Source organism: Blastococcus sp. SYSU DS0510 (assembly GCF_054050835.1).
Window position 1 is genome coordinate 53621 of the sequence record NZ_JBJHAC010000015.1, and the last position, 55108, is coordinate 108728.

56 protein-coding genes and 1 riboswitch (2 of these 57 cut by a window edge) are annotated in these 55108 nt (G+C 75.0%); of the genes, 20 read left to right on the top strand and 36 right to left on the bottom strand.

Annotated elements, in window-relative coordinates; all coding sequences use genetic code 11:
• Nucleotides 1-432 carry the start of an iron ABC transporter substrate-binding protein gene (locus ACI79P_RS13590; RefSeq protein ID WP_456581587.1) on the bottom strand. It extends 576 nt beyond the left edge of the window, so only the first 432 of its 1008 coding nucleotides appear in the window; the start codon lies at nt 430-432; its stop codon lies off the left edge, out of view.
• 98 nt (nt 433-530) lie between these two features.
• On the opposite strand from ACI79P_RS13590, the gene ACI79P_RS13595 reads away from it, so the two are divergent.
• Nucleotides 531-872 carry a hypothetical protein gene (locus ACI79P_RS13595; RefSeq protein WP_456581588.1) on the top strand — a complete coding sequence of 114 codons (342 nt, stop codon included), beginning with the start codon at nt 531-533 and terminating at the stop codon, nt 870-872.
• A 42-nt stretch (nt 873-914) separates the two neighbouring features.
• Nucleotides 915-1613: a hypothetical protein gene (locus ACI79P_RS13600; RefSeq protein WP_456581589.1), complete on the top strand. Its 699-nt coding sequence runs from the start codon at nt 915-917 to the stop codon at nt 1611-1613.
• Between the two features lie 67 nt (nt 1614-1680).
• Here ACI79P_RS13600 and ACI79P_RS13605 read toward each other — a convergent pair whose 3' ends face one another.
• Nucleotides 1681-2247 (bottom strand): hypothetical protein, encoded by a 567-nt coding sequence (locus ACI79P_RS13605; protein WP_456581590.1) that lies wholly within the window; start codon nt 2245-2247, stop codon nt 1681-1683.
• A 165-nt stretch (nt 2248-2412) separates the two neighbouring features.
• On the opposite strand from ACI79P_RS13605, the gene ACI79P_RS13610 reads away from it, so the two are divergent.
• Nucleotides 2413-2796, top strand: coding sequence for a PaaI family thioesterase (locus ACI79P_RS13610; protein ID WP_456581591.1), 384 nt, complete (start codon nt 2413-2415; stop codon nt 2794-2796).
• Nucleotides 2797-2813: 17 nt separating this feature from the next.
• Here the strand turns inward: ACI79P_RS13610 and ACI79P_RS13615 are convergent, their stop codons facing one another.
• Nucleotides 2814-3044 (bottom strand): hypothetical protein, encoded by a 231-nt coding sequence (locus ACI79P_RS13615; protein ID WP_456581592.1) that lies wholly within the window; start codon nt 3042-3044, stop codon nt 2814-2816.
• 131 nt (nt 3045-3175) lie between these two features.
• On the opposite strand from ACI79P_RS13615, the gene ACI79P_RS13620 reads away from it, so the two are divergent.
• The gene (locus tag ACI79P_RS13620) at nt 3176-3457 is read left to right on the top strand and encodes a DUF427 domain-containing protein (protein ID WP_456581593.1); all 282 of its coding nucleotides are present in this window, start codon (nt 3176-3178) and stop codon (nt 3455-3457) included.
• Nucleotides 3458-3466: 9 nt separating this feature from the next.
• On the opposite strand, the gene ACI79P_RS13625 is transcribed toward ACI79P_RS13620, so the two are convergent.
• From ACI79P_RS13625 to ACI79P_RS13655, 7 genes are all read right to left on the bottom strand, one after another.
• A complete protein-coding gene (locus tag ACI79P_RS13625) occupies nt 3467-3880 on the bottom strand; it encodes a hypothetical protein (protein ID WP_456581594.1) in 414 nt (137 codons plus the stop codon).
• Between the two features lie 172 nt (nt 3881-4052).
• On the bottom strand, nt 4053-5030 hold the full coding sequence (locus tag ACI79P_RS13630) for a ferritin-like domain-containing protein (RefSeq protein ID WP_456581595.1): 978 nt from the start codon (nt 5028-5030) through the stop codon (nt 4053-4055).
• A gap of 246 nt (nt 5031-5276) precedes the next feature.
• Nucleotides 5277-5495, bottom strand: coding sequence for a hypothetical protein (locus ACI79P_RS13635; RefSeq protein ID WP_456581596.1), 219 nt, complete (start codon nt 5493-5495; stop codon nt 5277-5279).
• A gap of 104 nt (nt 5496-5599) precedes the next feature.
• Nucleotides 5600-6253, bottom strand: coding sequence for an isochorismatase family protein (locus ACI79P_RS13640; protein ID WP_456581597.1), 654 nt, complete (start codon nt 6251-6253; stop codon nt 5600-5602).
• Nucleotides 6250-8124 carry a hydantoinase B/oxoprolinase family protein gene (locus tag ACI79P_RS13645; RefSeq protein WP_456581598.1) on the bottom strand — a complete coding sequence of 625 codons (1875 nt, stop codon included), beginning with the start codon at nt 8122-8124 and terminating at the stop codon, nt 6250-6252. The genes ACI79P_RS13640 and ACI79P_RS13645 overlap by 4 nt, the downstream gene beginning before the upstream one ends.
• 2 nt (nt 8125-8126) lie before the next feature.
• A complete protein-coding gene (locus tag ACI79P_RS13650; protein WP_456581599.1) occupies nt 8127-10190 on the bottom strand; it encodes a hydantoinase/oxoprolinase family protein in 2064 nt (687 codons plus the stop codon).
• Nucleotides 10187-10891, bottom strand: a complete 705-nt coding sequence (locus ACI79P_RS13655) for a GntR family transcriptional regulator (protein WP_456581600.1) — start codon at nt 10889-10891, stop codon at nt 10187-10189. Before ACI79P_RS13655 ends, ACI79P_RS13650 begins: the two co-directional genes overlap by 4 nt.
• A 106-nt stretch (nt 10892-10997) precedes the next feature.
• Here ACI79P_RS13655 and ACI79P_RS13660 point away from each other — a divergent pair, with 106 nt between their 5' ends.
• Nucleotides 10998-11888, top strand: a complete 891-nt coding sequence (locus ACI79P_RS13660; protein WP_456581601.1) for an isocitrate lyase/PEP mutase family protein — start codon at nt 10998-11000, stop codon at nt 11886-11888.
• A 49-nt stretch (nt 11889-11937) separates the two neighbouring features.
• On the opposite strand, the gene ACI79P_RS13665 is transcribed toward ACI79P_RS13660, so the two are convergent.
• Nucleotides 11938-12729, bottom strand: coding sequence for an enoyl-CoA hydratase/isomerase family protein (locus ACI79P_RS13665; protein ID WP_456581647.1), 792 nt, complete (start codon nt 12727-12729; stop codon nt 11938-11940).
• Between the two features lie 220 nt (nt 12730-12949).
• On the opposite strand from ACI79P_RS13665, the gene ACI79P_RS13670 reads away from it, so the two are divergent.
• Nucleotides 12950-18868: a DUF4011 domain-containing protein gene (locus ACI79P_RS13670; protein ID WP_456581602.1), complete on the top strand. Its 5919-nt coding sequence runs from the start codon at nt 12950-12952 to the stop codon at nt 18866-18868.
• Between the two features lie 126 nt (nt 18869-18994).
• The gene (locus ACI79P_RS13675; protein WP_456581603.1) at nt 18995-19612 is read left to right on the top strand and encodes a hypothetical protein; all 618 of its coding nucleotides are present in this window, start codon (nt 18995-18997) and stop codon (nt 19610-19612) included.
• Nucleotides 19613-19865: 253 nt separating this feature from the next.
• Here the strand turns inward: ACI79P_RS13675 and ACI79P_RS13680 are convergent, their stop codons facing one another.
• Together ACI79P_RS13680 and ACI79P_RS13685 are read right to left on the bottom strand one after the other, a co-directional pair.
• A complete protein-coding gene (locus ACI79P_RS13680) occupies nt 19866-22079 on the bottom strand; it encodes a SpoIIE family protein phosphatase (protein ID WP_456581604.1) in 2214 nt (737 codons plus the stop codon).
• 10 nt (nt 22080-22089) lie between these two features.
• A complete protein-coding gene (locus ACI79P_RS13685) occupies nt 22090-22452 on the bottom strand; it encodes an STAS domain-containing protein (RefSeq protein WP_456581605.1) in 363 nt (120 codons plus the stop codon).
• Between the two features lie 72 nt (nt 22453-22524).
• Between ACI79P_RS13685 and ACI79P_RS13690 the strand changes: the two genes are divergently transcribed.
• Nucleotides 22525-22956, top strand: coding sequence for an ATP-binding protein (locus tag ACI79P_RS13690; protein ID WP_456581606.1), 432 nt, complete (start codon nt 22525-22527; stop codon nt 22954-22956).
• A gap of 4 nt (nt 22957-22960) precedes the next feature.
• Here the strand turns inward: ACI79P_RS13690 and ACI79P_RS13695 are convergent, their stop codons facing one another.
• On the bottom strand, nt 22961-23500 hold the full coding sequence (locus ACI79P_RS13695) for a hypothetical protein (RefSeq protein ID WP_456581607.1): 540 nt from the start codon (nt 23498-23500) through the stop codon (nt 22961-22963).
• Nucleotides 23501-23634: 134 nt separating this feature from the next.
• Here ACI79P_RS13695 and ilvA point away from each other — a divergent pair, with 134 nt between their 5' ends.
• On the top strand, nt 23635-24912 hold the full coding sequence (gene ilvA, locus ACI79P_RS13700) for a threonine ammonia-lyase IlvA (RefSeq protein ID WP_456581608.1): 1278 nt from the start codon (nt 23635-23637) through the stop codon (nt 24910-24912).
• A 54-nt stretch (nt 24913-24966) separates the two neighbouring features.
• Here ilvA and ACI79P_RS13705 read toward each other — a convergent pair whose 3' ends face one another.
• A complete protein-coding gene (locus ACI79P_RS13705) occupies nt 24967-25614 on the bottom strand; it encodes a response regulator (RefSeq protein WP_091932067.1) in 648 nt (215 codons plus the stop codon).
• A complete protein-coding gene (locus ACI79P_RS13710; protein WP_456581609.1) occupies nt 25611-26891 on the bottom strand; it encodes a sensor domain-containing protein in 1281 nt (426 codons plus the stop codon). Before ACI79P_RS13710 ends, ACI79P_RS13705 begins: the two co-directional genes overlap by 4 nt.
• Before the next feature lie 162 nt (nt 26892-27053).
• On the opposite strand from ACI79P_RS13710, the gene ACI79P_RS13715 reads away from it, so the two are divergent.
• From ACI79P_RS13715 to ACI79P_RS13725, 3 genes are read left to right on the top strand one after another with little or no spacing between them, the layout of a single operon-like run.
• Nucleotides 27054-27992, top strand: coding sequence for an ABC transporter ATP-binding protein (locus ACI79P_RS13715; RefSeq protein ID WP_456581610.1), 939 nt, complete (start codon nt 27054-27056; stop codon nt 27990-27992).
• Nucleotides 27989-28771, top strand: a complete 783-nt coding sequence (locus tag ACI79P_RS13720; RefSeq protein WP_456581611.1) for a hypothetical protein — start codon at nt 27989-27991, stop codon at nt 28769-28771. The genes ACI79P_RS13715 and ACI79P_RS13720 overlap by 4 nt, the downstream gene beginning before the upstream one ends.
• A complete protein-coding gene (locus ACI79P_RS13725) occupies nt 28768-29190 on the top strand; it encodes a TIGR02611 family protein (protein ID WP_456581612.1) in 423 nt (140 codons plus the stop codon). The genes ACI79P_RS13720 and ACI79P_RS13725 overlap by 4 nt, the downstream gene beginning before the upstream one ends.
• 19 nt (nt 29191-29209) lie before the next feature.
• Here the strand turns inward: ACI79P_RS13725 and ACI79P_RS13730 are convergent, their stop codons facing one another.
• The 6 genes from ACI79P_RS13730 to ACI79P_RS13755 form a co-directional block, all read right to left on the bottom strand.
• A complete protein-coding gene (locus ACI79P_RS13730; protein ID WP_456581613.1) occupies nt 29210-30166 on the bottom strand; it encodes a D-2-hydroxyacid dehydrogenase family protein in 957 nt (318 codons plus the stop codon).
• 21 nt (nt 30167-30187) lie between these two features.
• A complete protein-coding gene (locus ACI79P_RS13735; RefSeq protein ID WP_456581614.1) occupies nt 30188-30418 on the bottom strand; it encodes a hypothetical protein in 231 nt (76 codons plus the stop codon).
• Nucleotides 30419-30453: 35 nt separating this feature from the next.
• Nucleotides 30454-30600 (bottom strand): hypothetical protein, encoded by a 147-nt coding sequence (locus ACI79P_RS13740; RefSeq protein WP_456581615.1) that lies wholly within the window; start codon nt 30598-30600, stop codon nt 30454-30456.
• 62 nt (nt 30601-30662) lie between these two features.
• The gene (locus ACI79P_RS13745; RefSeq protein ID WP_456581616.1) at nt 30663-31295 is read right to left on the bottom strand and encodes a hypothetical protein; all 633 of its coding nucleotides are present in this window, start codon (nt 31293-31295) and stop codon (nt 30663-30665) included.
• 104 nt (nt 31296-31399) lie between these two features.
• Nucleotides 31400-31561 carry a hypothetical protein gene (locus tag ACI79P_RS13750; protein WP_456581617.1) on the bottom strand — a complete coding sequence of 54 codons (162 nt, stop codon included), beginning with the start codon at nt 31559-31561 and terminating at the stop codon, nt 31400-31402.
• A 95-nt stretch (nt 31562-31656) separates the two neighbouring features.
• Nucleotides 31657-34824, bottom strand: a complete 3168-nt coding sequence (locus ACI79P_RS13755) for a carboxyl transferase domain-containing protein (protein ID WP_456581618.1) — start codon at nt 34822-34824, stop codon at nt 31657-31659.
• 381 nt (nt 34825-35205) lie between these two features.
• On the opposite strand from ACI79P_RS13755, the gene ACI79P_RS13760 reads away from it, so the two are divergent.
• Both ACI79P_RS13760 and ACI79P_RS13765 read left to right on the top strand, forming a co-directional pair.
• Complete coding sequence (locus tag ACI79P_RS13760; protein ID WP_456581619.1) at nt 35206-35859, top strand: helix-turn-helix domain-containing protein; 654 nt, start codon at nt 35206-35208, stop codon at nt 35857-35859.
• Nucleotides 35860-36146: 287 nt separating this feature from the next.
• Nucleotides 36147-36304, top strand: a riboswitch (cyclic di-AMP (ydaO/yuaA leader).
• Between the two features lie 15 nt (nt 36305-36319).
• Nucleotides 36320-36844, top strand: coding sequence for a C40 family peptidase (locus ACI79P_RS13765; protein WP_456581620.1), 525 nt, complete (start codon nt 36320-36322; stop codon nt 36842-36844).
• A gap of 60 nt (nt 36845-36904) precedes the next feature.
• On the opposite strand, the gene ACI79P_RS13770 is transcribed toward ACI79P_RS13765, so the two are convergent.
• Together ACI79P_RS13770 and ACI79P_RS13775 are read right to left on the bottom strand one after the other, a co-directional pair.
• Entirely contained in the window at nt 36905-37387 is a 483-nt protein-coding gene (locus tag ACI79P_RS13770) for a hemerythrin domain-containing protein (RefSeq protein ID WP_456581621.1), read from the bottom strand.
• Nucleotides 37384-38322: a Rieske 2Fe-2S domain-containing protein gene (locus tag ACI79P_RS13775; RefSeq protein ID WP_456581622.1), complete on the bottom strand. Its 939-nt coding sequence runs from the start codon at nt 38320-38322 to the stop codon at nt 37384-37386. The genes ACI79P_RS13770 and ACI79P_RS13775 overlap by 4 nt, the downstream gene beginning before the upstream one ends.
• 110 nt (nt 38323-38432) lie before the next feature.
• Between ACI79P_RS13775 and ACI79P_RS13780 the strand changes: the two genes are divergently transcribed.
• Nucleotides 38433-39332 (top strand): SMP-30/gluconolactonase/LRE family protein, encoded by a 900-nt coding sequence (locus tag ACI79P_RS13780; protein ID WP_456581623.1) that lies wholly within the window; start codon nt 38433-38435, stop codon nt 39330-39332.
• A gap of 76 nt (nt 39333-39408) precedes the next feature.
• Here the strand turns inward: ACI79P_RS13780 and ACI79P_RS13785 are convergent, their stop codons facing one another.
• Both ACI79P_RS13785 and ACI79P_RS13790 read right to left on the bottom strand, forming a co-directional pair.
• On the bottom strand, nt 39409-40512 hold the full coding sequence (locus ACI79P_RS13785; protein WP_456581624.1) for a ScyD/ScyE family protein: 1104 nt from the start codon (nt 40510-40512) through the stop codon (nt 39409-39411).
• Nucleotides 40513-40743: 231 nt separating this feature from the next.
• Nucleotides 40744-41205, bottom strand: coding sequence for an NUDIX domain-containing protein (locus ACI79P_RS13790; protein WP_456581625.1), 462 nt, complete (start codon nt 41203-41205; stop codon nt 40744-40746).
• Between the two features lie 340 nt (nt 41206-41545).
• Here ACI79P_RS13790 and ACI79P_RS13795 point away from each other — a divergent pair, with 340 nt between their 5' ends.
• Both ACI79P_RS13795 and ACI79P_RS13800 read left to right on the top strand, forming a co-directional pair.
• Nucleotides 41546-42295 carry a hemerythrin domain-containing protein gene (locus ACI79P_RS13795; protein WP_456581626.1) on the top strand — a complete coding sequence of 250 codons (750 nt, stop codon included), beginning with the start codon at nt 41546-41548 and terminating at the stop codon, nt 42293-42295.
• Nucleotides 42296-42336: 41 nt separating this feature from the next.
• The gene (locus ACI79P_RS13800; protein WP_456581627.1) at nt 42337-43401 is read left to right on the top strand and encodes a DUF5925 domain-containing protein; all 1065 of its coding nucleotides are present in this window, start codon (nt 42337-42339) and stop codon (nt 43399-43401) included.
• Between the two features lie 100 nt (nt 43402-43501).
• On the opposite strand, the gene ACI79P_RS13805 is transcribed toward ACI79P_RS13800, so the two are convergent.
• Both ACI79P_RS13805 and ACI79P_RS13810 read right to left on the bottom strand, forming a co-directional pair.
• Nucleotides 43502-44161, bottom strand: coding sequence for a class E sortase (locus ACI79P_RS13805; protein ID WP_456581628.1), 660 nt, complete (start codon nt 44159-44161; stop codon nt 43502-43504).
• Nucleotides 44162-44237: 76 nt separating this feature from the next.
• Entirely contained in the window at nt 44238-45296 is a 1059-nt protein-coding gene (locus tag ACI79P_RS13810) for a PKD domain-containing protein (protein WP_456581629.1), read from the bottom strand.
• A gap of 732 nt (nt 45297-46028) precedes the next feature.
• On the opposite strand from ACI79P_RS13810, the gene ACI79P_RS13815 reads away from it, so the two are divergent.
• A complete protein-coding gene (locus tag ACI79P_RS13815; protein WP_456581630.1) occupies nt 46029-46805 on the top strand; it encodes a transglycosylase domain-containing protein in 777 nt (258 codons plus the stop codon).
• Nucleotides 46806-46850: 45 nt separating this feature from the next.
• On the opposite strand, the gene ACI79P_RS13820 is transcribed toward ACI79P_RS13815, so the two are convergent.
• Together ACI79P_RS13820 and ACI79P_RS13825 are read right to left on the bottom strand one after the other, a co-directional pair.
• Nucleotides 46851-47024 carry a hypothetical protein gene (locus ACI79P_RS13820; protein ID WP_456581631.1) on the bottom strand — a complete coding sequence of 58 codons (174 nt, stop codon included), beginning with the start codon at nt 47022-47024 and terminating at the stop codon, nt 46851-46853.
• A gap of 152 nt (nt 47025-47176) precedes the next feature.
• Nucleotides 47177-48832 carry an FAD-dependent oxidoreductase gene (locus ACI79P_RS13825; protein WP_456581632.1) on the bottom strand — a complete coding sequence of 552 codons (1656 nt, stop codon included), beginning with the start codon at nt 48830-48832 and terminating at the stop codon, nt 47177-47179.
• Nucleotides 48833-48984: 152 nt separating this feature from the next.
• On the opposite strand from ACI79P_RS13825, the gene ACI79P_RS13830 reads away from it, so the two are divergent.
• Nucleotides 48985-49629, top strand: coding sequence for a dihydrofolate reductase family protein (locus ACI79P_RS13830; RefSeq protein ID WP_456581633.1), 645 nt, complete (start codon nt 48985-48987; stop codon nt 49627-49629).
• A gap of 34 nt (nt 49630-49663) precedes the next feature.
• Nucleotides 49664-50299 (top strand): hypothetical protein, encoded by a 636-nt coding sequence (locus tag ACI79P_RS13835; protein WP_456581634.1) that lies wholly within the window; start codon nt 49664-49666, stop codon nt 50297-50299.
• 3 nt (nt 50300-50302) lie between these two features.
• On the opposite strand, the gene ACI79P_RS13840 is transcribed toward ACI79P_RS13835, so the two are convergent.
• From ACI79P_RS13840 to ACI79P_RS13865, 6 genes are all read right to left on the bottom strand, one after another.
• On the bottom strand, nt 50303-51052 hold the full coding sequence (locus ACI79P_RS13840) for a hypothetical protein (RefSeq protein ID WP_456581635.1): 750 nt from the start codon (nt 51050-51052) through the stop codon (nt 50303-50305).
• Nucleotides 51049-51729, bottom strand: coding sequence for a helix-turn-helix domain-containing protein (locus ACI79P_RS13845; protein ID WP_456581636.1), 681 nt, complete (start codon nt 51727-51729; stop codon nt 51049-51051). Before ACI79P_RS13845 ends, ACI79P_RS13840 begins: the two co-directional genes overlap by 4 nt.
• An 85-nt stretch (nt 51730-51814) precedes the next feature.
• Nucleotides 51815-52981 (bottom strand): DUF3048 domain-containing protein, encoded by a 1167-nt coding sequence (locus tag ACI79P_RS13850; RefSeq protein WP_456581637.1) that lies wholly within the window; start codon nt 52979-52981, stop codon nt 51815-51817.
• Nucleotides 52982-53109: 128 nt separating this feature from the next.
• Nucleotides 53110-53979: an NUDIX hydrolase gene (locus ACI79P_RS13855; protein ID WP_456581638.1), complete on the bottom strand. Its 870-nt coding sequence runs from the start codon at nt 53977-53979 to the stop codon at nt 53110-53112.
• Nucleotides 53976-54407, bottom strand: a complete 432-nt coding sequence (locus tag ACI79P_RS13860; protein ID WP_456581639.1) for a hypothetical protein — start codon at nt 54405-54407, stop codon at nt 53976-53978. Before ACI79P_RS13860 ends, ACI79P_RS13855 begins: the two co-directional genes overlap by 4 nt.
• A 232-nt stretch (nt 54408-54639) precedes the next feature.
• A protein-coding gene (locus tag ACI79P_RS13865; protein WP_456581640.1) for an EcsC family protein crosses the window boundary here: on the bottom strand, nt 54640-55108 show its 3' portion. The gene runs 605 nt beyond the window's last position; the window shows 469 of its 1074 coding nt (coding positions 606-1074); its start codon lies beyond the right edge, outside the window — the gene reads right to left on this strand; the stop codon is at nt 54640-54642.

Consider the following 55108-nt stretch of genomic DNA (forward strand, 5'->3'; position numbering starts at 1 on the left):
GGGCAGCTCGTCCTCCGCGATCTCCGCCGGGTTGTAGATCAGCGTCGTCGAGCGGGCGGCGAAACCGACCCAGTTGCCCGAGGACGGCCGGAACTGGTCGTCGACCTGGTCGAGGGTGCCCGCGTCCAGCGGCGCGAGCAGCCCGGCCTGGTCCACGGCGGAGATGGCGGGGCTGTTCTCGGTCAGGAAGACGTCGGCCGGCGAGGCGTCACCCTCCTCGATGATCTGGTTGGCCAGCTCGGAGTCGTTGGCGTCGCGGAACTCCAGCTCGATGCCCGTCTCCTCGGTGAAGTCCTCGAGCATCGCGCGGACCAGGCTCTCGTGCTGGGCGCTGTAGACGGTCAGCGTGTCCGCGTCGGAGCTGCATGCGGCCAGTGAGGCCGCGAGGGTGAGGGTGGAGACGACGACGGTCGTGCGCCCGAGCCTGGTCACGTGCTTCCTCCTGGAGATAGGCGAGGCATACCTAAGCATGCGTGCGCCCGCGCCGGCGCGCCGCCCACCCCCGCGCGCCGTGCGGTGCAATGGACGGCGTGCTGCCCCCCGGCTCCCCAGAGGAGCACTCCGGCCCGCCGGCGGGCGACGCCGCGCTGCTGCGGGAGGCCGCGGACCGGGTGGAGGCGCTGGCCGCCGGTGCGACACCGGGACGGTGGCGGCTCGGCGGGTTGCTGGCCACCCGGCCGGAGGTCCTCGCCGAGGGCCCGGGCGGCAGCACCGAGCACGTCGCGGAGGCGCGCGCCCGGAGCGCCGGGTGGATCACCGCGGTCTCGCCCGCGCTCGCCGGGCCCCTCGCCGCCTGGCTGCGCGCGGCCGCCGCCGACCCGACGCCCGAGGCGGTCGCGGTCGCCCGCGTGCTGGTGCAGCGGCGTCCCTGACCCCGGGGAGGGAGGGCCGCTCGCGCGGGGTAGGGGACGTCGATGCAGCGCCCGCACCCCGATCCCCCCGACCGCCCCGCCGGGCCGCACGTCGACGCGGCGGAGGACACCCCGGAGCAGACGGGCCTGGCCCGCCGGCTGGACAAGCCGATGGGCGCGCTCGGGCTGGTCTTCGTGCTCGTGGTCCTCGGCCAGTCGCTGGCCCGGCAACCGTGGCTCACCACGACGCTGAGCGTCGTCGGCTGGGTGCTGTGGGCCGTCTTCGTGGCGGAGTTCGCCCACCGGGCCGTCACCGCCCGCGACCAGCGTCGGTTCTGGGCCCGCAACTGGTGGCAGGTGGTCTTCCTGGCCGTGCCGTTCCTGCGCTTCGCCCGCGCCCTGACGCTGCTGCGCGCGGCGCGGGTCGGCGGGGTGGTGTCGGCGGCGGTGCGCGGCTCGCGCTCGGCGGGGCGCCTGCTCAGCGGCCGGATCGGCTGGCTCGGCGCGGTGACGGTCGTGGTGGTGCTGGCCACCAGCCAGCTGCTGTACGTGCTGGGCGCCTACGACTCCTACGGCACGGCTCTCTACGACGCGGCCATGGCCACGATCAGCGGGCAGCCGCTCACGGCCGACGGGAGCCTGGCGCGCGCTCTCGACGTCGCGCTGGCCACCTACTCGGTGGCCGTGTTCGCCACGCTGGCCGGCGCGCTCGGCGCCTTCTACCTCGAGCGGCGTACCGGCGACGCCGCCCGGCAGGCGTGACGGGCCGGGTCCCGGAACACGAGGGCCCCGCCGGCGGACCGGCGGGGCCCTCGTGGGCGATCAGGGATCAGACCGGCTCGGCGCAGTAGATGGTGCCGGGCTCGGTCTCGTCGGCGCCGACCCAGATGGCGCCGACGGCGGTCTCGAACTCGAGGCAGACGTCCTGCTCGATGAACTCGGCGTAGTCGAGCTCCTGCTCGTCGATGCCCACGATGCGCCCCTCGGCCTCCGCGGCGTCGCAGTCGACGACCTCGACCTGCTCGCCGGCGACGTTGGCCACGCAGTCGCCGACCTCGGGCTCACCGCCGCCGAGCATGCTGAACAGCAGCCCGACGGCCACGAGGGCGACCAGGACGCCGCCGACGGCGAGCAGGACCTTCGTGGCCGCGCCACCCTTCTTCTCCGGCTGACCCCACGGGGTCGCGCCGCCCTGCGGCGGCACCCACCCGCCGGAGGGCTGGCCGGCCTGACCGGGCTGACCGGGCTGGCCGGGCTGGTCGAAGGGCTGGTACGGCCGGCCGGGCTGCGACGGCTCGCCGTAACGCCCCGGCTCCCCCGGCTGGCCGGACGGGCCGGGCTGGCCCGGCTGCTGACCGGACGGGTTCTGCTCCGGGCCGTTCCCGGGGTGGCTCATGGGTGCTCCTGAGGTCACTGGACGTGCGTACCTGCAGATCCTCGCCCACGGGAGGGACCTCGGAGCGCGACGCCACCCCGGGCGGAGGACGCCGGGCACCCCACGGGCACCAGCACCCCCGCCCGCGTGGCGTGCGACCGAACCGTGCGGGGTAGCGGGGCCGTCATGAGCGACGACGTGGCCACGGGCGGGTTCGCCGAACGGCTGGGGGTCCGGCCTGAGCAAGCCGGCGACGGTGCCGCCCGAGTGGGGTTCGAGGTGACCGACGAGCACCTCAACCCGGCCGGAACGCTGCACGGCGGGGTGCTGGCCACGCTGGTCGACACCGCGATGGGCCTGGCGGTGCGCACCACCACCGACGACGGCGAGGTGCCCGCGACCAGCCAGCTCACGGTCGCCTACCTGCGCCCCGGCACCACCGGCCCGCTGCAGGTGACCGCCCGGCTGCGCACCCGCGGCCAGCACCTCACCGTGTGCGAGGCCGACGTGGAGCAGGACGGCAAGGCCCTCGTCCACGCGGTGGCGACCTTCGCGCTCCTCGGCTCCTGACGCCCGGCCGGTGGCGCTCAGCCGGGCGACGGCGCCGGCACCTCCAGGACGACGCCCGGGGAGGCCGCGCCCTGCCCCTCCTCCTCGACCTCGGTCTGGCCCTGGGCGACCACCAGCATGTAGGTGAAGATCACGGCGATCACCAGCAGGATGCCGAGCGGGATCAGGACCCTGCCCAGCCGCCTGCCCTTCGGGGTGCCCTCCCGGTCCCTCTCGTCGTCGGCGCTGCGGTGGTCCGGGTTCGCCATGGTTCTCCTCCTGCGGCTCGGCTCGGGTGGTCCGACCGGACGGCCGGCCTCCTCTCCATGCCCAGACCGACGGGCCTCACGCCCCCGGCCCGCGAGCGGCGTGGCGGGCGCGGGAGGAGGACCATCGGGGCATGACCACCGCCACCTGGAACGGCGTCGTCGTCGCCGAGTCCGACGACATCGTCACCGTCGAGGGCAACGCCTACTTCCCCCGCGAGTCCGTCCGGGAGGACGTGCTGCGCCCGTCGGAGACGCACACCGTCTGCCCGTGGAAGGGCACCGCCTCCTACCTGACCCTGGAGGTCGACGGGCAGCAGAACCGCGATGCGGCCTGGTACTACCCGGAGCCGAAGGACGCCGCCCGGGAGATCGCCGGCCGCGTCGCCTTCTGGAAGGGCGTGCAGGTGCGCTGACCCGCCCGGTCAGCGACCGGGACGGGCGCCGGCGAGCTCGCGGGCCTTCTCGGCGGCCTCGGCGTCGAGCTGGCGGTCGATCGACTCGGTGTAGGAGTCCCACGCCTGCTGCGGGGTGACCCCCAGCGCGCCGGCGATCTGCTCCCACTCCGCGCCGCCGCGCAGCGCGGCGCGGATGCCGACCAGCTGGCTGTCGTGCGCCCGGCGCGAGACGACCTCGCCCAGCGCCAGGAGCTCCAGCGCCTCGTAGACGTCCAGCTGGGTCCCGGTGTCGCGCAGGGAGGCCGACCACGCGTCGGCGTCGTCGTCCCGGACGGTGTTCAGCGCGGTGTCGCCGTTGTCGCGGCGGCTGAGGAAGTCCAGCCGGGTCGCGGCCGTCGTCAGCGAGAACTCCGCCTCCAGGGCCTCGGGTGTGATGCTCATGGGTGCAGGCTTCCCCTTCGTCGTCGGCGTGCCAAACCCGGTCGGCACGCGATGTCACCCACGCGGAGGGCCCGCACCCCCCGTGGGGATGCGGGCCCTGCGCGTGCGTGCGGCCGCCCCCTACAGGGCCCCGGCGCGAGCGTGCGAGCGCTGGGGAGCAGGGGGTGTTTTCTCAACTGTCGACGCCGACGGCTTCCTTGGCCAGGGCGGCGAGCTGGGTCTGCGCGGCGCTGGCCACGTTCGACCGGTTCTTGTGCGTCTCCTCGTAGCGGATGATCACGTTGATGTCGTGCGGGGTCTTCAGCTGCTTGATCGCCTTGACCGCGTCCGGCACGGACATCGAGTCGTAGCCCTTGATCGGCAGCTCGTCGGCGGTGACGTCGCCGAGCTCCTCGCGGGCAGCGCGGGCGACCTGGGCGGCGTCCTCGTTGCCCTCGCGCTGCGCGATCCGCTCGGCGCGGCGCAGCGAGGCGGCGCGGCCGACGGTCAGGGTCTCGCGGACCGCACCGGTGAACGCGGTCGCCCGGTCACCCACCGCAGAGAACCGGTCGGACGTCTCCTCGCCGGCGTGGCGCACGGTGTCGACGGCGTTGTTCACCGTGTTGGCCCAGAAGCGCACCGGGGCGTTGACCGCGCGGGCGACGCCACCGGCCACCTTCTGCACCGGGGTGGGCTGGAGAGCGGCGGGGCCGCCCAGGGCCTCCTCGGCGAGGACGACGGTCAGCCACTCGACGGTCGCCGTGTGGGCCTCGACCAGCTTCTCGGCCAGGCGGCGGGTCGCGGTGTCCTCGGCGGTGCCGGCGAGCACCTTGAGGTAGGTGGCGCGGTCGAGCAGCTGGTGCTCGAGCTGCAGGTCCTGCAGCAGGGCCTCCTCGATGGAGGTCGTCTGCTCGAACGTGGCCTTGAGAGCGGCGGAGAGGCGGCCGATGACGGGGGTCACGACGTCGGGCACACCGCCGAGGGCGCGGAGCTGCTCGGTGATCTCCAGCGAGCGGGCCGCGGCGTTGTCGGCGTTCTGGGTGAGTTCCCGGCGGACGGCGTCCGTGCGGGCCTGGCTGATGCGGGTGCGTGCGACCTGCTCCTCGGTCTGCGTGAGCAGGACGAGGGCGCGCAGCTGGTTGATCATCTTGGCGTTGGTGTTGTCGGTCATGAGGAAAACGGCTCCAGGGGTCTCGACGGCCCCGGTGCAGGGCCCCGGCGCGAGCTCGCGAGGGCCGGGGGGCAGCGGGGTCCTTCTGCTGACGGTTCTGTGTGTGCCCCGGATCCCCGCAGTGCTAACAACTGCAAGCGGATTGCTAGCAGTGAGCCTCGTCACCCGGACGAGGGAACCGCTGCTGCGACCGGACAGCGGGAGGACGCCGACCCCGGTGGGAGCGGCGCCCTCGGCGGCGAGCCGTCAGCCGACCCGGGCGGACACCCGCCCGGCCGCGGGCGCGCGGCGCTGCTGGACGTCGAAGCGCAGCACCGGCTGGGTCATGTCGTCGGTGACCTCGTACGGCGGGCGCGGGGCGAGCCGGACCGGGCGGGGCGGCAGCGACGACGGCGGCATGGTCGTGCCGCAGCCGACGCAGAAGCGGCCTCGCTGGTGAACGGCTCCGCAGTGGGCGCAGGTCATGACGTCTCCTCGGGGTCGTACCGGCACGGACAGGCGGACCCTCGCAGCCCCGCCCCCCGGGTCGCAGCCCCGTCTGACGGGTGGGACGAGCCGTTACGCGAAAGTCATGAACGGCCCGGTTCCGGATCCACGGCCCCCAGCCCCGCCAGCGCCCGGTCCAGCTCGGTCACGTCGGCGTACTTGGCGTCGAGGTCGGCCAGGTTCGCCTCGTGCAGCCCCGGGGACCGGTCCGCGCACGCCTGCCGGACCACCTGCGGCCGGAACCCGCAGTTCAGCGCGTCCATCGCCGTGGCGCGCACGCAGCCCGACGTCGACACCCCGCCGATGACGAGGGTGTCCACGCCGAGCGTGCGCAGGGTGCTGGCCAGGGTCGTGCCGAAGAAGGCGGAGGCGTACTGCTTGAGCAGCACCGGCTCCCCCGGGCCCGGCTCCAGGGCGAATCCGCCCCAGTCCCCCTCGGCCCCCGCGGCGAACGCGGCCAGCGCCGGCACCTTGCGCACGAACAACCCGCCGTCGGCGAGGTCGGGGGCGTAGCGGACGCCGGTCCAGAGCACCGGGTGCCCGCCCGCGCGGGCGGCGTCCACCAGCGCGGTCACCGCCGCCACCGCCGGGGCGGGGTCCGGCAGGGCGAACGGTCCGGCCGGCTCGGTGTAGGCCCGCACCAGGTCGACGACCAGGACCGCCGGGCGCCTCCCCCAGCCGACCCGGCCGGAGAAGGCGGACCCGTGCGGCCCGGGCGCCGGTTCCGGCTCGCTCATCCGGCCCACACCGGGCGCGTCGGCGCCGGCAGGCCGGTCTCCTCCTCGCAGCGGGCCAGCAGCTCCTCGATCGGCGGTCCCATGTCGAACACCGGCAGCTCGGCCGGCCGGTCGGCGCGCAGCTGGTCGCGCAGGTTCTCGGTCGCCTGCCTGTTCACCGTGCCGTCCTCCTCCACGCAGACCCCGTACCGCTCGGCGCCCTTCGACGTCACCAGCCCCCGCCGCACCTCGAGGGCGACCAGCTCGGGGTCCCGCTCGAGCGGGTCCCCCCAGCCGCCGCCGCCCCAGGTCACGAAGTGCAGCACGTCCCCGGGTGCCACCGGCACGTCGTGGCACTTGCTCGGCAGCACCCGCCGCGTGCCGTCGGCGCGCTCCAGCCACTTGGTGCCGCGGGCACCCGGGTGCCCGCCGTTGACGCCCCACGGGTAGGTGAGCCAGCGGTCGTCGTGGATCGCGATCGTGCCCGGCTCCTCGAAGACGTAGGTGACGTCGACGCCGTTGCCGCCGCGGTGCAGGCCGGCGCCGCCGGTGTCGGGCACGGTCACCCACTGCTCGATCCGCAGCGGGTAGTAGGACTCCAGGTACTCGCACGGGATGTTGGTGAAGCTCGGCCACAGCGAGTGCCCGTCGGGGCCGTCGCCCAGCGGCCGGCCGGGGATGCCGCCGAAGCCGATGGAGTAGAGCTGGAACCACTCGCCCTTCCGCTCCCCCGACGAGTAGTTGCCGGAGTACATGAAGTGCGGCGAGGAGGAGAAGCCCGCGGCGTTGAGCAGCGCCGGGTTGGTCTGGCCGAGCAGTCCGCCGAAGAGGTCGAAGACCCGCCCGATGCCGTGGTTGCGGCCGTTCAGCGCCGCGGGGAACTTCGGCCGCCAGTACGAGCCCTCCGGGATCGTGACGTCGACCAGCGGGTAGAAGCCGTCGTTCCAGAGGATCTGCGGATCGGCGACGGTGATCATGTAGATCCCGAAGAACATCCGGGTGAGGTTCTCGTTGATGAAGTAGTTGATCGGCCCGACCGCCTGGGGCGAGGAGCCGGTGAAGTCGATGTGCACCTTGTCGCCGGTGCGGGTCAGCGACATCGTCAGCTGGTAGGGCCCGTAGCCGACCCCGTCGTCGCAGATGTAGTCGGTGAACGACAGCGTGCGCCCCTCCTCGAACACCGCCGAGAGCAGCACCTTCATCGCGTCGTAGTTGCGCTGCAGCAGCGCGTCCAGCGCCGAGAGGTAGGTGCCGGTGCCGAACCGCTCGCACATCTCGACCACCCGCCGGGAGGCGGTGCGGCAGGCGGCCACCAGCCCGTTGAGGTCGGCGCGGTTCCAGTCGGGCTTGCGCACCTGGTTCAGCACGATGCGCAGCGCGTCGTCGTTGAGCACGCCCTTCCGGTAGAGCTTGAAGGGCGGGATGACCACGCCCTCCTCGAAGATCGTCGTGGCGTCCGTCGGCATGGACGACGGCGTCTTGCCGCCGACGTCGGACATGTGCCCGAACATCGACGCCCACCCGACCAGCCGCCCCTCGTGGAAGATCGGGACGACGACCAGCCAGTCGTTGGCGTGGCTGATGGCGGCGCCGCACGAGTACGGGTCGCTGGTCAGCAGGACGTCGCCCTCCTCGATCGTGTCGCGGAAGCCCTCGAGGAAGTCGGGGATCGACAGGCCGAACTGGCCGACGACCATCTTGCCGTCGGGGTCGGCGATCAGCGGGAACTCGTCGTGCTGCTCGCGGATGCCGGGGCTCAGCGCCGTCCGGAAGAGCACCTCGTCCATCTCGTAGCGGGCGTTGCGCAACCCGTTCTCGATGAGGTCGAGGGTGACCGGGTCGACCTCGCCCTTCTCGATCGTGCCGGTCGCGGTCTCGAGGATCGTCGCCATGGCTAGCCCTCCAGCGGGGTGATCAGCAGGCTGCCGGCCGGGTGCACGGTGGCGACGTGGCCGGGCAGGACGAGGGTGGTGGAGTCCATCTCGGTGACGATCGCGGGACCGGTCACCACGTCACCGGCGCGCAGCTTCGCCCGGTCGTAGACGCCGGCCGGCACGTGCTCGCCGCCGACGTAGATCGAGTGGTCCTGCACCAGCGCGCCGGCCGGGTCGCCGTCGCCCTCGGGCAGGGCCACCGGGGCCACGTCCGGCTTCGGGCCGGTGACGGTGGCGCGGGCGTTGACGATCTCGTGGTCGACGTCGAGCAGGAAGCTGAACAGCCGCTCGTGCTCCGCGTCGAAGGTGCGGGCGACGGCGTCCAGCGCGGTGTCCGGGTCGTCGAGCCAGGCCGGGTCGACGTCGACCGGGATCTCGAAGCCCTGGCCGTGGTAGCGGACGTCGACCTGGTAGCCGGTGGTCTGCACCTCGGGGGCGAGGCCCTGCTCGGTGAGCCGGCGGCCGGCGTCCTCGCCGAGCCCGCGCAGGATGCCGGCGAGGTCGGCGCCGGAGAGCTCGCCGAACCGGCGCAGCACCGTGCGCGCCGACTCGTCGCGGCGGCTGGTGGTCGCGTCACCGAGCGCGCAGAGCAGGCCCGGCCCCGGCGGGACGATGACCGGCCAGGCGCCGGTCAGCTTCCCGAGCGCGTTGGCGTGCAGCGGGCCGGCGCCACCGAACGCGACCAGCGCGAAGTCGCGGGGGTCGAACCCCTGCTGCACCGAGACCAGCCGGACGCCGCCGAGCATGTTCTCGTTGACGATGTCGACGATCCCGGCGGCCGCGGCCTCCGGGGAGTCCAGCCCCATCGCCTCGGCCACCTTGCTCACGGCGGCGCGCGCGGCCTCGACGTCCAGGCTGATCTCCCCACCGGCCAGCGTCGTGGGCAGGTAGCCCAGGACGACGTTGGCGTCGGTGACCGTCGGGTCCACACCGCCCCTGCCGTACGACGCCGGGCCCGGGTCGGCGCCCGCGGACTGCGGCCCGACCCGCAGCGCCCGGGTCAGCTCGGGGACGTGCGCGATCGACCCCCCACCGGCCCCGACGGTGCGCACGTCGACGCTGGAGACGCGGACGACGAGGTCACCGACCTTGGTCTCCCGGCCGATGCGCGGGGTGAGCCCCTGCACGAGACCGACGTCGGTCGAGGTGCCGCCCATGTCGAAGGTGATCAGGTCGCGGTGGCCCGCCTGCTCGGCGACCCACACCGCACCCGTGACCCCACCGGCCGGGCCGGACAGCAGCATCGTCACCGGGGCGTCGATCGCCTTGTCGGCCGAGGAGAGCCCGCCGTCGCTGCGCAGGATCGCGAGCGAGCCCTCGACCCCGCCCGCACGGAGCTGCCCGGCGAGGTTCTGCACGTACCTCTTCACCTGCGGCTGCACGTAGCCGTTGGCCACCGTGGTGAGCGTGCGCTCGTACTCCCGGAGCTCGGGCAGCACGTCGGAGGAGAGCGACACCGGGATGCCGGGCAGGAGTTCGGCGGCGAGCTCGCCGACCCGCCGCTCGTGCGCCGGGTCGGCGAAGGAGTTGATCAGGCTGACCGCCAGCGCCTCGATGCCGGCGGCCTGCAGCTTCGCGAGCTGCGCCCGGACGTCGTCCTCGTCCAGCGGGCGGACGACCGCGCCGTCGCTGGCGATGCGCTCGTCGATCTCGACGGTGTTCTCCAGGGCGGCCAGCGGCTCGGGCTTGGGCCAGATGATCCAGCCGGCCAGCCCGCCGGGGACGTAGGAGCGGGCGATCTGCAGCACCTGGCGGAAACCCCTGGTGGTGACCAGCCCGACGCGGGCGCCCTTGCCCTCGAGGATGGCGTTGGTGGCCACCGTCGTGCCGTGCAGCACCTGCGCGACCTCGGCGAGCTCGATGCCCGCCTCGGCGCACACCCGCTCGATCCCGTGGAGGACACCGACCGCCTGGTCCGCGGGGGTGGAGGCGGTCTTGCAGCGCCAGGTGCTGCCGGTGCCCTCCTCGACCAGCAGGACGTCGGTGAACGTGCCGCCGACGTCGACTCCGAGCCGGTAGCTCATGAGGCCTCCTCTTCCTGGGGGTGCGGGCTGGCCGCCGCGCGGGCTGCCTGGGCGGTCGCGGCCCGGACCATGACGGCCCGGGCGTTGGAGATGTGCGCGGTCATCACCGCGCGGGCCCACCCGGGGTCGCCGGCCCGCAGCGCGGCGACGATCTCCAGGTGGTGGGCGAGGCTGCGGCGCAGCGACTCGGCGTCGTAGGCGTGGAAGTTCCGCCGCACGATCGGCGGGTGGATCGCGGCGGCGAGCGCGGCGGCGAGCGTGGGGTGCCCGGCGAGGGCGACCAGCCGGTCGTGGAAGGCGCGGTTGAGCGGGACCAGCGCGTCCAGGTCCTGGCCGGGTCCCGGGGTGCCGACGTCGAGCATGCGGCGGGCGAGGTCCTCGAGCGCGTCGACGTCCCCGGGGCCGGCGTTCGGGACGGCGAAGCCGGTGAGCTGCGGCTCCAGCGAGAGCCGCAGGTCGAAGACCCCCTCGAGCTCGGCGACGGTCCAGGTGGCGACCCGGGCGCCGCGGTTGGGCGCGATCTCGACCAGGCCCTCGGCGGCCAGCCGGGTGAGCGCCTCGCGCACCGGTGTCCGGCTGACCCCGAGCCGCTCGGCCAGCTCCACCTCGCCGAGGCGCGCACCGGGCACCAGGGCGCCGGCCAGGATGAGCTCGCGCAGCTCCTGCAGCACGCGCTCGGCCGACGTCGCGGGTCGTGCCACAGGTCACACCCCCTCGAAGATTGTGTGCAAACGTAGGGGCGCTGGGTTCCGCGAGGCAATGGGTCCCCGTAAATTCCGTGTGACTGCATACAAGGAGGGGGCGACGGTGGCGGAGCTGCTGAGCGACGGGCGGGCGCCGAGGGCACGGCTGCGCGAGCTGCTGGACGGGCCGGAGCCGCTCATCGCACCGGGCGCCTACGACGCGTTGTCGGCGCGGCTGGTCGAGCAGGCGGGCTTCGGCGCGGTGTACATGACGGGGTTCGGCACCACCGCCTCGCTCATCGGCCGGCCCGACGTCGGCCTGCTGACCGGCGCCGAGATGGTGGACAACGCCCGGCGGATCGTCGCGGCGGTGGACCTGCCGGTCATCGCCGACGCCGACACCGGCTACGGCAACGCGGTCAACGTCGTCCGCACCGTGCAGCTCTACGAGCAGGCGGGCGTCGCCGCCCTGCAGCTGGAGGACCAGGTCTCGCCCAAGAAGTGCGGGCACATGAGCGGCAAGGCGGTGATCCCCACCGAGGAGATGGCGGGCAAGATCCGCGCCGCCGTCGCCGCCCGGCGCGACCCCGATCTGCTCGTCATCGCCCGCACCGACGCCGTCGCGGTCTCCGGTGTGGAGGACGCGATCGCGCGGGCGCGCGCCTTCGCCGAGGCCGGCGCCGACGTCCTGTTCGTCGAGGCCCCCACCTCGGCCGAGGACATCGCCCGGGTCGCCGAGGAGCTGCGCGGCACCGCTCCCCTGCTGTTCAACTGGGCCGAGGGCGGCCGCACCCCGCCGCTCACCTACCAGCGGATCGCCGAGCTCGGTTTCTCGCTGGTCCTCTACCCGATCGGCACGCTGCTGGCGGCGACGGCGGGGATGCGCTCGCTGCTGGACGTGCTCAAGCGCGACGGCGTGCCCACCTCGGCCCTGGACGCGCTGCCCAGCTTCGGCGAGTTCACCGACCTGGTGGGGCTGCCCGAGATCCAGGAGCTCGAGCAGCGGTTCCGCTGACCGGCCGCGCCGGGTGGGGGCTGACCACCCGCCCCCACCCGGCGCCCGGTCACCGGCCGGTCCAGTGCGGCGGGCGCTTCTCCAGCCGGGCGGCGATCCCCTCGCGGCGGTCCTCGCTCAGGTAGGGGTTCGGGCCGACGTCGAGCCGCAGCCCCTGCCACAGCGGCAGCTCCAGCGCCTTGATCGCCGTCTCCTTCATCCGCCGCACCGAGATCGGCGCGTTGGCGGCGATCCGCCCGGCCAGCTCCAGCGCCGTGGGCAGCACCCGGTCGGGCTCGACCAGCCGGTTGACCAGGCCCCAGCGCTGCGCCTCGCTCGCGTCGACGGCGTCCCCGGTGAACAGCATCTCCAGCGCGATGCCGACCGGTATCCGCTTGGGCAGCACCACCGACCCGAAGTTGGCGCCCATGCCGATCGCGGCCTCCGGCAGGGCGAACCGGACCGCCGGCGAGGCGATGCGCAGGTCGCAGGCGAGCGCGAGCTCGAACCCGCCCGCGACCGCCGGGCCGTTGAGCGCGGCGAGCACCGGGACCGGCGTCTCGGTGACCACCTCGAACACCGACCGCGCCGGCCGGTTCATCGGCGGGCGGAACCGCTCGCCCCGCTCGTCGGCGGCGCGGATCTCCTTGAGGTCGAAGCCGGCGCAGAAGGCCGGGCCCGTGCCGGTGAGCACCACCGCGCGCACGCCGTCCTCGACCACCCGGAGGAGCTCCTCCACGAGGTCGGCCTGCACCTCGGTGGAGAGCGCGTTGCGCCGCTCGGGCCGGTCGAGGGTGAGCACGCGGACGTGCCCGCGCTCCTCGACGACCAGGCCGGACTCGTGTCGCCGCGTGGGGTCCATGACGGTCAACCTGCCTCCTGCGCCGCGCGGGCGGCAAGCCGGGCCGCGTCGCCGGTGGCCCCCGATCGTGCGCGCCCATCGGCAGGACCGGCCCGGATCGGAACCGTCGGCGGGCCCCCCGTCTGTGATCCCCGGCAACGATCGGGCTCTCCCGTCACACCCGCCCCACCCGTCGGGGACCATGGGCGGACCAGTCCGTCCGACCCGGTAGACAGGTGACATGGAGAGCACTGCCGACATCCGGCTCGGTGATGTCATCGCGCCGCCGACGGTGGTCTCCATCGAGCTGACCTCCACCCCGGTGCTGAGCTACGCGCTCGCCCACAACCGCATCCCGGTCGTCTCGCGCCTGGCGCTCACCTCCCAGCGGGCGCTGCGCGGGGCCACCGTGCGGCTGTCGGTGCGCGACGCCGAGGGCCCCATCGCCCGGGGGGTCGAGCTGCTCGCCGACGTCGACGGCGGCCGCACCACCGTGCTCACCGGCATCGGGCTGGTCATGGACCCCGCGGCGATGCTGCACGTGGAGGAGCAGCGCCCCGGCGTCGTCGACGTCGAGGTGTGGCACGAGGACGTGCTGGTCGGCGAGGCGACCGCGCCGGTGCAGGTGCTCGCCGCCAACCAGTGGCTGGCCAGCCCCCTGCCGCTGGCGCTGGAGATGCTCGCCGCCCACGTCATGCCCAACCACCCGGCGGTCACCGGCCTGGTCGCCGAGGCCGCCGAGCTGCTCGAGGAGCGCACCGGCAGCGGCGCCCTGGTCGGCTACGCGGCCACCGCCGAGCGGGTGGACGAGGTCGTCGCGGCGGTCGCCGAGGTGGTGCGCCGCCGCGGGGTCCGCCACTCCGAGCCGCCGCTGAGCTGGGCCGACCTCGGCCAGCAGGTCCGCTCCCCCGGCGACGTCCTCACCTGGCGGGTCGCCACGCCCCTGGACGCGGTCGTCCTCGTGGCCGCCGCGCTGGAGCAGGCCGGCATCCGGCCGCTGCTGTGGCTGGCCGAGGGCTCCGGCGGGGGCCGGTCCGGCGGGGCGCACGCCTTCCTGGGCTACTGGCGGGAGGAGCGGAGCTCGGAGTCGGCCGCCACGACCGACGCCTCGCCGCTGGTGAACCTGGTCGACCTCGGGCTGATCGGGCTGGTCGAGACCTCGCTGCTCACCGGCGGGGGTGAGCCCGGCGCCGACCTGCACGCCCCGGCCTACGAGCGCTGGCTGGCCGGCGAGCTCGAGCGCGTCCTCGGCGTCACCGACGTCCACCGCGCCCGGCGCGACGGCATCCTGCCGCTGCCGGCGCGTGCCCGGACGCCGGAGGGGCTGCTGCAGGTCGTCGAGTACCGGCCGGCCGAGCACAGCGCCCCCGCCCTCCCCGCCCCGGCCGTGGGTGCGGCCCCGCAGCGCCCCGAGGCCCCGCCGCGGGTGCAGCAGTGGAAGAACGCGCTGCTCGACCTCAGCCTGCGCAACCGGCTGATCAACTACAGCGAGCGCGCCGGCCTGCCGCTGACGCTCCCCGGCACCGCGCTGCCGATCCTGGACAACTTCCTCCACGACGGCACCCCGATCACCCTGCTCCCCGGCGACCAGCTGGCCGCCGTCCAGGCCGAGCGCGGCCTCACCGCCGCCAGGGAGCTGCCGGCCGAGCAGCTGACCGAGCTGCTCGTCGAGCGCCGCGAGGTGCACGCCGACGTCACCTCCGGCGGGTACCTGCCCAGGCTCCGCAACCTCGCCTACCGCGCGAAGACCGTGCAGGAGGAGACCGGCGCCAACAACCTGTACCTGGCGCTCGGGTCGCTGGTGTGGGAGCTCGACGGCCGCCCGCTGCGCTCGCCGCTGCTGCTGGTGCCGGTCGTGCTGGCCCCGGTGGGGCGCACCGGCTCCTACCGGCTGTCGCTGGACGAGTCCGGCGCGAGCACCCCGAACTACTGCCTGCTCGAGAAGCTGCGCCAGGTGCACGGCCTGGTCGTCCCGGCGCTGAGCGACACCGCCGAGAGCACCCCCGACCTCGAGCGGGCGCTCGAGGCGGTGCGGGTCGGCCTCGTCGGCCACGGCCTCCCCTACCGGGTCGAGGCGACGGCCGACCTGGCGATCCTCCAGTTCGCCAAGTACCGCCTGTGGAAGGACCTGGACGAGCACTGGGGCGAGTTCGCCGGCAACCCGCTGGTGCACCACCTCGTGCACGAGCCGACCGAGCCCTTCCTCGACCCGGCCCGCGACTCGGGGACCCACGTCGACCTGGACGACCTGGCCGGGCGGCTGCCCGTGCCGGCCGACGCCTCCCAGCTGCGCGCGATCGCCGAGGCCTCCGCCGGACGCACCTTCGTCCTCGAGGGCCCGCCCGGCACCGGCAAGTCGCAGACCATCACCAACCTGCTCACCCGCGCGGTCGCCGACGGCAAGCGGGTGCTGTTCGTCGCCGAGAAGCGCGCCGCGCTCGACGTCGTCGCCCGGCGGCTGGACGCCGTGGGCATGGGCATGTTCGCCCTCGACCTGCACGACAAGGGCTCGCGCGCTTCGATGGTGCGGGCGCAGATCCGGCTCGCGCTGGAGCACGCCGTCGCCGTCGACGAGCAGGGCATGGCCACCGACGAGGAGCGGCTGCGCTCGGCCCGCCGGCAGCTGGCCCGCTACGCCGACCGGCTGCACGCGGAGAACGCCGCCGGCCTCTCCCTCTACACCGCGCGCACCGCGGAGCTCACCGCCGGCACCGACGTCCCGGCGCTGCCGGTGCCGCAGCCCTTCGTCGCCAACGCCCCGGCCGAGGTGCTCACCGCGGTCCGCCGGGCGCTCGCGCTGCTGCCCGACATCGCCGACCTCACCCGGCCCTCCCTGCGGCACCCGTGGGCCTTCGTCGACTCCCCCGAGATCGACCTGCCGGCGGCCCGCGAGGCGGCGGCGGCCGTCGACGCGGCCGTCCGGGAGGCCTCCGGGTTCGCCGAGCTGGGCGGGGTGCTGCGGCACGCCCGCACCCCCGAGGACCTCGACGCGCTGGTCCACCTGCTCTCCGGCCCGCCGGTCGGCCTCGACGTCCTCGACGAGACGTTCAGCAGCCGCTGGACGACGGCGACCGGCGCGGTGCTCGGCGAGGTCGCCGCGTTCACCGCGTTCCGCCACCCCGGCCTCGACGTCGCCGGCCCGGAGGTGCTCGCGCTGCCGCTCGCCGAGATCTACGTGCGCGCGCAGACGGCGGCGGCGTCGGGCTGGTGGGGCCGCCGGAAGCGCCTGCTCGCGGTCCGCGACGAGATCGCCGCCTGCCTGCGCCCCGGCGCCAAGGTGCGGCCCAAGGACGTCCCGGTGCTGGTGGAGAACCTGTGGCGGGTGCGGACGGCGGTCCAGGCCGTCGCCGGCCGGGTCGACTCCGTCCCCGGCCTGTCCGCGCCCACCTCCTGGAACCCGTTCACCGACCCCGGGCTGCTGGAGCGCGAGGTCGAGTGGCTGCGCCGGGCCGGCGCCGCCGTCGACGGCTCCTCGGCCTTCCACGTGGCGCTGCGCAAGCTCATCGTCGCCGGGATGCCCGCCGCGCCGGCCCCCGCCGCCGCCGTCGCCCGCCTCCGCGACGCCGTCGTCGCGCTGCTGGACGTCTGCCGCAGCTCCTCGGACCAGCTCGCCACGTGGGCCGGTGACGACGGGCTGGTCCTCCGCTGGTCGATGACCCGCCCGGAGCGCGGTGTGGAGAACTCGGTGCTGATGTCGCTGCGCCGCTGGGTCTCCTTCCTCGACACCTTGGAGCCGCTGCGCTACGCCGGGCTCTTCGACGCCCGCACGATGCTGATCACGGGGGCGGTGACCGCGGACGACGCGGTGCGCGCCCTGGACCGCGGCCTGGCGACGGCGTCGGTCGCCGAGCGGCTGGACGCCACCGGCCTGGACCTGTTCGACGTCGACGCGCACGAGGCGGCGATCGTGCGGTTCACCGAGGCCTCGCGGGCGGTCCGCGCCCACCTGACGGCCGCGCTGCCGGCGTCGGTGCTGGCCTCCCGGCCGTTCGACGCCGCGATGGGCACCGGCCAGGTCGGCGCCCTGCAGCGGGAGCTGGCCAAGCAGCGCCGCGGGCTGGGCGTCCGGCAGCTGCTCGCCCGGTACGGCGAGCTGGTCACCGCCGTCATGCCGTGCGTGCTCGTCTCCCCGGACTCGGTGGCCCGCTTCTTCCCGGCGAAGGCCGACCAGTTCGACCTGGTGGTGTTCGACGAGGCCTCGCAGATCCGGGTGGCCGACGCCATCGGCGCCCTCGGCCGGGCCCGGGCCGCGGTGGTCGTCGGTGACTCCAAGCAGATGCCGCCGACGTCCTTCCTCGAGCCCACGACCACCGCGCACGACGACGCGGTCGAGGTCGTGGAGACGGCGGTCGAGGACGAGGAGTCCATCCTCGGCGAGTGCGTGCAGGCGCGGGTGCCGCGGCACTGGCTGTCCTGGCACTACCGCAGCCAGGACGAGTCGCTCATCGCCTTCTCCAACGCCCAGTACTACGACAGCCGGCTCTCCTCCTTCCCGGCGCCCACGCACGGGCGGGCCTCGGCCGACGCCGACGGGCGCGGGGTCTCGCTCGTGCGGGTGCCCGGCACCTTCCACCGCTCCGGGGCGGGGCGGCTGCTGCGCACCAACCCGATCGAGGCCAAGGCGATCGTCGCCGAGATCCGCCGCCGGTTCGACGCGGTGCCGCAGTGGGACGGCATCGACGCCGTCCCCTCGATCGGCGTGGTGACCTTCAACGCCCAGCAGCGCTCCTACATCGAGGCGCTGCTCCGCGACGCGGACGACGACCGGCTGTCGGCCGCGCTGGACCGCACCGACGGCGAGGGGCTGTTCGTCAAGAACCTGGAGAACGTGCAGGGCGACGAGCGCGACGTCATCTTCTTCTCCACCGGGTTCTCGCCCACGGCCGACGGCACGCTGCCGTTGAACTTCGGCCCGCTGAACCGGCAGGGCGGCGAGCGGCGGCTCAACGTCGCGATCACCCGGGCCCGGCGCCAGGTCGTCGTCTTCTCCTCCTTCGACCCCGCGCAGCTGCGGGCGGAGGAGACGTCCTCGGTCGGCATCAAGCACCTGCGGGCCTACCTCGACATGGCCGAGCAGGGCACCGACGTGCTGCCGCGCTCCCCACGGTCGGCCGCGGTCGTCGACCGGCACCGCGAGCAGATCGCCGCCGCGCTGCGCGAGCGCGGGCTGGTGGTGCGCACCGACGTCGGCCTCTCGGAGTTCCGCGTCGACCTGTCGGTCGCCCGCCCCGCCGACCCCTCGACCCCGGTGATGGCCGTGCTGCTGGACGGCCCGGCCTGGGCGCGCCGCGGCACCGTCGGCGACCGCGACGGCCTGCCCCCGGAGGTGCTCGGCGAGATGCTCCGCTGGCCCGTCGTGGAGCGGGTGTGGCTGCCCGCGTGGCTGGCCGACCCGGCGGCGGTCGTCGACCGGCTGGCCGGCGCGGTGGACGCCGCCCCGGTCGCCAGCCGGCCGATCGCGCAGCCGGTGCCGCTGCCCACGGCCGCCGTCGAGTCGTTCAAGGGCGTGGCCGCGCTGCGCTCCTCGGTGACCTCCCTGGCGGTGCCGACCCGGACCGCCCGCCCGGCGCCGAAGCCGGCCGCCGCGGCCAAGCCCGCCGGAGCCCCGGCCCTGGAGGGCGAGACCCCCTTCGTGCCGTGGATCCCGAAGACCGCGGGCGAGAAGTCGGTGCTCGACGAGCTGCCGGTCTCGAAGGCCGCGCGGGCAGTGCGCCGGGTGATGGCCGCGGGCGTCAAGGCGGAGGGACCCATCCACGTCGACCGGCTGGCCAAGCTGACCGTGGGCGCGTTCGGGCTCAACCGGGCCACCGAGGCGCGCAAGCAGGTGCTGCTGTCGCTGCTGCCGCCCTCGGCCGTCGACGGCGACTTCCTGTGGCCCGAGGGCGTCGACCGGGCGACCTGGACCGGGTTCCGCCGCCAGGTGGCCAGCACCGACCGCCCGCTGGAGCACGTCGCCCCGGAGGAGGTCGCCAACGCGATGGCGGCGCTCTGCCGGGCCGCGGCCGGCATGCAGCGGGACGAGCTGCTGACGGCGACCGCGACGGTGTTCGGCTACAAGCGGCGGGCCGCGTCGGTGACCCCGGTGCTGGAGAAGGCGCTGGCCGCCGCGCTGGGCTCGGGCCGGCTCACCGAGTCGGGCGACGGCCTCGTCACCGGCTGACCCGGTGCCGGGCCGCGTGTCCCGGGACGGGGCGCCGGAGCCGGTTCACAGCGGGGCCCGCCGCGAGGACAGTGGTCGTCGGGGCGATGCCGCAGGGGCGTCGCCCGGTCCGAGAGGAGTGGTGGCATGTACGCCCGGTCCACCACGATGCGCAATGTCCGCAGCATGGACGACGGGATCGCCTACGTCCGGGACACGGTCATGCCGGCCGTGCAGGGGATGAGCGGTTGCGTCGGTCTGTCGATGATGTGCGACCGCCCGGGGAGTCGGTGCATCGTCACCACCGCCTGGGCCGACGAGAGCGCCATGCACGCCAGCGCGGAGAGCGTGCGGGAGATGCGAGCCCGCGCCGGCGAGGTCTTCGGCGGGGAGGCCGAGGTGGCCGAGTGGGAGATCTCGCTGCTGCACCGCCGCAGGGAGGCGCCCGAGGGCGCGTGCACCCGCGTGACCTGGACCCGCGGCGACCCGGCCACGACCGACCGCTCGGTCGACGCCGTGCGCATGGGGGTGCTGCCGCGCCTGGACGAGCTGCCGGGCTTCTGCAGCGTCAGCCTGCTGACCGACCGCCGGACCGGTGCGGGCGCGCTCGCGGCCACCTACGCCAGCCGGGCGGACATGGAGGCGTCGGCCGAGACGGTGCGCGGCATGCGGGAGCAGATCACCCGGGAGCTGGGCATGGAGATCACCGACATGGCCGAGTTCGACCTGCTCCTGGCCCACCTGCGGGTACCGGAGACCGTCTGATCAGGGCGCCCGCACGACGTGGCCGCGGGCGCCGCCGACCGTCCTGGCTCGGAACGCCCGCGCCGGCCATGGTTCCTCCGGGGCAGTCGCTCTCTGCCCCGCCGGCGTGGGCAGAGAGCCAGCGGCGGAGGGACATGACCCGCCCGTAGTAGCGCTCTGCCCCGCCCTCGTGGGCAGAGCGCTACTGCCGGCAGGTGGTCACCGGCCTTCCGCACGACCGCGGCGGGAATCCGTCGCGGCCGGCACCGGTCGCTCAGGTGCGCGCGACCGCCAGCAGCGTCACGTCGTCGGTGCGCGGCGGGTCCAGCGCCGCGAGCACCGCGTCGAGCAGCGCCTGGGGGGCGACCGGCCCTCGGGCGACGGCGGCGCGCAGGTCGTCCAGGCCGGTGCTCAGCCCACCCGGACCGCGCTCGACGAGCCCGTCGCTGATCAGCAGCAGGCGGTCGTCGCCGGCGAGGGTCAGCCGGGTCTCCCGGTAGCCGGCGGCGTCGAGCAGGCCGAGCGCCGGCCCCCGGCCCCCGCGCAGGTACTCGGCGGTGCCGCCGGTGGCGTGCAGCACGGGCAGGTGGCCGGCGTTGGCGATGACGACCTCGCCGGTCGCCGGGTCCAGCTCGGCGACCACAGCGGTGGCGAGCTCCCCCGGCAGGAGCGCGCCGATGACCTGGTTCAGCCCGTCGAGCGCGGCCGCCGGACCGTCGGCCCGCAGCAGGTGCGCGCGCAGCGCGTGCCGCAGCTGGGCGGTGATCGCGGCGGCGGCCAGCCCGTGCCCGGCGACGTCGCCCAGCACGACGGACACCCGCCCGCCGGGCAGCGGCACCAGGTCGTACCAGTCGCCGCCGACGACGTCGTCCTCGCTGGGCAGGTACCGGGCCGCCAGGTCGACGCCGGGGACCTTCGGCAGCTGCTCCAGCAGCAGCGTGCGCTGCAGCGCGCCCGCCAGGCGGTCGTCCTCGGTGGCCCGGTTCGCGGCGGTCTCGGTGAGCAGGGCGGCCAGGCTGCGGGCCGCCGCGACCTCGTGGTGCAGCCACGGCTGCGCCGTCTCCCGCACCGTCTCGCTCCAGGCGTCGAACGAGCGGCGCGGGCTCAACCGCGGGCCGGCGTCGGTCTGCGCCGTCTTGGAGGTGTACGGGTTGCCGCCCCAGGTGATCTCGCGCAGCGTCTCGGGGCGGAACCAGGCGAGGAAGTCCCCGCGCCCGCCGGCCACCTCGGCGACCAGCACGCCGCTGGCGGTGGCGGCGAGGTCGGCCACCCCCGGGACGACCCGGCTCACCGCGTCGGTGGCGCGCACCCCCGCCGCCAGCAGGTCGCGGACCAGCGGGCCGACCCGGTCGGCCGGGGGCGTCGTCCCGAGCAGCCGCAGCTGGCCGCCCAGCCGCACGGCGGCGCCGGCGGCGGGCACCAGGTCCAGCACGGTGAGCTCGCCCTCGGTGAGCGCCCTGGCGAGGCCGCGCGGGGTGCGGCCGATGACCGCGGCGAGCTCGGCCTGGCGGTGCGCGACCTCGACGACGCCGCTCTCCTCGCCGGCGGCCACCTTGGTGGGCAGTAGCAGGGAGGCGGTGCGGCCGAGGAACTCCGCGGCCGTGCGGTCGGTGTAGGACGGCCGGTGCGGCCCCGCGTAGTGGTGGCAGGCGATGAGGCCCCACAGCTTCCCGCGGTCGACCAGGGAGATCGACATGGAGGAGCGCACGCCCATGTTCGCCAGGTACTCCAGGTGCACCGGCGAGACGCTGCGCAGCATCGCGCCGGAGAGGTCCAGGGGGCGCCCTGCCACCGTCGGGGGTTCCAGCGGCACCGGGCGGTAGGTCGCGTCCGGGATGAGCCGCATCCAGTTGATGGCGTACAGCGCCCGCGCCTGGGCCGGGATGTCGCTGGCCGGGAACCAGAGACCGAGGAAGGGCTCGAGGTCCTCGCGGCGGTCCTCGGCGATCACCTCGCCGTTCCACTCGGCGTCGAAGCGGTAGACCATCACCCGGTCGAAGCCGGTCAGCGCGCGGACGTCGCCGGCCAGCACGTCGGAGAGCTCGTCGAGGGTCGGGCTGGCCGACAACCGCTGCAGCACGCTGGGCAGGCGGCGGTGCCAGGCGGCGCCGGCCTCCTCCGCGCCCAGGACCGGTTCCCACTCGGTGAGCAGCAGGCCGTCGGCACGGTGCGCGACGACGTCGACCTCGGCACCGGCCACGCCGACCCGCAGCGGGTTCAGCTCCCCGAGGTCGCCGGCGAGGCCCGCGCGCAGGCGGGCGGCGTCGTCGGGGCCGAGCAGCTCGTCGAGGGCTGCGCCGGCGACCGGGCGGCCGAACAGCGCGCTCGCATTGGCGGAGGCGACGACGACGGCGAGGCCCGGCTCGGTGACGGCCAGCAGCACCCCGTGCGGCTGGACGGCTCCGGGGACGGCGATCGGCTCGTCCGCGCAGCGGGCCAGCGCGTCGTCGTCGACGGTGCGCACGGGGCCGGCCGGGGAGCTGGTCACCCCGGCGACGTTACGTGGCGTCGCGGTTGACGGCGGGGCTGGGCACCTCGCCGGCGGAGTTCACGATCGGGATCACCGCGTGGAGTTCCAGCAGGTCGATGGGCAGCCGGACGGGGCGGTTGCTCCGCGGTGCGACGACGTGCAGCTCGACGCCGGCGGCGGCGGCCTTGCGGGCGACGGCGATGAGGGTGCGGGCGCCCGACGAGTCGAGGAAGGCCGTCGGCGCGAGGTCGACGACGATGCCCTGCGGGCCGGCGGCCAACAGCGTCTCCGCGGCCTCGGCGAGCCGCGGGGCGGTCGCGATGTCCAGCTCACCCCGTACGGTCAGGGCCGGACGCCCGGCGATCGTCGTACGGTCCACGTCGAACAGCACCGTTCACCTCCCTCAGCGCGTCGTCTCCGACGTCCGAGGGTAGGCCACCGTGCAGGAGGAGGCTGAACGGCCATGAACATCGACTTCAGCGTGCGCCTGCCGACCGACGCGCACAGCGTGCCACTGGTGCGCGGGCTGCTGCGGCAGGCGCTGGAGCACCTGGCGGTGCCGCAGGCGGTCGTCGACGAGATCGTGCTGGCGCTGACCGAGGCCTGCGCGAACGTGGTCGACCACGCAGCGGACCACGAGGCCTACCAGGTCGACGTCGCGATCGACGACGAGACCTGCCGGATCAGCGTGCTCGACGACGGCGCGGGCTTCGACCCCCGCTCCGCCCGCGACGCCCCCACCTCCCCCCTCGACGCGCGCGGCCGCGGGCTCGTGCTCATGCGCGCGCTGGTCGACCAGCTCCAGTTCGTGCAGGACGACGACGGCCGCCACCGGGTGAGCTTCGAGAAGCGGCTCGTCACCCAGCCGCACCTGCGCCTGCTCGACCCCCGCTGACCGGTCAGCCCCGGACCGGGATCGGGTGCGGCGCCACCAGCTCGGCCAGCGCCTGACCCCACCGGCGGGCCCGGTCCTCCTCGCCGTCGAGCAGCGGCCCGGCGACGTCGGACACCAGGAAGTGCTCGGCCGGCGCGGCCAGCGTGGCGCCCAGCCGGCGGAGCAGCGTCTCCTCGGTGCGGGCCGCGTGGTCCAGCGCGGTGACCAGCACCGGGCGGTCGATGCGGGTGTCGAACGCGGCGGCCTGGATGCCGCGCGGCAGCCGGACGTGGTCCAGCCACTCGTGCAGGCCGAAGGTGACGTCGGGGATCACCGCCTCGTGCTCGCGGACCGTGCCCTCACGGGTGGCGGGGCGCGGCATCCCCAACGCGTGCGTCGGGCCGCCGACCACGAGCAGCCGCACGTCGGCGGGCACCAGCATCGGGGCCTCGCGCGCGCAGGCGACGTCGACCTGCAGCCGGCCGCACAGGCCGTGGGCGACGGCCATCGCGACCCGTCTCGCATCGCCGAACACCGACTCGTAGACGACCAGGGCTCCGGCCACCGACCTCACCGCCTCGAGTGCCGCCTGCAGGAGGGCGCCGACCGTAGGCCCGCCCGACCCGTCGTGGGGTACATCACGTACCCAACCGTGACCTCGTCCACCGGTCGGGGGGCGTGTCGTCGACGATGGGCGGTGTGAGCGGTACTCCTCGCGACGACGCGTCGCCCGACGACTTCTCCGCCGCGGTGCGGGAGGCGGGCCGCCGGCTGGCGGGGGTGGCCGAGCGGACACCGTTGCAGCGCAACGCCCGCCTCTCGGGGCTCACCGGCGCCGACGTGTGGCTCAAGCGCGAGGACCTGCAGGTGGGCCGCTCGTACAAGATCCGCGGCGCCTACAACACCATCGCCGGGCTGGACGGCGCCGCCCGCGCCGCCGGGGTGGTGTGCGCCAGCGCCGGCAACCACGGGCAGGGGGTCGCCTACGCCTGCCGCGCCCTGCAGGTGCGCGGGCGGGTCTACGTGCCCGGGACGACGCCGCGGCAGAAGCGGGAGCGGATCGCCGCGCTCGGCGGTGACATGGTCACCCTCGTCGTCGCGGGCGACTCCTACGACGAGGCCGCCGCCGCGGCCGCGGTCGACGCCGCCACCACCGGTGCGACGCCCGTGCCGGCCTTCGACGCGCTCAGCACGGTGACCGGGCAGGCGACGGTCGCGGTGGAGGTGCTGGAGCAGCTGGGGTCCGCGCCCGACGTCGTCGTCCTCCCGGTGGGTGGGGGCGGCCTGCTGGCCGGGTGCGGCACGTGGCTGCGCCGGCACTCCCCCGGCACCCGGCTGGTCGGCGTGGAGCCCGCGGGGGCGGCGGGCATGGCCGCGGCGCTGGCGGCCGGGGAGCCCGTGGACCTGCCGGAGATCGACACCTTCGTCGACGGCGCGGCAGTGCGGCGGGTGGGGGCGGTGCCCCTCCCCCTGGTGCGCGACAGCGGCGCCGAGCTGCTGACCGTGCCCGAGGGCCAGATCTGCACCGAGATGCTCGACCTGTACCAGGCCGACGGGATCATCGCCGAGCCCGCGGGCGCACTGGCAGCCGCGGCGGTCAGCGGCGGGCTGGTCACCGTGGAGCCGGGTCAGACCGTCGTCTGCCTGCTGTCCGGGGGCAACAACGACGTCAGCCGGTACGCCGAGGTGATCGAGCGCTCGCTGGTGCACCGGGGGCTGAAGCACTACTTCCTCGTGGAGTTCCCGCAGGAGCCCGGTGCGCTGCGCCGCTTCCTCGACGAGGTGCTCGGCCCCGAGGACGACATCGTGCTGTTCGAGTACGTCAAGCGGGACAACCGTGAGACCGGCGCCGCCCTGACCGGGATCGAGCTGGGCAGCGCCGAGGGCCTGCCCGCCCTGCTGGCCCGGTGCGAGGCCAGCCCGCTGCGCATCCAGCTCGTCGCCCCCGGGACGACCGCCTACCGCTTCCTCGTCTGAGACCCCGCCGCCGGGGCGACCGCCCGGCACCCCGGGGTCGGCTCGCCGCAGCCTTCAGGCGGTCATGAAGCCGCTCTCGTAGGCGGCGATGACCGCCTGGGTGCGGTCCCGGGCGCGCAGCTTGAGCAGCACGCTGCTCACGTGGGTCTTCACCGTCTCGCGGCTGAGGAACAGCTCGGTGGCGATCTCCGCGTTGGACAGCCCTCCGGCCACCAGCCGCAGGACGTCGGCCTCGCGCCCGGTCAGCTCGGGCAGCGCGGCGTCCCCGCGGGCCCGGGACGGCGCGTGCGAGGCGATGAGCCGGCGGGTGAGGTCGGGCAGCACCAGCGAGGTTCCCCGGGCCACCACCCGGATCGCGTCGACCAGCTCGTCCGGGTCGGCCCGCTTCAGCGCGAAGCCGCTCGCCCCGGCCTGCAGCGACCGGAACAGGTAGTCGTCGTCCTCGAAGGTGGTGAGCACGAGCACGCGCGGGCGCTGCGGATCGCGCGCGACCAGCTCCCGGGTGGCCGCGATGCCGTCCATGTCGGGCATCCGCACGTCCATGAGGACGACGTCGGGGTCCGTGCGCGCCGCCACGTCCAGCGCCTCCCGGCCGGTGCCGGCGTCGCCCACCACCGTGAGGTCGGGCTCGCTCTCCAGGATCACCCGCAGGCCCGACCGGACGAGCACGTCGTCGTCCACCAGGAGCAGCCGCAGCGTCACGCCGCCCCCGACAGCGGCAGGCTCGCGCTCAGCTCGAAGCCGCCGCTGGGTGTCGGCTCGGCGCGGAGCGTGCCGCCGGCCGCCGCGGTCCGCTCGCGCAGGCCCGCCAGCCCCCGTCCGCCCCCGGGGCCGGGGCGGCTGTCCAGCTGCGAGGCCCGCTCGTTGACCACCCGGACGTCGAGGGTGTCGCCGGAGCGGACGACCTGGGCGACGGTCAGCGGGCAGCCGGCGTGCCGCAGCACGTTCGTCGTCCCCTCCTGCACCACCCGGTAGGCGAGCTCCTGCACGCCCGGGGGGACGTCGTCGACCTCGCCGTCGATCACGAGGGCGACCGGCAGCCCCCCGTCGCGCAGCCCGGCCAGCAGGTCGTCGAGGTCGGCGAGGGTGGGCGTGACGAAGGCGGGGCCGCCGGGCGGGCCGTCCCCGTCGCGCAGCACGGTGAGCACCCGGTCGAGCTCGGCGAGCGCGGCCCGGGTGTTGGTCTCGATGTGCCCGAGCGCCTGGCGGGCGAAGTCGGGGTGCACCGGCCGGCCGTCCGCTGGGGTGAGCGTGCGGCGGGCGGCGGTGGCCTGGAGCAGGCTGGCGGTCAGCGAGTGCCCGATGGTGTCGTGCAGGTCGCGGGCCAGCTTGTTGCGGTCGGCGAGGCGGCGGCTGCTCTGCTGGAGGGCGGCGATCTGCTGCTCGGTCGCCGTGCCGAGCAGCCGCGGCGCCACCGCCGCGGCCAGCTGCACCAGCAGCTCGAGCACGACCAGGGTCAGGACGACGACCACACCCATCAGCGCCAGCAGCGGCAGCGCCGTGACCGGGTTCCAGTCGGCGCCCCAGCCGAGGTAGGCGAACCCGAGGCCGCCGAAGAACAGGGTGGCCGCCGTCGCCGCCCCCATGAGCACCCGCGCGCCCAGCCAGCCGACCGCCCGCCACGTGCCCGCGGACTGCACGAGCCGCCGCACCCTGCGGATGGCGCCCGGCTGGTGCCGGACGCGCTCGCCGACGGGGATGTCGACGCCGAGCAGGATGCCGGCCAGCCGGCGCTCGACCCCGGCGAAGCCGCGGATGACCGCCAACACGAGCAGGATCAGCAGCAGCCCGATGCCGTAGATGACGGCGAACACCGAGCCGAACAGCGCGACGTAGAGGGCCAGGCTCAGCACGCCCACCGGCACGCTCGCCAGCGCGTAGAGCGCGCGGCCCGGCCAGCCGGGTCGGGCGGCGACGAGCAGCTCGCGGACCCGGGCAGCGAGCTCGGCCCCGGTGCGCGGGAACGTCGTAGGAGGCACGGTGCGATCCTGACCGACCGGCGGGCCCGGCGGTTCCCCCGCGGGGACGCTGTGCTCCTCCCCCGCGCGGGGGACCCGGGTCGGCGCTGCGGGGTGATCCGCCCGGGCCCCGTGGCCCGAGACGCTTCGTGCCATGACTCCACCCCTTCCCCGGCGGCTCCCATGATCAGCGTGCGCGGGCTGACCAAGACCTACGGCGCCGTCCGTGCCGTCGAGGACCTCACCTTCGACGTCCGGCCCGGTGCGGTGACCGGCTTCCTCGGGCCGAACGGCGCGGGCAAGTCCACCACGATGCGCATGATCCTCGGCCTGGACCGCCCCACGTCGGGCTCCGTGCTCGTCGGGGGCCGGCCGTTCACCTCGCTGGCCGAGCCGCTGCGCGCGGCCGGCGCGCTGCTGGACGCCCAGGCCGTGCACCCCGGGCGCAGCGGGCGCGACCACCTGCGGGTCGCCGCCCGCACCCACGGCATGCCGGAGCGGCGGGTGGAGGAGGTGATCGAGCAGGTCGGCCTCGGCCCCGCGGCCCGCCGGCGGGTGAAGGGCTACTCGCTCGGCATGCGGCAGCGCCTGGGCATCGCGAGCGCCCTGCTGGGCGACCCCGCCGTCCTGCTGTTCGACGAGCCGATGAACGGCCTGGACCTCGACGGCGTCCGCTGGATCCGCCGCCTCGTGCGGGGCCTGGCCGACGAGGGGCGCACGGTGCTGCTCTCCAGCCACCTGATGAGCGAGATGGAGCAGACCGCCGACCACCTGGTCATCATCGGCCGCGGGCGGTTGATCGCGGACGCACCGATCGACGAGGTCATGCGCGGGGAGCACGCCGGCCGGAAGGTGGTCGTGCGGACGCCGGCGACCGACGACCTCGCGGGCGCGCTGCTGCGCCGCGGTCTCCGGGTGCACCCCACCGGCGACGGCGACCTCCTCGTCGAGGGCGCCTCCGCCGAGACCGTGGGGGACGTCGCACTGGAGACCGGCGTGGCCGTGCACCGGCTGGGCCAGCAGCAGCACTCCCTGGAGCAGATCTACCTCGACCTGACCGGGGACAGCGTCCAGTACCGGGTGGCGGGCACCCCCGAGCCGGCCGGGCAGGTGCGGGCATGACCGCCGCGACCGCGCGGGTGGCGGAGCCGGGCACCGCGACCGTCCTCGCCCGGGCCGCGGGCGCCGAGTGGTTGCGGCTGCGCACCGTGCGGACGACGTGGTGGTGCCTGCTCGCGGCCGCGGTGGCGATCGTCGGCATCGGAACCCTCTCCGCCCTGGACGAGGCCGAGACGGCGAGCGCCACCGGGACGACGGCGGTCGCGACGGTCGCCGGCGAGTACGGGACGCTGGTCGGGCAGTTCGCCCTGCTGCTGCTGGTGCTGCTCGCGGTCACCTCCGAGTACGGCAGCGGGGCGATCACGCCGACGCTGCAGTGGACCCCGCGCCGGGGCGTGCTGCTCGCCGCGCGGGTGGCCGTACCGGTCGCCGCCGCCACCGCGGCCGGGGTGCTGCTCGCCCTCGTCGCCGACCTCCTCGCGAAGCTGCTGGCGCCGGACCTGGTGCTCGTCTCGGGTGAGCTGGCCGGCAGCCTCGGCAGGATCGCCGGCGTGCTCCTCGCCGCCGGCGTGCTGACCGCCGGCCTCGGCTTCCTCCTGCGCAGCATGGCCGGCGCGCTGGCGGCGGTGTTCCTGCTGCAGCTCGTGCTGCCGGCGCTGCTGCCCGCCTTCGGTGCGTGGGCGGCCGACGTCGGTGAGCTGCTGCCGGGCTCCGGTGCGGTCTGGACCCTGCTCGGCGAGCCGGACATGACCGCGGGGCAGGCCACGGCGCTGCTCGCCGGCTGGGCGGCCGCCGCGCTGGCCGCCGGCGGGTGGTCGCTGCTGCGCCGGGACGCCGGGTGACCGGCGTGGGGGTCGGCCTGGACCTGCGACGCCCGGCCGCCGCCGGTGCGCGGGCTCCCCGCCGGGCATGGCGACGGCGGCTGGCGGCGTCGCGGCCGCTGGACCGGGCCTACCGGGCGGGCGTGGCGGTCGTCGGGACGGCGGTCGTCCTGGTCGGCCTGGTGACCGTCCCGCTGCCCGGGCCCGGCTGGCTCACCGTGCTGGCCGGGCTGGCCGTGCTGGCGTCGGAGTTCACCTGGGCCGAGCGGCTGCTCGCCGTCGCCCGGCGGCACGTCGCGCGGTGGACCCGCTGGGCGACCGCGCAGGGTCCGGCGGTGCGCCTGCTGCTCGCGGCGGGGACGGCGGCGGTGGCCCTGGCCGCGGTCCTGCTCGGCCTCGCGGTCGTCGGCGTCCCGGGGTGGCTGCCCGGGGGGCGGTGACCGTGCGCGGCGCCGCCGGCTACGCGGGCTCGATGACCCGGATCGGGGCGCCGGCCATCCACGCCGCGACGTCCTCCACCGCCTCGCCGTAGAACACCTCGTAGGTGCCGCGGGTGACGTAGCCCAGGTGCGGGGTGAGCACCGCGCGGCGCAGCTCCCGCAGCGGGTGGTCCCGCGGCAGCGGCTCGGCGTCGTACACGTCGAGGCCGGCGCCCGCGATGGCGCCGCGGCGCAGCACGTCGACGAGGGCGGCCTCGTCGACGATCGGGCCGCGGCTGGTGTTGACCAGCACCGCGGTGTGCTTCATCAGCGCCAGGTCGTCGGCGCCGATCAGGCCGCGGGTCCGCTTGGACAGCAGCAGGTGCACGGTGACGACGTCGGCGGTGGCGAACAGCTCGTCGCGCTCGACCCTTCTCGCCCCCACCTCGGCGGCCCGCTCGTCGGTGAGGTTCTGGCTCCACGCGACGACGTCCATGCCGAAGGCCTGCCCGATGCGGGCCACCTGCGCGCCGATGCGGCCGAGACCGATGACGCCGAGCCGGGCGCCGTGCAGGTCGCCGCCGATCGTGGTCTGCCACCCGCCGGCGCGCATGGCGGCGTCCTCCTGCGGCAGGTGGCGCAGGGTGGCCAGCACCAGCGCCCAGGTGAGCTCGACGGTCGAGGTGGCCGAGGACGCGGTGCCGCAGACGGTGACGCCGAGCTCACCGGCCGCGGCGACGTCGATCGACTTGTTGCGCATGCCGGTGGTGACCAGCAGCCGCAGGTCGGGCAGCCGCTCGAGGACGGCGCGGTCGAACCGCGTCCGCTCCCGCATGGCGATGACGACGTCGAAGCCGCGCAGCCGCTGGACGAGCGCCTCCGGGCCGGCGGCGGTGTCGTGGAACTCGACGACCTCCGCCGGCCCGGGCAGCCGCGACCAGTCGCAGAACTCCGCGGCGACGGACTGGTAGTCGTCCAGGACGGCGATGCGGTGCACGTCCGAAGGTCTACCGGATGCTCAGCCCTGCGGCCCGGTGGCATCGGAGATGCCGGCCGGCTTCTCGCCGTCCCCGCCGGCGGGGACGCGCGTGACGTCGTCGGACATGGTGCCGCCCTGGGCTGCCCGCGGCGACTGCTCCGGTGCCGCGCCGACCTCGCCGTGCTCCGGGGTCTCGCCCGGCAGCCCCTCGTCGGCGGACGGGTCGTTCGCGCCGCCGTAGGGGCGGCCGGTCATCGATCCCTCGCTCATCGCTGCTCCTCTCCGCGACAGGCTCCCGACGCCGGTCAGCGCGACGTGGTGCCGCCGCCCTTCCTCTTGTTCGAGAGCTTGGAGATCGCGTCCTTGATCTTGCGCTGGTTCTGCGGCTTGCGGGCCTCGTCCATCGCCTTCTTGGCCATGCCGCCCTTCGCGAGCTTGCTCATGATTCCCATGCGGCTGTGGGTGCCCGTTCCGCGGCGGTCCATGCGTCCGCGGCCCGGCTGTCACGGCGGCGTCATGCGGTGCCGGGCGCGTCCTCGTCCTCGGCGTCGGCGCCCGCGCCGGGGTCGCGGGCGAGCAGGTAGGTGGCCACGCCGAGCACCACCCCGGCGACCGCGGAGAGCACGACGATCACCGGCGTGCTGACGTCGCCGAGGACCGCGGTGAGCAGGTCGCGCGAACGGGAGGTCGGGTCGGCGAGGACCACCCCGACGAAGACGGCGACCAGCAGCCCGGCCCCGGCGGCGGCGACGTGCGCGAGCCGCCCGGTGAACCCCATGCGGTCGCCGACGCTGCGGGCGGCCTTGACGATGCGCCCGGCGCGCAGGATGCGCAGCGCGCCGACGGTGCGCACGAGCCGCAGGATCTGCACCGGGCCGAGGGCGAGGACGACGGCGACCACAACGGCGACGGTGAGCGCGATCAGGCCGAGGTGGCCGCGGATCCAGGCGCGCTTGTCCTCGGCGACGACCAGGAGGATGACCGTCTCGGCGACGAGGACGGCCCCGCTGGCCAGGTCGACGACGTGCCCGGCGGTGCCGAGGGTGCCCTCGGCGACGGTGAGGAACATGGCCGGGATCGAGGCGAGCGCCGCCACCAGGACCGGGACGGCGAGCCGTTCCTGCCAGCGCTGCTCACGGCTCTTCACGGGAGCCCCGTGGCCGGACCCCGGAACGGGAGCGACCCCCGGCCCCGAGGCGGCTGCGTCGGGATCGGGGGTCGCGCCGCGGTTCCGCACGGTGCGGAGCGGGGTCAGCGGACGGAGCCGCGACCCTTGCCGCTGCCGGTGCCACCGCTCTTGTTCTGGAAGTCCGAGATGAACTTCTTGATCTTCGCCTGGTTCTCCGGCTTCTTGGCCTCCTGGAAGACCTTCGCCGCCACCCCGGACGCGATGAGCTTGCGCATCATTCCCATGTCTGCCTCCTCGTCGTCGCACCGGCGTGCGCCGGTGCCGTCTCGCCGTCCTCCGTGCCCCGGTGCGCCGCCGGTCAACCACACGACCGGGTGGCTCACCAGGTGTCGACGTGCGGCCGCACCCGGCCCTGCGGCCGCGGTGTGGCCGCCGCCTCGCGGGTGAGGGTAGCGATCCAGCGGCGGGTGTCGGCGGGGTCGATGACGTCGTCGATCTCCCAGTGGGCGGCGACGTTGAGCCCGCGGCCGTTCTCGTAGGCCGCGGCGACCGCGGCGTCGTAGGCGGCCTGCCGCTCGGCGTCGTCCTCGATGGCGGCGAGCTCCCGGCGCATGCCCAGCCGAACCGCACCCTCCAGCCCCATCGGGCCGAACTCGCTGGTGGGCCAGCCGACGGTGAACCGCGGCACCTTGGTGCTGCCGCCGGCCATGGCCTGCGCGCCGAGGCCGTAGGCCTTGCGGAGGACGACGGTCCCCATCGGCACCGACAGGTTGGCGCCGATGACGAACAGCCGGGCGAAGTGGCGCACCGTCGCCGTCCTCTCCGACTCGGGGCCGACCATGAAGCCCGGGGTGTCGCAGAGCGAGAGCACCGGCAGGCCGTGGGCGTCGCAGAGCTGCAGGAAGCGGGCGGCCTTGTCGGCGGCGTCCGCGTCGATGGCGCCGCCGAGATGGGTGGGCACGTTGGCGAGGACCCCGATCGGCGCGCCCTCGACCCGGGCCAGGGCGGTCACCATGCCGGCGCCCCAGCCGTCGCGGAGCTCGAGCACGCTGCCCTCGTCGGCGAGCGCGGTCAGCACCGCCCGCACGTCGTAGACGCGCTTGCGGTTCTCCGGCACCAGGTGGCGCAGCAACCGCTGGTCGGGTGCGGTCCAGCCGTCGACCGGCCCCTGGAAGTAGGAGAGGTACTGCCGGGCCGCGGCGACGGCGGCCGCGTCGTCGGCGACCCGGATGTCGACGACCCCGTTGGCGTGCTGGACGTCGATCGGCCCGATCTCCTCGGGGGCGACGACGCCGAGGCCGCCGCCCTCGATCATCGCCGGGCCGCCCATGCCGATGTTCGCGTCCTCGGTGGCGATGACGACGTCGCAGGTGCCCAGCAGCGCGGCGTTGCCGGCGAAGCAGCGGCCGCTGGCGATGCCGACGGTGGGCACGAGGCCCGAGAGCCGGCCGAAGAGGGTGAAGGCGGCGGTGTCGAGCGCGGAGACGACCGGGTGGTCGACGTCGCCGGGCCGCCCGCCGCCGCCCTCGGCGAAGAGGACGACCGGCAGCCGCCGCTTCTCGGCGAGCTCGAACAGCCGGTCCTTCTTGAGGTGGCCGCGCATGCCCTGGGTGCCGGCGAGGACGGTGTAGTCGTAGGAGACGACGACGGCCGGGTGCCCGCCGATGTCGGCCAGCCCGCCGACGACGCCGTCGGCCGGGGTCTTCTCCTGGAGCTCCGCGCGGCTGCGGCGGCGCTCCTGGGCGGCGAAGACCAGCGGCCCGTACTCCAGGAAGCTGCCCTCGTCGACGAGGTCGGCGAGGTTCTCCCGCGCCGTGCGCCGGCCCTGCGCGTGCCGCTTCGCGACCGCCTCGGCGCGGTGCTCGTCGAGCCCCTGCTCGTGGCGGCGGCGGACCTCGGCGAGGTCGGGGCGGTCGGCCTCCAGGTCGATCGCGGCGGCGTCGGCCGCGGCGTCCCCGTCGGCGTGCTCCACCTCGGCGAGGAGCTGGCCCTGCCGGACGGTGTCGCCCATCCGCACGGCGACGCGCCGCACCGTGCCGCCGGCCGGCAGCGCGACGACGTGCTCCATCTTCATCGCCTCGAGGACGACGACCGCTCCCCCGGGGTCCACCGCGTCGCCGGGGCCCGCCGCCACGGCGACCACCGTGCCGGGGACCGGTGCGCGCAGTCCTCCACCGGCCTCCGGCGCGGGCGCCGCACCCCCCACGAACTCGGCGAGGTGGTCCTCGACGAACGTCGTGGTGGCGGTGCCGACCTCCGGGTGCGCGAGCAGGGCACGGAGGAAGGCGGTGCTGGTCGGCACGCCGTCGACCCGCACCTCGCCGAGCGCTCGGCTCAGGTGGCGCAGGGCGTCCGCGAGGGAGCCGGTGCGCTCGTGCACGACCACCTTGGCCAGCAGCGGGTCGTAGCGGGGGCTCTGCTCGGCGCCGGGTCGCGCGGCGGTGTCGACGCGCACCCCCGGGCCCCCGGGCAGCGCGAGGGCGGTGATCGTGCCGGCGGCGGGGACGGCGCCGTCGGTGGTGACCGTCTCCGCGACGACGCGTGCCTGGACCGCGGTGCCGAGCGGCCGGGGCGCGCCGTCGGCGAGGCGGAGGTCCGCGAGGGTCGCGCCGGCGGCGACCCGCAGCTGCAGCCGCACGAGGTCCAGCCCCAGCGTCTCCTCGGTGACGGTGTGCTCGACCTGCAGCCGCGGGTTGCACTCGAGGAAGGTGAACCGGTCGGGGTCGTCGGCGGAGACGAGGTACTCCACCGTGGCCAGGCCGCGGAAGCCGTCGCCGACGATTCCGCGCGCCGCCGTGGCCAGCCGCGCGCGGACGGCGTCGGGCAGGCGCGGCGCGGGGGCGATCTCGACGACCTTCTGCCGGTTGCGCTGCAGGGAGCAGTCCCGGTCGCCGAGGGCGACGACGCCGCCCCGCCCGTCTCCCAGCAGCTGCACCTCGATGTGGCGGGCGCGCTCGAACAACTCCTCGGCCAGCAGGTCACCGTTGCCGAACGCGACCCGCGCCTCGCCCCGCACCGCCGCCACGGCTGCGGCGACGTCGTCACCCCGGCGCACCACCCGGGTGGCCCGCCCCCCTCCGCCGAACCGGGCCTTGAGCATGATCGCGCCGACCTCGTCGAGCAGGTCAGCGACCGCCGCCGCGTCCCCGTCGGCCGCGCGCAGGACGGGCACGCCGGCCTTCGCCGCCCGTGCGCGGGTGAGCGACTTGTCGCCCAGTACGGCCAGGTCCTCGGCGCTCGGCCCGACGACGGTGAGGCCGGCCTGCGCGCACGCACGGGTCAGGTCGGGGGTCTCGGAGAGGAAGCCGTAGCCGGGGTGGACGAGGTCGCAGCCGGTGGCGAGCGCGGCCTGCACGATCGCCGCGGCGTCGAGGTAGGCGGCCGGCCCGCTGCCGGGGAGGACGTGCGTCTCGTCGGCGGCGGCCAGGTGGGGGGCGTCGGGCTCGTCGGCGGCGGTGACGGCCACCGAGGTCAGCGCCTCGGCGGCGGCGGCGCGGGCGATGCGGACGGCGATCTCGCCGCGGTTGGCGATGAGCAGGCGGGCCACCCGGGGATGCTCGCACGCGCCCCGGACGGCGCCGTGGCCCCGGTCACCGCGGCCGGGCAGCTCCGCTGCTCAGCCCGCCACAGGTTCTCCGGAGACAGTCGCCCTCTGCCCCGCCGGAGTGGGCAGAGCGTGAGCACCCGACCGACACCTCCCCGGCACAGTCGCCTTCTGCCCCGCCGGAGTGGGCAGAGAGTGAGCGCGCCACCGAGATGTCCGGGGCACGGTCGCCCTCTGCCCCGCCGGAGTGGGCAGAGAGTGAGCGCCCGACCGACACCACCGGGGCACAGTCGCCCTCTGCCCCGCCGGTGTGGGCAGAGGGCGACTGTCCACAGATGGTCACCAGGGGTCGTGCCCCACCGCTCCGGTGGAGAGGCTCGGCCGGTGACAGACGACGGTGGGCCGGCGGAGTTCGACCTGTGCGGTCTGGTGCGGCGGATCCGCCGCCGGGCGGACCTGTCCCAGCGCGAACTGGCGGCGCGGTTGGGCGTCTCCAAATCGACCGTGGCGGCCGTGGAGTCCGGCGACCGTGGCATGGACGCCGGGATGCTGGCGGCCGCCGCGCGGCTCGCCGGCCTCCGGCTCGGCCTGCTCGACGCCGCGGGACGACCGGTCGCCGGCATGGCGGCGGGCACGGTCCGCGACAGGGTCGGCCGACGGTTCCCCGCCCATCTCGACACGATGCTGAGCGAGGAGCGCGCCTCGCGGTGGGAGCACCAGCCCCGGCGACCACGACCGACGTACACCTTCGACCGTCGAAGCCCCTGGGTGGACTCCGCCGACCGCGAGCGCGACCGCCCGGACGACCACCTCGTCCCCCGGCCCGGCGACTCCCCGGAGGAGCGCGCCGCCGCCCGTCGGGCGGCCGCCGCCCGACGGCGGCAGGAGGAGCTTCGGCGGCGATTCGAGTCGGGAGCCTTCCGGCACCTCGACGACGGCTGGTCGTGCGCGTGCCCACCGGCATGCGACGAGCTCGACGACAGGAGCGGCCGGCCGGTGCACGTCGAGGACTGCCCGTGCGGCTGCGACGTCGGCTGAGGAAGCGACTACGAGATCGGAGTGGACGAGCACGCAGAGTGCAGGAGCGCCGCCATCCGGAGAAGTACAGGGCCGAACACGCCCCGTCACGAGGAGCAGAGGCGGCCCGCCCGGGGCCGACGGATCTCCCGTGGTCGGCCCGCGAGTCGCGGTCCCGAGGCCCCCGCGCGAGCTCCGCTTCGCGACCCCGGCGCGTGGCGTGTGGCCGTTTTGTGACCTTTCCGTGACCGACCTAGCGTCGTCGCCGGTCCGGCCGGGCTCCCCCGTCACCACCCCCGGTGACACCCGGACGGACACCGCCGAACCGGGCTCCGGCGCACGCCGGAGCCCGGACCGGGGACCCACCGCAGTAGTGGGGTGAAGCGCCACCGGCCTGTCCGGGGCGCCGGGCGCGTTCCCCGCCCGAACCCGTCAGCTCACCCGGTAGGCGGTTGTCGGAGAACAGGAGAAACCGTCGTCCATGACGACCACTCGTACGACCACCACCCGTCGCTCGCTCCGCGGAGCGACGCTCGCGCTCCTCACCGGTGCGGGGATCGCCCTCACCCCGTTCACCGCCACCGCCTCCACCGGTGACGGCGGCGGCGGCACCGGCACCGGCACCGTCGTCACCACCACCGCCGTCGCCCCCAACCACGCCGCGCAGGTTGCCGTCGACACCGCGCTGGCGCAGCAGGGGAAGCCCTACATCTGGGGCGGCACCGGCCCGGGCGGCTACGACTGCTCCGGCCTCACCTGGTCGGCCTACCAGGCGGCGGGCATCGAGATCCCGCGGACCTCCCGCGCCCAGTCGACCGCCGGCTACTACGTGGACCGGGCCTCCCTGCAGCCCGGCGACCTGATCTTCTTCTACGACCCGGTCGGCCACGTCGGCATGTACATCGGCGACGGCCTGATGGTGCACTCCTCGACCTTCGGCAACCCGGTCGCGGTCGTGCCCGTCGACAGCATGTGGGGCTACAACACCGCGCGCCGCATCGTCTGAGTAGCGCCTGCGACGGCGGGTCCCCGGTCGTCCGCGCACGACCGGGAACCCGCCGCGCGGCTACACGTGGCGCAGGGTCGCGCGCTTCAGCCGGATGATCAGCCGCATCCCACCGGACTCGGCCAGCTCCTGCTTCCGCGCGCGCAGCTGCTCACCGAGCTCCTCGAGGCGCTCCTCCCCCAGCGCGTGCGACTGGGGGAACATCCGCTCCTCCTCCTCCATCGTGTGGTGGCGCACCGTCTTCTCCAGCATGCGCACCTCGGTGGTGAACTGCGGGTCGGTGACGTCCATGCGCATGACGGTGGCGACCTGGTCGTCGATCTGCCGGTGCTCGGCGTGCGCGAGGGCCAGCAACGGGGAGACGTCGGGGACGGCGGGGTAGAAGAGCTCGTCCTCGATCTGGGCGTGGATCTCGATCTCGCGCAGGAACTCGTCCCGGAGCTCCTCCCGGCGGGCGGCCTGCGTCTCGGTCGTCTCCGCCAGCTCGCGCAGCAGCCCGCGCAGCACGTCGTGGTGCGCGATCAGGACCTCGTCGGCCTTCACCGGGACGCCTCCTCCACCGTGGTCACGGCCGTCGGGGTGCGCCAACGGGCCCGCCGCCGCACCTCCACCGCGCCGTCGCGGACGCGGGTGTCGTAGCAGGGCAGCGGCGCCGTGGACGGCCCCTGCGCCGGCTCCCCGGTGTCGAGGTCGAACCGCGACCCGTGCCACGGGCACACCAGCTCCTCCCGGTGCAGCCACCCCTCCCCCATCGGGCCGCCCAGGTGCGGGCAGCGCCCGCCCAGCGCGCGCACCTCGTCCTCGGTGCGGATCAGCACGACCGGCACCCCGTCGGCGTCGACGTCGAACGGCTCGCCGTCGGGGAGGTCGGCGAGCCGGGCCACCGGCGTGAACCTGCGGGGCGACCGGCCGGCCGCGGAGTGGTCGACACCCAGCCGGTGACGGTAGGAGAGCGCACCGCCCAGGTAGCCGCTGGCCAGGACGATCGCGTAGCCCGCGGCGGCAGTGACCCGGGCCCGCACCGCGCGCCCACGCCCCCGGTCCACGAACGACCACGTCTGCAGCGCGAGCGCGGTGCTGTTGAGTGCGGCGTGCACCAGCCCGACGCGGCGCGCCTCGTCGTGGGCGTGCTGCCAGTCGGTCATGCCGGTCGCGGCGGCGCCCACCGCGCCGGCGATCCCGAACCCGACCACCGTGCGCGCCGCCTGGCCGGTGCCCGGGCCGCCGCGGCCGGTGGCGTCGAGCCCGTCGAGCAGCGCGGCGGCACCCCAGGCGCCGATCGGCACGGTGACCAGGAACGGGTGCAGCGGATGGCCGAACCAGACGCCGTGCAGCAGGTCCTGCAGCGGGCGGGCGTAGCGGCCGGCCAGCAGGAAGGTCAGCGAGATCCCGTGCTCGACCTGGTAGCTCGGCGCGTCCAGCACCTCCATCCGCTCGACCCGGCTCACCGCCCGCTCGAGGAGGTTCCGGACGCTCACCGGTGCGCGTCTTCCGTGGCCATGCCCGGACCCGTGCCCAGCCCGCCGCGGCGGAAAACGGGAGGTGGCGGGCTCGTGCGCCCGCCCGGATGGTCGTAGCGTCCGGCGGCATGGCTGATCGAGCGTTCCGGACGGTGCTGGAGGGCGGCTCCTTCTTCGAGGGTCCGCGGTGGCACGACGGGCAGTGGTGGGCGTCGGACTTCTACCGGCACACGGTGAGCCGGGTGACGCCGGGGAGCCCGGAGACCGTCGTCCTCGAAGTGGAGAACCAGCCCTCGGGGCTGGGCTGGCTGCCCGACGGCTCGCTGCTCGTGGTCTCGATGAAGGACCAGCGGCTGCTGCGGGTCGCCGACGGCCAGGTGTCCACGCACGCGGACCTCTCGGGGGTCTGCGGCGGCTACCTCAACGACATGGTGGTCGACGGCGCCGGCCGGGCGTACGTCGGCGACTTCGGCTTCGACCTGATGGGCGGCGGCGCGCCGGCGGCGGCGTCGCTCAAGCGGGTCGACCCCGACGGCACGGTGACCGTCGTCGCGGAGGGGTTGCGCTTCCCGAACGGCTCGGTCATCACCCCCGACGGCGGGACGCTGATCGTCGGCGAGACCTGGGGCAACCGCTTCTCGGCCTTCGACGTCGCCGCCGACGGCTCGCTGGGCCCGCGGCGCACGTGGGCCGAGTTCGGCCCGGAGCCGGTGGGCGGCTCGGTCGAGGAGCTGATGGGCCAGGTCGTCGTGGGACCGGACGGCTGCACGCTGGACGCCGAGGGGCACGTCTGGGTGGCCGACGGCTTCGGCTCGCGGGTGCTGCGGGTCGCGCCGGGCGGGCAGGTGGTCGACGAGGTCGCCGCCCCGGACGGCCTGGGCACCTACGCCTGCGCGCTCGGTGGCGAGGACGGCCGGACGCTGCTGCTGTGCTGCGCCCCCGACTTCTACGAGCACACCCGCGCACCGGCGCGGGAGGCGGTGCTGGTGTCGACGGAGGTCACCGTCCGGCACGCCGGCTTCCCCTGATCCCACCCCGGCAGGCGGAAAGGGCGGCCGGGGAGCCCGCGGGCACCCCGACCGCCCTCGCGGTCCTACCGACGGATCAGGGGGTCGCCGCCGTGAAGGCGCCCTGGCCGACCCGCTGGATCTCACCGGCCGACGGGATGCCGAGGAAACCCGCGATGCTCCACGCCGAGGCGTACAGGTGCCCGCCCTCGATCTCCAGGCCGGTCGGCATGGTGACCTGCGCGGTGGCGCGGTCGCCGTCCCGCTCGATCCGGGTGAGCTCGCCGACCGTCGACGGGTCGAGGTCCGCCGGCGGCGGACCCTCGCCCATCGGCGCGCCCTCGAGCACGTTGGACACGTAGACCGTGCCCTTGTGGTCCACGGCCACCCCGGTGACGCTGGTCAGGCCCTCGATCACGTCGACCTGGTTGCCGTGCTGGTCGAGCACGTAGACCCGCGCCGCCCCGGGCACCTCGGCCCCCAGCGTGCCGACGTAGATCTTCCCGTCCGGCCCCTCGGTGATCTCCGTGGGCACCGGGTCGCACCCGACGGTGCCCGGGTTGTTGAACGCCTCCGCGCACCCGTCGACGTCGGTGACCACCGGCGGGACGAAGAAGGTGCTGATCTCGCCGGACTTCCGGTCGATGGAGAGGACGGCGTTCGCGCCCGCGTCGGAGACGAGGATGCGGTGGGGCTGGGCCAGCACCGAGAACGGGTTGGACAGCGTCTCGAACGGCTCCTCGCCGACGAACTGCTGCTGGCCGTCCGGGTTGTTGTCCAGCTCGTACTGCAGGAGGTCCCAGGTCCGCAGGATCTCCCCACCCGGCGTGGCCTCCACCAGCTGCTGGCTGGGCAGGCCCTCACCGGCCTCCGGCGGACCGGCGAACTCGCCGATGGCGACGTAGATGAGGCCGCGCACGTAGTCCACGCCCTGGGCGTTGCCCAGGCCGGACAGGATGGTCTGGGACCGTCCTCCGCGCGGGTCGATCCAGGTCACCTCCCCCGTGTCGGACTCGGCGACGATCAGCCGGCGACCCTTGTACTCGCTGAGCTGCCGTGGTCCGTCGAGCCCTCCGACGACGGTGGTGACGTCGCCACCCGGGGCGTGCCCCTTGCCGTCGTCGGCACCGGCCGCCGTCGGTGACACGACGACCAGCGCCATGGCCGCGGCTGCACCCGCCGCCGCCTTGATGTACCGCATCTTCTCTCCCTCGATCGACTCCCCCGTGGAACGCGGGGGAACCTGCCAGGGGGCTGTGCGCCGCGGGCCGGTCGTCGATCTCGCTCAGATCACGTCCGTGCGCGCCGTCACCCACCGCGGTCGCCACAGGCAGGCGCGGTGAGCATTTCGGTGCCCGGTGGTCCAAAGGGCCAGGTCAGGAAGGGGTGCGGCACTGTCCGGCGGGGTGATCCGCCGTGCACGGTCCACCGGTCAGCCGGCCAGGTGGGCCTCGAGCCGGTCGAGGAACGGCAGCTGGGCCTTCACGATCCGCGCCCGGGCCGTGGCGAGGTCGAACCAGGCGGCCCGGTCGACCTCCGGGAACTCCTGCACGCGGCCCGAGCGCGGCGGCCACTCCAGCGGGAACGTGTTGCTCACGACGGCGTCGACGTCGAGGTCGCCCTCACCGGTCCAGACGGCGAGCAGCTTGCGGCCCTTCAACTCGCCGAGCGGGTGCAGCGCCGCCGCGGGCACCGGGAAGCCCAGCTCCTCGGCGAACTCCCGGCGCGCGGCGGCCTCGCCGTCCTCGTCCGGGTCGTGCTCCCCCTTGGGGATCGACCAGGCGCCGTCGTCCTTGCGCGCCCAGAACGGCCCGCCCATGTGACCGAGCAGCACCTCGACGCCGCCGCCGCCGCGGCGGTGGAGCAGGATCCCGGAGCTGCGGACGGGCGGCACGCGGACAGCCTGGCAGAGACCGCGGGGCATCCCGCCCCCTCTCCCCGCCGGGTCCACGAGCCAGTTCCCGTGCGGGGGCTGTCGGGACAGGGGTCGGCCCCGGTGCGGGAGGGACTAGTCGGCTTTCAGCGGCCCACAAGTGCCCGGGGCCATCCTCGGCGATGACCGGGTCGCCGCGCCCGACCTCCCGGTCACCGGCGCCCGGGCCTGCGTCACCGGCTTCGGCGCCTCGCGGTTCCGGGTGCACGTCCCGAGCATCCCGGGACACCGATCCCTGTCGCCCGGGACGCCCCCCTCCCTAGCGTCGACCCCACTGCTCCGCCCGACCAGACGAGGTGCCATGACCACCGCGGTCCTCCCCCGCCCCGCCCCGACCGTCGCGCCGCCGGCCCTGACCCCGCCGGCCCCGCCCGCGACGCCGGGGACCGCGGCCACCGCCTACCAGCGCGTGCTGCACCGGGCCGTGCTCCGCGAGCTCCGGCTGCTGGCCGATCTCGCGTCGTGGGTGACCACCGACGACGCCGCCCGCGTCGCCGAGCTCACCCGGCACGCCGACCTCGTCGCGCGGGTGCTCCTCCAGCACCACGCCGTCGAGCGGGAGCGGCTGTGGCCCGCGCTGTTCCGCTCCCTGCCCTCCGCAGCGGAGGAGCGCGCCCGGCGGCACGTCGTCGCGTGGACCGGCCGCACGTCGCTGCTGGACAACCGGCTGCGCGACCTGACCACGGTGGCGCGGCAGTGGACCGTGACCGGCGCCCCGCCCGCGCGGGACGCCTTCGTGCGCGCCTGCCTGCGGGTCGCCGACGCCGTGGCGGGGTCGACCGCGGCGGAGGAGGCCGAGCTGCTGCCGCTGCTGGCAGAGCACCTGCCGGCCGGCGAGTGGACGGCGGTGTGCCGCGCGGCGGGCACGAGCCTCTCGGGCCGCGAGCAGATGCTGGTGCTGGGCCTGCTGCTCGAGGACGCCTCGGCGATCGACCGCGCCCGCGTGCTGGCCGGCCTCTCCCCCGCCGTCCGCACCGCCTGGCGCGCGGCCGGCCGCCGCGACTTCCGCGCCGCCGTCGTCCGCCTGCGGGGCGCGCCGCCCGCGCTCTGACCCGGCCCGGATCGTCGGTCCCCGGCCGTACGTTGACGGGCATGGGGAACGGGGACGGGCTGGACGCCCACTTCTGGCTGAGCTACCTCAGCGAGGTGGGCACCGGCCTGCTCGTGCGCGCCCAGTGGGAGGGCATGCGGATCGCCCGCGACGCGGAGGTCGCCGGCAGCGTCGCCGATCCGCTGGCCCTGCTGCCCGAGGGCGCGGAGGTCCGGCTCGACCAGCGCCTGGGCGACCAGCGCACGGTCGTCGCCGCGTGGGGTGGGGTGCTCGCCCGGGTCGAGGGCGGCGGGCAGGTCACCTCGATCGACGTCGTCGGCCGCGACCGGGGCGAGGTCGAGGCGGCGGTGGACCACCTCGCGACCGGGGCCCGGCGCGCGGCCACCCTGCCCGAGGGCTCGGTCCGCGTGCGCTTCTGGTCGGAGCGGGACGGCGAGGGCTCGATGACGACGAGACGGGTCGAGGCGCCCGCGTGGCCGGAGGTGACGGCCAACTACGCGGCCCGGACGGCGGGTGCGCTCGGCGAGCTGATGGCGTTGCCGTCGCCCGCGACCCGGGCCGGCCGGCTGGTGCTCTGGCACGGCGCCCCGGGCACCGGGAAGACGACGGCGGCCCGCGCGCTCGGCCGGGCGTGGTCGGGGTGGTGCCAGACCCACTACGTCATGGACCCGGAGCGGCTGTTCGACAGCCCCCAGTACCTGCTCGACGTCGCCGGGGCGAGCGATGACCGGGACGACCAGAAATGGCGCCTGGTGATCGCCGAGGACTGCGACGAGTACCTGCGCGCGGACGCGAAGCTCCGGGCCGGGGCCTCGCTGGGCCGCCTGCTCAACCTCTGCGATGGCATCCTCGGCCACGGGCTGCGGGTGCTGGTGCTGCTCACCACGAACGAGGACGTCGGGCGGCTGCACCCGGCGATCACCCGGCCGGGCCGGTGCCTGGCCCAGGTCGAGTTCGAGGCGCTCTCGGCCGCCGAGGCGCGGCGCTGGCTGGGCAGCCGGGGCACCGCGCCGGAGGGGCCGATGACGCTGGCAGAGCTCTACGCCGTGCGGGAGGACCGGGTGCGCGACCCGGGGCACCGGGAGGAGCCGGGCGGCTACCTCTGAACCGGCGTTCGCGCCACCCACGGCCGCGGCGAGCGGGCACTCCTCATGCTGTGCAGGCCGGTTGGCGGACGGGGGTTCGGCGCTGAGCGGCCGCCGCGCGTCAGACCTCGTACAGCGCGTCGGGGCCTTGGGGGGCGTCGCTCTTGCTGACTGCGGCGTCGAGCAGGGCGTGCACGACGAGTCGCTCGCGGTCGGAGAACTCCGGGTGGCAGGTCGTCATGGTCAGCCAGGCCGCGGTCGCCGGCCCGTCCAACGGCCCACCCGGGGTAGGCGCGACCACGTTCGTCTGCCCCGGGTCGACGATGACGGTGCTGTCAATGCGGTAGACGTACCAGTGGTCGACCGTCTCCACGACGACGGCGTCGCCGGGGTCGAGTTCATCCAGCTCGAGGAACGGGCTGCCCTCGCCGACCCGGTGGCCGGCCATGGCGAAGTTGCCGACCTCCCCGGGCATCGCCGAGTTCACGAAGTGGCCTGGGCCGTCGGCGAGCACCTGTGGGTCGGTGCCCTCGATGACAGCGCGCGGCTTCCAGTCCGGGCCGAAGGCGGGGATGTGCAGGAAGGCGAAGGCGTCGCCGAACTCAGCCTGCGGCAGCGGTGGGATGGGCGTGGCCCAGTCGTCGCGCAGGCCGTCGCCGATGCGCTCTTGCTCGCGGTCGGCTAGCACGTCGGTGCCCCACACCTGATAAGCAACGACGAGCAGGATGGCGAGCCCGGTGGCGACCGCCAGGTAGGACAGAGTGCGAAACGCGCGGGTCATGAGCTGCGGTCCTGCGGAGATCCCGCCACCGACTCCGCCCGACGCGAGCGGCGGGGCGGAGCCGGCGGAACAGGGATCAGGCCGCCGAGCCTGACCGGCGACGACGGGTGGCGACTGCACCCGCGGCACCGGCGGTGAGCACTGTTGCCCCGAGCGCGGCCAGGCCGAGCACGTCGGCCCCGGTGTTCGGCAGCGCCCCACCTGGGGTGTCCTGCGGACGCTCGATCGTCACCGTCTTGGTCACCGTGGTCTCGCCGCCGCGCGAGTCGCGGACCCACAGCGTGACCGTGTAGTTGCCCGGTGCCTCGTATCGGACAACCCGGCTCAGCGCAGCCGGGACGTCGCCGCCGCCACCCGACTCGTTGCCATAGTCCCAGCCGAAGGCAATGAGCTCATCACCGTCCGGGTCCGACGCCGTGCCGGTGAGCCGAATCGTCTGCCAGTCGCTGTCGCCGGCGTCATCCCAGGTGAAGTCCACGACCGGGTTCAGGTTGTCCTGGACAAAGGCGAAGACGTTGCAGCCGAAGCTGAGCGAGGCGACGGTGACCTCACCGACCGGAGCATCGGGCCCGTACGAGTACCCGAAGGCGAGGACCGCAGCCGCGGGGTTCAGGTCGACATAGCGGTCCAGGTCACCGGTGAACTCGTGGCCGAGCTCGGATCCAGTGGCGTCGGTGTGCCACACGCCCGCGCCGTAGGAGTCGGGCTCGTAGACCAGGTAGTGGTCGAACGATCCGTCGCCGTTCTTGTCGACTGAAAGCTGATAAGAGAAGCCCTGCGGGAATCCGTCGGTGCCGAGGTCGGTCTCGATCACGTAGTTCGACTGGGCCGTGTAGTCCTCGAGCGGCACCGCACCGCCGGTGGCCCGGTAGCCGGCCGACTTGCCCTGGCTGGACTGCTCGGTGACGAACACATCGAGCCCCGAGGCCGTGAACTCGTACCCGCCGGTCGACCACGTCCCGGTAGTCAGGTCCCAGCCCTGCAGGTTCTGATCGGTCACCGTGGTCGTGCCGCAGCCGGAGGCTCCGGCGGTACCCGGAACGGCGACCGAGAGGGCGAGTGCGCTGCTGGCGGCTAGGGCTCCCGTGAGCAGCGTTGCGGTAGTGCGCTTCAAGGTTGGCCTCGCATCTGTCATGAGCGGAGCTCCCGCAGGCCCCCCCGTGACGCCGTGCGGGCGGTCACGCCTCTGACCGGCCAGATGAGGAGCGCTCCCGCTCCTTGCCTCCGACGTCGGTTGCCGTGACCACGTGGAGAGCCGCTGCCCCCCCGAGCCCCGAGATTGTTGACATTGGGTAGTCGAACCCGGCGCCGGGAGCACCGTTAATCACCCGTATGGGGACAGACGCGCTCGGATCCCGCTACTGAACGTGTTCGCAACTCCGAGGTTCAGTCACTGCGCCCGCGGCGGGGAGTAGGCGGGCAACGGGGTGGGCCAGGTCCGGTGACGGCGGTTTCCCCGCCCGGCCGCCGTACCATCGACTCTCGACGCCGACCTCAGGAGCACCGCCTCGTGGCCTCCGTCCCGCCGGATCCCCGCTCGACCCGCTGGCTCCGCCGTCGCCCCACCGAGCCGCTGCCGCAGGTGGAGCCGCCGCCCCGGCCGCGGTTCGACCGCCCTCCCCCCGCGGGCAACGACTGGTACTCCGGGCCGCCGCCGGCCGGTGGCCCGCCGCCGCCCCGCGACTGGCGCGGTGCGGCACCTCCGGGGCCGTACCCCTCGGCCCCGCCCGGCGGCGCCTATCCGCCGCCGCGGCCGAGGGGGCCGTTCCCGCCGCCACCCCCGCCGGCCCCGGCTCCGGAGCGCGGTCGCCGTCGTCGGCTGCGGGGACCACGTCGCCGTCGCGGGCTGGTCGGTCGCGTCGTCCGCGTGCTGGCGGTGCTCGCCGTCGTCCAGGCCCTGGTGGTGCTGTCGCTGCGCTGGGTGGACCCGCCGACGACGGCGTTCATGGCGGCCAACCCCGAGGGCGCGATCCAGCAGTCGGTGCCCGTCGAGCACGTGTCGCGGAACTTCCTCGCCGCGGTGATCGCGCACGAGGACGCGCAGCTCCCCTACCGCGACGGCGCCTTCGCGTGGGACGCGCTGTGGGAGCGGGCGACGGCGCACCTGGCCGGCGCGGAGGACCCGTCGGGGTCGACGATCCCGCAGCAGGTGGCGAAGAACCTCTTCCTCAACCAGGAGCTCAGCGCCTGGCGCAAGGGGCTGGAGGCGGCGCTGTCGGCCGAGCTGGCGGCGTTCGTCGACGACCGCCGGATGCTCGAGCTCTACGTCAACTACGCGCAGTTCGGGCCGACGGTCTACGGCGTCTGCGCGGCCGGCTGGTACTACTTCGACTCCCCGCCCGCGGAGCTCTCCGCCGCGGAGGCCGTGCAGCTGGTCGGGCTGCTGCCCTCGCCGGGGCACGTCCAGCGGGCCCCCGGCGGCGGCATGGACTTCGAGGTGGCCGACGGCATGGGCTGGCTGTCCCGCTCGCACGTGATCAACGCCCAGAACCGGGTGCCGGCGCACCTGGACCGGCTGGGCTTCACCCCGGTCGAGGACGCCGGCGTCACGGGGCTGGCCTCGGACCAGGAACCGTCGGCGGACGACTGCTCCACTCCCCCGCAGGAGGTCACCGACCTGATCGCCGCGGAGGGCACCGCCTGAGATCACGCGCCGGGGCCCACCCGCGGGTGGGCCCCGGCGTCGGGGTCAGCGGTTGCCGGCGTCCTTGCCCTGCTGGGCGTTGGGGACGACGGGGCGCGGCCGCTGCAGGCCGGCGTCGAACCGCTGGGTGACCTCGAGCTCGGCCGTGTCCGGAGCGGCGTGCCGCCCCAGCTGAGGCATCGTGAACTCGGCCGTCTCGTCGAGCAGGTGCTTGCCCACACCATGTCCTTCCGTGGAGGGTTTCGCCCAGCCTACGAGCGGGATCCGACGGTTTCCGGGACCTTCGCCGAAGGTGCAGGTCGGCTGTGACCAGTGGGGCGATCGGGGTGTCGCGGCTCGGCAGCGCGTCCGCCTGACCGCGTGCCCGGCCCTTACACGGCGAGCAGGCGGTGCACGTACTGGATCGCGATCCCGCCCTCGCCGACGGCCGAGGCCACCCGCTTGACCGACCCGTGCCGGACGTCGCCGGCCGCGAGCACGCCCGGGATGCAGGTCTCCAGCGGCAGGGGGCGGCGGCCGAGCGCGTCGGTCCCGGCGTTGCTCAGCTCGGACCCGGTGACGACGAAGCCCGCGGGGTCGCGCTCGAGGCTCGCCGGGAGCCACTCGGTGTGCGGCTGGGCGCCGATCATGAGGAAGAGCGCGTACGCGGGCACCTTCTCCTCCGCGCCGCTCGCCCGGTCGCGCAGGACGAGGTGGTCCAGCCATCCGTCACCGCCGCCGTCGACGACCTCCGTGCCGGTGCGGACCTGGATGTTCGGCGTCTCCTGGACCTGGTGCACGAGGTAGTGGGACATGCCCGCTTCGAGCGCGGCCGCCCGGACGACGAGGGTGACGCGGTCGGCGTAGCCGGCGAGGTGGATCGCGGCCTGCCCGGCGGAGTTGGCGCCCCCGACGATGAAGATCTCCCTGCCCGCGACGAGCGGCGCCTCGGAGGCGGCGGCGCCGTAGAAGACGCCGGCGCCGTGCAGCGCCTCGAGCGACTCGACACCGAGGCGGCGGTAGCTCGCACCGGTGGCCAGGACGACGGCCCGGGCCACGACCACCCCGCCGGTGTGCAGGTTGAGGACGATGCCGTCGTCCTGGGGCGACAGCTCGGTGACCCGCTGCATGAAGGCGAAGCGCGCGCCGAACACCCACGCCTGCTGCGAGGCGCGGCGGGCGAGGTCGGCGCCGGTGACGCCGCGCGGGAAGCCCAGGTAGTTGCGGATCGACGAGCTCGACGTGGCCTGCCCCCCGAGGCTGCCCGAGTCGATGACGACCGTCCGCAGGCCCTCGGAGGCCCCGTAGACGGCGGCGGAGAGCCCGGCCGGCCCGCAGCCGACGACGACGAGGTCGAAGCGCTCCCCCGACGGGTCGATGGTCTGCCCGGAGGACCTGGCGATGTCGGCGTCGCTGGGGTCCTCCATGACCGCGCCGTTCGGCATGACCACGAGCGGGAACCGCCGCTGGCCGACGTCGGCGAGGATGGCGCGGCCCTCGTCGGATTCGGCCAGGCAGAACCGGTGGGGCATGGCGCACCGCCCGAGCACCTCGCGCAGCTCGTAGGACCGGCCCGACCAGCTCTCGCCCACCACCGCGATGGTGTGCGGGACGCGGCGCCGCTCCTCGGCCCAGGCGAGCAGGAAGGTCGAGATCGCCTGGTGGAACTGCTCGTCGGGCGGCGGCGCGGGCCGCACCACGTAGTGGTCGATGCAGCCGCCGGAGATCGCCTCGAAGAGGGCGTCGCCGACGTCGGGCAGGCCGAGCTGCGCCCAGTCGATGAGGAGGGCGCGCTGGGCGTGCCGGAAGAGGCGCGGGACCTCGCCCAGGAACGCCGCGCCGGGCGTGCCCGCGAGGTCGTCGGCCGCGAGCACCAGGGCGACGTCCTCGCCGTCGGCGGCGAGCTGCTCCAGGGTGGCGAGCGCCTCGCCCGGGCTGGGCAGGCAGCAGATCCGGTAGTCGGCCTCGTACCGGGTGCGCAGTTCCCGCTGGACGGCGGAGAGCCGGGCGGGTTCGTCGTCGACCGCGACGATCAGCGGGACGGACATGGGAGCTCCGATGCGTCGGACGGCCCCCGCTGCCGTGACGGTAGGCGTGCGCCGCCCGGCGTACCAGGGTCCGGTGCGCGGGTCCGGCCCGAGGAGATGAGTTCGACTCCGCGCCACGGTCTACACCGCATCGACGACCGAGGAGGAGCGACGTGGCGCAGCTGCTGAGAGTGCAGAACTTCACCGTCTCCAGCGACGGGTTCGGGGCAGGTGAGGGCCAGAGCCTGGAGCGGCCATTCGGCCACGCCGATCCCATGGACCTCATGGCCTGGGCCGTGGCGACGGCGAGCTTCCCGCACCGCGCCGAGCCCGGCGGCAGCCGCGGCCTCGACGACTACTTCGTCCGCGACTTCGCGCACGGGGTCGGCGCCGAGATCATGGGCCGCAACAAGTTCGGCCCCCAGCGCGGGCCGTGGCAGGACCACGAGTGGCAGGGCTGGTGGGGCCCCGAGCCGCCGTTCCACACGCCCGTGTTCGTGATGACCCACCACCCGCGGCCGTCGTTCACGCTGTCGGACACCACGTTCCACTTCGTCGGCGGCGAGCCGGCCGAGGTGCTGGAGAAGGCGCGCGCCGCGGCAGGCGGCCTGGACGTCCGGCTCGGTGGCGGGGCCGGCGTCGTCCGGCAGTTCCTGGACGCCGACCTGGTCGACACCCTGCACGTGGTGGTGGCGCCGGTGGAGCTCGGCGCCGGGTCGCGGCTGTGGGAGTCGCCCGACGAGCTGCTCGACCGCTTCCACCGCGACGTCGTCCCGAGCCCGAGCGGCGTGACCCACCACCTCTTCTGGCGGAGGTGACGCGCTGCGGGTCCGCGCGTGGTAGCCCATGCGGGTGGACACGCGCACCCTGCTGCTGGGCGACTGGACGCCGGTGATCCGGGACGGCATCGACCTCCTGCGGCTGGTGATCCTGGGCGGGGCCGTCGCGTACGCGGTCGCCGGTGACTGGGGTGCGGCCGGGCTGCTGTTCTTCTTCGGCGGCATCACCGTCGTCGCGCGGCTGGTGAACCTGCCCCGGCTCTACGACCTGTCGTTCACCCTGGCGATGGCGCTGCAGGGGTTCGGCGAGGTGCTGGGCCTGTACGACCAGTGGGTGCGGTTCGACGACCTGGTGCACTTCACGCTGCCGATGCTCACCGCGCCGGTCGTCTACATCGCGCTGGCCCGGGCCGAGGTGGTGCCGGACCCGCGCGACGAGACCCACCTGCCGCACTACGTGGGGATCGCCGTCGTCACCGCGGCGCTCGGCATCTCGCTCGGTGCGCTGTGGGAGGTCTACGAGTGGCGCTCGGACGCGTGGCTGGGCACGGACCTGTCGGTGGACAACGACGACACGAACGGCGACCTGGTGCGCGACAGCCTCGGGTCGCTGGTCGGAGCCGCGCTGCTGGTGGCGTGGGCGCGGTTCGGCTGGGGGTCGGTGCGGCGGATCCCCGGGGTGAACACGCACGAGGACGTCGACGCCTGAACCTCAATCCAGCAGCAGCCGCCAGGTGGCGTAGCCGTCGTCGGCGGCGTTCCCGAGCCGGCGCCACTCGGCGGCGTCCGGGTTGCCGAGCACCTCGTCGAGCCGCCGCAGCCGGGTGCGGTCGCTGCCGGCGAACCGCTCGCGCTCGGCGAGCGGATCGGGAATCAGCCCGGCCATGAAGGCGGCGTCCCCGCTGTGCCGTTCCCGGTCGCGGGCATCGGTGGCCCAGGCGGCGGCCTTGAGCACCAGGGCCCCGAGCAGGTCCGGCACCGGGACGAGCGCCGTCCGGTCCGCCTTGGTCACCTCCACCGGCACCGCCCGCCGGAGGGCCTGGGTGCCGCCCTCGATGCGGATCGTGTCGCCACCCACGGTGCGCAGCCGCCGCCGCGGCGGGGTGTGGTCCGGCGCCAGGACGTCGGCCCGGGCCTGATCGCGGGCCCGGACGAAGCGGTAGACCTTGCCCGCGGCGTCCGGCTGCGGTTCGAGGTCGAGTTCCCGGACGGCGCGGACGCAGCGCACGAGTCCCGCGTCGTCGGTGAGCAGGTCGGCGAGGACGTCGACGTCCTGGCTGGCCCGCGTGGCTGCCCGCCCGGCGATCAGCCCGTGCAGCATCACCATCTGCCCGCCGACGAGCGCCCAGCCGGCCGGCGGCAGCTGCTCGGCGAGGTCGAGGACGAGCTCCCACAGCGTGTCCAGCGGACCGGCCAGCGGCGGCAGCTCGACCCGCGGCACCGGTGGGCCGGCGGCGGTCACCGGGTGAGGTCGCCCAGTTCGGCGGTGAGCAGGTCCAGGCCGGCCCGCCGGGTGCGCACGTCGGGCGACTCGGCGAGGTCGACGGCGACGACCGCGGCCGGCATGTGCGCGCGGCCGGTCAGGCCCAGCCCCTCGTAGCGGGGCACGCGCACGACCAGGTTGGGCTCTCCGCGCTCGGAGAGGCCGAGCTCGCGGCGCAGCCCGGCGAGCGCGCTCTCGGCGCAGTAGACCTCGGCCGCGGCGTCGGCGGCGACGATGTCGGCGCCGACAGCTGCCGCTGCCGTCAGGCCGGAGGGGACGACGCCGTCGGTTGCGAGCAGCCGCTCCCGGTAGGCGGGCAGGACCCGGAGCTCGTGTCGCTCGGCGCGGTCCCGGGCGGCGGCGACCAGCCGCTCGGCGTCGTAGCTCCGGAGCCGGGCGAGCAGCCGGGAGCGGTCGGCCGGCGGGAGCCAGTCGACGTCCTCACCGGAGAGCTGCCACAGCGCAGCCCATGCGGTTCGCGGAGCGAGGGCGCGTCCGGCCGTGATGGGCAGGCGGGCGCGACCCTCCACGGCGTCCTCGTCGAGCACGAGCGTCCGGCCGACCCGGTGTGCCGCGAGCTTTCCGGCCTGGATGAGCCGGCGGACCTGCTTGGGCTCGACACCGAGACGCTCGGCGGCCTGGTCGACGGTCAGCATGCCGATCCCCTCGTTGGCACAAACAGGTAGGTGACGGCCCCTATTGTGCCAACAGGGGGCGTCGGCGCCGTCCACGGCGCGCCGCTCAACTCGTGGCCACGTCGCCGGAGTTCGGGACCAACTCGACCCAGGTGGTCCCGGGCGCCAAGGTCACGGGGTCGCCGTCCGCGCCGGTCAGCTCCACCCGGTCACCGACGGCCGGCTTCGACCAGGTCGCCTCGACCGTGTGCCCGCCGGAGGCGACGAGGGCCGGCCCGCTGCCGGTCAGGATCGTCTCCGGAACGGGGTTGTCGGCCGGATCGCGGGCCTCCGTCTGCACGACGTCGACGCGCAGGACGACGACGTTGGTGGCACCGATCCGCGCGCCGCCCGCCTCGACCGCCGGAGCGCTCCCCTCGGCGCGCAGCCAGCGACCGACGGCGGCGCTCCAGGTCCACCGGGGACTGCTTATCCCCGACAGCGCGAGGTCCAGCGTGGTCGTCGGCTGCCCCGCCGCGACGGCGGTGGGCTGCTCACCCGTTTTCGCGTGCTCGAACTGGGCGCCCGGCGAGGCGGGGTGCGTGGCGTCGGCCTGGTCGAGGAGGGTCTGCGGCACGGCGTGGACGTTGTGCGGCGCCGAGCGGGTCGTCGTCCGGAAGAAGCCGTCGGCGCCGGAGTTCTGCGTGACCACCTGCAGCCCGGCGTCCTGAGCGGCGCTGACGTAGGCCGGCACGCCGCCGGAGAAGGCGAGCAGCCCGCCGAGCGGTGCGGCGATCGCGGCGTCCATCGGCCGGATCGACCGCACCGGGCCGATCTCCGGCGGCAGGGTGGAGTGGTAGACGGCGACGAACCGGGTGATGCCGCCCTCGACGACCTGCTCCCACACCATGTCCGCGGCGTTCAGCCCGGTCTGCGGGCGGGCGGCGGCGGAGTTCTCGATCTTCACGGCGAGCGCCGGCCGGTCGGGGACCGTGTCGGTCGGCACGCCGGTCAGCGGCCAGGCGGGCCCGGACGGCGACGTGCCGGCGAGCACCGAGTCGAGGAACGGCAGGGCTGACACGTGCGGCTTGACCGCGGGCCACACGACGACACCGGCGACCAGCAGCACCGCCAGCAGGACCAGCCGGCCCGCGCGCCCGGAGCGCGGACGCTTCTTCGCCGTCCTCCGCGTGGCCGCCCTCGGTCGCCTTCCGGAGCCCTTCGTGGAGCGCTTGGTGGACCCGCGGGCGGTCGTCGACCGGGGGCGGGGCCGTGATGCGGTCGACCTGGGCACGGGGAGCTTCCTGACTCGGGAACGGCTTGCCTCTTGTCTATCGGCACGGTCGGCCGGACCAACGACCGAGCCGCTCACCGGGGCGAGGCTGCTCGTTGGGTCGGCGTCGCCGGGTCAGCTGCCGCCGCTCAGCTCGACGTCGTATCCCCTAGCGGCTCGACCAGCTCGGCCAGCGGAGCCGGGCCGTCGTCCCCGTCGTACAGGTAGTCGAGGCGGCCGTCGGTGAGCACCGGACGGCTCATGATCGGCCGGATGCGGCGCGACCCGGCCATCGCGGAGGCGACGTCCGGGTGCGCGGTCAGGTCGCGCACGGTCGATGCGGTCGCGTTCATCATGGTCAGCGACCCGTCGCGGAACCTCCGGAAGGCGTCAGCGACCGGCAGCCAGGTCACCCGGTCGGCTTCGCCGCCGACGTCGCGGGTGCGCTGGCCTGCCGGGAGTGAGGCCAGGAAGAACCGGGTGTCGAACCGGCGGGCCGACCACTCCGGCGTGATCCAGTGGGCCCAGGGGCGCAGCAGGTCGGCGCGCAGCAGCAGGCGCCGCGCGGCCAGGAAGTCGCTGAGTGCCAGCGTGCCCTCGATGAGCGCCAGCCGGTCACGCTCCCAGTCCTCCCCCGTCGTGTCGGTGACCGGAGTGCCGTCCCGGTGCGCGGCGAGCAGGACGCCGGACTCCTCGAACGTCTCGCGTACCGCCGCCGCGACCAGCGCGGTCGCCAACTCGGCGTCACAGGAGAAGGCCGCCGCCCACTCGGCGGGCGGTGGCCCGGTCCAGTGCTCGGCTGCCTCCCGGTCACGGGGGTCGACCGAGCCGCCCGGGTAGACGTGCATGCCCGGAGCGAAAGCCATCGTGGGACGGCGCCGGAGCAGGTACACCTCGAGGCCGGCCGCGCCGTCGCGGAGGAGGACGACGCTGGCGGCATCGCGCGGCTCGACGACGTCGGTCTCACCGCGCAGGTACCGCTCGACGAGTTCCCTCCGATCGGCGGCCATGGCCGTCATGCTCGCAGCGGATGCACGGAACGCCGCATCGGTCGGGGAGGGTCGGGGCGGTCGGCGACCGAATCGACCAGCGGCCCGTCCCGGCGGATCCCGTAGCTGACCCAGGCGCGCTCCCGCGCGACGACCGGCCCCTCCTCGCCGATCTGCCGGCATCCAGGCGAGCACTCGCCGGTCCGTGCCGAGACGACGAAGCACGTCACGTTCGGCCAGCCGGCGGCGTTGCAGAACTCGCCGATGTCGCTGAGGACCCGTGCCGCGGCGAGCGGCGCCAAGCCCGGCTGCACCAGTTCGGCGAAGTCCTTGTAGGTCACCGGCGCAGCACCCCCGCGGGCGAGTTCCTGCAACAGCCGGAGCCCGTCAACCATGCGGCGCCGGCGCCCGACCGGCCATGCCGCCTGGTCGAGATGGCGAGACAGCGCGTCGTGCACCTGGCGCCTCCTCGATCCAACTCTGCAACCGTCCCCCAACATGCGACGCCGCATGGCAGAGCCGACCCGCCCCGAGTATGGCGGGGCGCCGGTCAGCCGCGCGCGTACCGGGGCAAGGCAGCTCGCCGTACGACCTCACCAGTGCCTCAGCCGACCCTTCGCGGCCGGGAGGGGATGTCCTCCCGGACCGACCGCCGGACCAGGGTCACGCGCTCTCCCTCAGGGCCACCGGTCAGGTCTCGACGTCCTCCGTCGAACGGTCGCCATCGTCCGCCCTGTCGAGTTCCTCGCCGAGCAGCTCAGCCACGTCGATGACGTCGGCTTTCTCCCTGCCCCCGCCGCTGGCGGCCAACGTGTCGAACGCCGGGAGGCCGTAGCGTTCCCGCAGAAAGCGCTCGCGGTAGATGTGCTCGGCGTCGTCGGTCACGCTGGTGAAGAGCTTGGCGTTCATCCCCGCGCCGAACACGGCGCCGACGATCGGCACAGCCTGGCCGAGCTTGCGCTGGGTGATGCGGATGCCGATGCGGGCAAAGACCTGCTCGACCACGCGGGTCACCGCGTTCTTGCGAAGCTGCTCCCAGGTCGCTCGGCGGGCCAGCATCTGGACGAGCTTGTTGATCTCCGCATATGCGGCCACCTTGCCAGCGCCTGTCGCGGTGCCCATGCCGAGCACCGCCAGCGCGAACAGCCGCTCGTCCGGC

What these genes read in the sequence shown, in the direction of transcription:
- ACI79P_RS13785 (WP_456581624.1), bottom strand. Translation starts at nt 40,512, where the DNA reads ATGCGGTACATCAAGGCGGCGGCGGGTGCAGCCGCGGCCATGGCGCTG.
- ACI79P_RS13600 (WP_456581589.1), top strand. Translation starts at nt 915, where the DNA reads ATGCAGCGCCCGCACCCCGATCCCCCCGACCGCCCCGCCGGGCCGCAC.
- ACI79P_RS13665 (WP_456581647.1), bottom strand. Translation starts at nt 12,729, where the DNA reads ATGGACCCCACGCGGCGACACGAGTCCGGCCTGGTCGTCGAGGAGCGC.
- ACI79P_RS13845 (WP_456581636.1), bottom strand. Translation starts at nt 51,729, where the DNA reads ATGCTGACCGTCGACCAGGCCGCCGAGCGTCTCGGTGTCGAGCCCAAG.
- ACI79P_RS13720 (WP_456581611.1), top strand. Translation starts at nt 27,989, where the DNA reads ATGACCGCCGCGACCGCGCGGGTGGCGGAGCCGGGCACCGCGACCGTC.
- ACI79P_RS13715 (WP_456581610.1), top strand. Translation starts at nt 27,054, where the DNA reads ATGATCAGCGTGCGCGGGCTGACCAAGACCTACGGCGCCGTCCGTGCC.
- ACI79P_RS13780 (WP_456581623.1), top strand. Translation starts at nt 38,433, where the DNA reads ATGGCTGATCGAGCGTTCCGGACGGTGCTGGAGGGCGGCTCCTTCTTC.
- ACI79P_RS13805 (WP_456581628.1), bottom strand. Translation starts at nt 44,161, where the DNA reads ATGACCCGCGCGTTTCGCACTCTGTCCTACCTGGCGGTCGCCACCGGG.
- ACI79P_RS13765 (WP_456581620.1), top strand. Translation starts at nt 36,320, where the DNA reads ATGACGACCACTCGTACGACCACCACCCGTCGCTCGCTCCGCGGAGCG.
- ACI79P_RS13855 (WP_456581638.1), bottom strand. Translation starts at nt 53,979, where the DNA reads ATGACGGCCATGGCCGCCGATCGGAGGGAACTCGTCGAGCGGTACCTG.
- ACI79P_RS13795 (WP_456581626.1), top strand. Translation starts at nt 41,546, where the DNA reads ATGACCACCGCGGTCCTCCCCCGCCCCGCCCCGACCGTCGCGCCGCCG.
- ACI79P_RS13650 (WP_456581599.1), bottom strand. Translation starts at nt 10,190, where the DNA reads ATGAGCTACCGGCTCGGAGTCGACGTCGGCGGCACGTTCACCGACGTC.
- ACI79P_RS13810 (WP_456581629.1), bottom strand. Translation starts at nt 45,296, where the DNA reads ATGACAGATGCGAGGCCAACCTTGAAGCGCACTACCGCAACGCTGCTC.
- ACI79P_RS13620 (WP_456581593.1), top strand. Translation starts at nt 3,176, where the DNA reads ATGACCACCGCCACCTGGAACGGCGTCGTCGTCGCCGAGTCCGACGAC.
- ACI79P_RS13640 (WP_456581597.1), bottom strand. Translation starts at nt 6,253, where the DNA reads ATGAGCGAGCCGGAACCGGCGCCCGGGCCGCACGGGTCCGCCTTCTCC.
- ACI79P_RS13670 (WP_456581602.1), top strand. Translation starts at nt 12,950, where the DNA reads ATGGAGAGCACTGCCGACATCCGGCTCGGTGATGTCATCGCGCCGCCG.
- ACI79P_RS13735 (WP_456581614.1), bottom strand. Translation starts at nt 30,418, where the DNA reads ATGAGCGAGGGATCGATGACCGGCCGCCCCTACGGCGGCGCGAACGAC.
- ACI79P_RS13690 (WP_456581606.1), top strand. Translation starts at nt 22,525, where the DNA reads ATGAACATCGACTTCAGCGTGCGCCTGCCGACCGACGCGCACAGCGTG.
- ACI79P_RS13645 (WP_456581598.1), bottom strand. Translation starts at nt 8,124, where the DNA reads ATGGCGACGATCCTCGAGACCGCGACCGGCACGATCGAGAAGGGCGAG.
- ACI79P_RS13610 (WP_456581591.1), top strand. Translation starts at nt 2,413, where the DNA reads ATGAGCGACGACGTGGCCACGGGCGGGTTCGCCGAACGGCTGGGGGTC.
- ACI79P_RS13825 (WP_456581632.1), bottom strand. Translation starts at nt 48,832, where the DNA reads ATGTCCGTCCCGCTGATCGTCGCGGTCGACGACGAACCCGCCCGGCTC.
- ACI79P_RS13630 (WP_456581595.1), bottom strand. Translation starts at nt 5,030, where the DNA reads ATGACCGACAACACCAACGCCAAGATGATCAACCAGCTGCGCGCCCTC.
- ACI79P_RS13635 (WP_456581596.1), bottom strand. Translation starts at nt 5,495, where the DNA reads ATGACCTGCGCCCACTGCGGAGCCGTTCACCAGCGAGGCCGCTTCTGC.
- ACI79P_RS13740 (WP_456581615.1), bottom strand. Translation starts at nt 30,600, where the DNA reads ATGGGAATCATGAGCAAGCTCGCGAAGGGCGGCATGGCCAAGAAGGCG.
- ACI79P_RS13615 (WP_456581592.1), bottom strand. Translation starts at nt 3,044, where the DNA reads ATGGCGAACCCGGACCACCGCAGCGCCGACGACGAGAGGGACCGGGAG.
- ACI79P_RS13675 (WP_456581603.1), top strand. Translation starts at nt 18,995, where the DNA reads ATGTACGCCCGGTCCACCACGATGCGCAATGTCCGCAGCATGGACGAC.
- ACI79P_RS13750 (WP_456581617.1), bottom strand. Translation starts at nt 31,561, where the DNA reads ATGGGAATGATGCGCAAGCTCATCGCGTCCGGGGTGGCGGCGAAGGTC.
- ACI79P_RS13800 (WP_456581627.1), top strand. Translation starts at nt 42,337, where the DNA reads ATGGGGAACGGGGACGGGCTGGACGCCCACTTCTGGCTGAGCTACCTC.
- ACI79P_RS13605 (WP_456581590.1), bottom strand. Translation starts at nt 2,247, where the DNA reads ATGAGCCACCCCGGGAACGGCCCGGAGCAGAACCCGTCCGGTCAGCAG.
- ACI79P_RS13625 (WP_456581594.1), bottom strand. Translation starts at nt 3,880, where the DNA reads ATGAGCATCACACCCGAGGCCCTGGAGGCGGAGTTCTCGCTGACGACG.